Source organism: Pseudomonas sp. 22526 (assembly GCF_052044735.1).
Taxonomy (GTDB): domain Bacteria; phylum Pseudomonadota; class Gammaproteobacteria; order Pseudomonadales; family Pseudomonadaceae; genus Aquipseudomonas; species Aquipseudomonas piscium.
Genome location: NZ_JBQENK010000005.1, coordinates 111,932 through 159,320, shown reverse-complemented (window position 1 = coordinate 159,320; position 47,389 = coordinate 111,932). Strand labels below are relative to the sequence as shown.

At 61.8% G+C, this 47,389-nt stretch carries 47 protein-coding genes and 3 tRNA genes (1 of these 50 only partly in view); 26 read left to right on the top strand and 24 right to left on the bottom strand.

Features of this window, described 5'->3' with window-relative positions; translation table 11 throughout:
- Nucleotides 1–68: 68 nt before the first annotated feature.
- The 7 genes from ACTJKT_RS09720 to trhP form a co-directional block, all read right to left on the bottom strand.
- Nucleotides 69–977 carry a MurR/RpiR family transcriptional regulator gene (locus ACTJKT_RS09720; RefSeq protein WP_440786916.1) on the bottom strand — a complete coding sequence of 303 codons (909 nt, stop codon included), beginning with the start codon at nt 975–977 and terminating at the stop codon, nt 69–71.
- Between the two features lie 105 nt (nt 978–1,082).
- Entirely contained in the window at nt 1,083–1,847 is a 765-nt protein-coding gene (locus ACTJKT_RS09715) for an ABC transporter ATP-binding protein (protein ID WP_440786915.1), read from the bottom strand.
- Between the two features lie 18 nt (nt 1,848–1,865).
- A complete protein-coding gene (locus ACTJKT_RS09710; protein WP_440786914.1) occupies nt 1,866–2,978 on the bottom strand; it encodes a succinylglutamate desuccinylase/aspartoacylase family protein in 1,113 nt (370 codons plus the stop codon).
- A 9-nt stretch (nt 2,979–2,987) separates the two neighbouring features.
- Nucleotides 2,988–3,686, bottom strand: a complete 699-nt coding sequence (locus ACTJKT_RS09705) for an ABC transporter permease (RefSeq protein WP_063432109.1) — start codon at nt 3,684–3,686, stop codon at nt 2,988–2,990.
- A gap of 13 nt (nt 3,687–3,699) precedes the next feature.
- Complete coding sequence (locus ACTJKT_RS09700; RefSeq protein ID WP_440786913.1) at nt 3,700–4,389, bottom strand: ABC transporter permease; 690 nt, start codon at nt 4,387–4,389, stop codon at nt 3,700–3,702.
- Nucleotides 4,390–4,476: 87 nt separating this feature from the next.
- The gene (locus tag ACTJKT_RS09695; RefSeq protein WP_440786912.1) at nt 4,477–5,253 is read right to left on the bottom strand and encodes an ABC transporter substrate-binding protein; all 777 of its coding nucleotides are present in this window, start codon (nt 5,251–5,253) and stop codon (nt 4,477–4,479) included.
- Between the two features lie 287 nt (nt 5,254–5,540).
- A complete protein-coding gene (gene trhP / locus ACTJKT_RS09690) occupies nt 5,541–6,878 on the bottom strand; it encodes a prephenate-dependent tRNA uridine(34) hydroxylase TrhP (protein ID WP_440786911.1) in 1,338 nt (445 codons plus the stop codon).
- Between the two features lie 167 nt (nt 6,879–7,045).
- Here trhP and ACTJKT_RS09685 point away from each other — a divergent pair, with 167 nt between their 5' ends.
- Nucleotides 7,046–8,113 (top strand): AI-2E family transporter, encoded by a 1,068-nt coding sequence (locus ACTJKT_RS09685; protein ID WP_440786910.1) that lies wholly within the window; start codon nt 7,046–7,048, stop codon nt 8,111–8,113.
- On the opposite strand, the gene ACTJKT_RS09680 is transcribed toward ACTJKT_RS09685, so the two are convergent.
- The 3 genes from ACTJKT_RS09680 to ACTJKT_RS09670 all read right to left on the bottom strand — a co-directional run bounded on the left by ACTJKT_RS09680 (nt 8,110) and on the right by ACTJKT_RS09670 (nt 9,202).
- On the bottom strand, nt 8,110–8,292 hold the full coding sequence (locus ACTJKT_RS09680) for a hypothetical protein (RefSeq protein WP_007927236.1): 183 nt from the start codon (nt 8,290–8,292) through the stop codon (nt 8,110–8,112). The genes ACTJKT_RS09685 and ACTJKT_RS09680 overlap by 4 nt on opposite strands.
- A 109-nt stretch (nt 8,293–8,401) precedes the next feature.
- Entirely contained in the window at nt 8,402–8,596 is a 195-nt protein-coding gene (locus ACTJKT_RS09675) for a hypothetical protein (protein ID WP_007927235.1), read from the bottom strand.
- Between the two features lie 249 nt (nt 8,597–8,845).
- Nucleotides 8,846–9,202, bottom strand: a complete 357-nt coding sequence (locus ACTJKT_RS09670; protein WP_440786909.1) for a hypothetical protein — start codon at nt 9,200–9,202, stop codon at nt 8,846–8,848.
- A 254-nt stretch (nt 9,203–9,456) separates the two neighbouring features.
- On the opposite strand from ACTJKT_RS09670, the gene ACTJKT_RS09665 reads away from it, so the two are divergent.
- Both ACTJKT_RS09665 and ACTJKT_RS09660 read left to right on the top strand, forming a co-directional pair.
- On the top strand, nt 9,457–10,275 hold the full coding sequence (locus ACTJKT_RS09665) for a shikimate 5-dehydrogenase (protein ID WP_440786908.1): 819 nt from the start codon (nt 9,457–9,459) through the stop codon (nt 10,273–10,275).
- Nucleotides 10,276–10,386: 111 nt separating this feature from the next.
- Nucleotides 10,387–10,905, top strand: coding sequence for a cupin domain-containing protein (locus ACTJKT_RS09660; RefSeq protein ID WP_063432097.1), 519 nt, complete (start codon nt 10,387–10,389; stop codon nt 10,903–10,905).
- Nucleotides 10,906–11,001: 96 nt separating this feature from the next.
- Here ACTJKT_RS09660 and ACTJKT_RS09655 read toward each other — a convergent pair whose 3' ends face one another.
- Nucleotides 11,002–11,652: a YceH family protein gene (locus ACTJKT_RS09655; RefSeq protein ID WP_440786907.1), complete on the bottom strand. Its 651-nt coding sequence runs from the start codon at nt 11,650–11,652 to the stop codon at nt 11,002–11,004.
- Between the two features lie 135 nt (nt 11,653–11,787).
- Between ACTJKT_RS09655 and ACTJKT_RS09650 the strand changes: the two genes are divergently transcribed.
- Entirely contained in the window at nt 11,788–12,297 is a 510-nt protein-coding gene (locus ACTJKT_RS09650; protein WP_007927228.1) for a DUF1993 domain-containing protein, read from the top strand.
- Between the two features lie 83 nt (nt 12,298–12,380).
- Here ACTJKT_RS09650 and sstT read toward each other — a convergent pair whose 3' ends face one another.
- Entirely contained in the window at nt 12,381–13,613 is a 1,233-nt protein-coding gene (sstT, locus tag ACTJKT_RS09645; RefSeq protein WP_440786906.1) for a serine/threonine transporter SstT, read from the bottom strand.
- Nucleotides 13,614–13,897: 284 nt separating this feature from the next.
- Here sstT and ACTJKT_RS09640 point away from each other — a divergent pair, with 284 nt between their 5' ends.
- Nucleotides 13,898–15,052: an MFS transporter gene (locus ACTJKT_RS09640; RefSeq protein WP_440786905.1), complete on the top strand. Its 1,155-nt coding sequence runs from the start codon at nt 13,898–13,900 to the stop codon at nt 15,050–15,052.
- Between the two features lie 6 nt (nt 15,053–15,058).
- Here the strand turns inward: ACTJKT_RS09640 and nhaR are convergent, their stop codons facing one another.
- Complete coding sequence (gene nhaR, locus ACTJKT_RS09635) at nt 15,059–15,964, bottom strand: transcriptional activator NhaR (RefSeq protein ID WP_023964284.1); 906 nt, start codon at nt 15,962–15,964, stop codon at nt 15,059–15,061.
- Nucleotides 15,965–16,100: 136 nt separating this feature from the next.
- Between nhaR and ACTJKT_RS09630 the strand changes: the two genes are divergently transcribed.
- Nucleotides 16,101–16,349: a hypothetical protein gene (locus tag ACTJKT_RS09630; protein WP_097304302.1), complete on the top strand. Its 249-nt coding sequence runs from the start codon at nt 16,101–16,103 to the stop codon at nt 16,347–16,349.
- 32 nt (nt 16,350–16,381) lie between these two features.
- Nucleotides 16,382–17,143 carry a TerC family protein gene (locus ACTJKT_RS09625; protein ID WP_440786904.1) on the top strand — a complete coding sequence of 254 codons (762 nt, stop codon included), beginning with the start codon at nt 16,382–16,384 and terminating at the stop codon, nt 17,141–17,143.
- A gap of 79 nt (nt 17,144–17,222) precedes the next feature.
- On the opposite strand, the gene ACTJKT_RS09620 is transcribed toward ACTJKT_RS09625, so the two are convergent.
- Nucleotides 17,223–17,390: a hypothetical protein gene (locus tag ACTJKT_RS09620; protein WP_440786903.1), complete on the bottom strand. Its 168-nt coding sequence runs from the start codon at nt 17,388–17,390 to the stop codon at nt 17,223–17,225.
- Between the two features lie 221 nt (nt 17,391–17,611).
- On the opposite strand from ACTJKT_RS09620, the gene ACTJKT_RS09615 reads away from it, so the two are divergent.
- Nucleotides 17,612–18,286, top strand: a complete 675-nt coding sequence (locus tag ACTJKT_RS09615; protein ID WP_440786902.1) for a PA2778 family cysteine peptidase — start codon at nt 17,612–17,614, stop codon at nt 18,284–18,286.
- Between the two features lie 91 nt (nt 18,287–18,377).
- Here the strand turns inward: ACTJKT_RS09615 and pbpG are convergent, their stop codons facing one another.
- Nucleotides 18,378–19,316: a D-alanyl-D-alanine endopeptidase gene (gene pbpG / locus ACTJKT_RS09610; RefSeq protein WP_440786901.1), complete on the bottom strand. Its 939-nt coding sequence runs from the start codon at nt 19,314–19,316 to the stop codon at nt 18,378–18,380.
- 122 nt (nt 19,317–19,438) lie between these two features.
- A complete protein-coding gene (locus tag ACTJKT_RS09605) occupies nt 19,439–19,762 on the bottom strand; it encodes an integrase (RefSeq protein ID WP_440786900.1) in 324 nt (107 codons plus the stop codon).
- A 58-nt stretch (nt 19,763–19,820) separates the two neighbouring features.
- Between ACTJKT_RS09605 and ACTJKT_RS09600 the strand changes: the two genes are divergently transcribed.
- Together ACTJKT_RS09600 and ACTJKT_RS09595 are read left to right on the top strand one after the other, a co-directional pair.
- Nucleotides 19,821–20,021 carry a hypothetical protein gene (locus tag ACTJKT_RS09600; RefSeq protein WP_440786899.1) on the top strand — a complete coding sequence of 67 codons (201 nt, stop codon included), beginning with the start codon at nt 19,821–19,823 and terminating at the stop codon, nt 20,019–20,021.
- Nucleotides 20,022–20,071: 50 nt separating this feature from the next.
- The gene (locus tag ACTJKT_RS09595; protein ID WP_440786898.1) at nt 20,072–21,424 is read left to right on the top strand and encodes a GDSL-type esterase/lipase family protein; all 1,353 of its coding nucleotides are present in this window, start codon (nt 20,072–20,074) and stop codon (nt 21,422–21,424) included.
- Nucleotides 21,425–21,811: 387 nt separating this feature from the next.
- Here ACTJKT_RS09595 and folD read toward each other — a convergent pair whose 3' ends face one another.
- A complete protein-coding gene (gene folD / locus ACTJKT_RS09590; protein WP_007927213.1) occupies nt 21,812–22,666 on the bottom strand; it encodes a bifunctional methylenetetrahydrofolate dehydrogenase/methenyltetrahydrofolate cyclohydrolase FolD in 855 nt (284 codons plus the stop codon).
- A 280-nt stretch (nt 22,667–22,946) separates the two neighbouring features.
- Between folD and ACTJKT_RS09585 the strand changes: the two genes are divergently transcribed.
- The 9 genes from ACTJKT_RS09585 to ACTJKT_RS09545 all read left to right on the top strand — a co-directional run bounded on the left by ACTJKT_RS09585 (nt 22,947) and on the right by ACTJKT_RS09545 (nt 32,227).
- Nucleotides 22,947–23,023, top strand: a tRNA-Arg gene (locus ACTJKT_RS09585).
- A gap of 40 nt (nt 23,024–23,063) precedes the next feature.
- A tRNA-His gene (locus ACTJKT_RS09580) sits at nt 23,064–23,139 on the top strand.
- A gap of 56 nt (nt 23,140–23,195) precedes the next feature.
- Nucleotides 23,196–23,280, top strand: a tRNA-Leu gene (locus tag ACTJKT_RS09575).
- A 423-nt stretch (nt 23,281–23,703) separates the two neighbouring features.
- On the top strand, nt 23,704–25,014 hold the full coding sequence (gene tig / locus ACTJKT_RS09570; protein WP_440787035.1) for a trigger factor: 1,311 nt from the start codon (nt 23,704–23,706) through the stop codon (nt 25,012–25,014).
- A 93-nt stretch (nt 25,015–25,107) separates the two neighbouring features.
- A complete protein-coding gene (gene clpP, locus ACTJKT_RS09565; RefSeq protein ID WP_007927205.1) occupies nt 25,108–25,749 on the top strand; it encodes an ATP-dependent Clp endopeptidase proteolytic subunit ClpP in 642 nt (213 codons plus the stop codon).
- Nucleotides 25,750–25,855: 106 nt separating this feature from the next.
- Nucleotides 25,856–27,139: an ATP-dependent Clp protease ATP-binding subunit ClpX gene (clpX, locus tag ACTJKT_RS09560; RefSeq protein WP_007927204.1), complete on the top strand. Its 1,284-nt coding sequence runs from the start codon at nt 25,856–25,858 to the stop codon at nt 27,137–27,139.
- Nucleotides 27,140–27,302: 163 nt separating this feature from the next.
- On the top strand, nt 27,303–29,699 hold the full coding sequence (gene lon / locus ACTJKT_RS09555) for an endopeptidase La (RefSeq protein WP_009044652.1): 2,397 nt from the start codon (nt 27,303–27,305) through the stop codon (nt 29,697–29,699).
- A gap of 93 nt (nt 29,700–29,792) precedes the next feature.
- Nucleotides 29,793–30,122: an HU family DNA-binding protein gene (locus tag ACTJKT_RS09550; RefSeq protein WP_020296819.1), complete on the top strand. Its 330-nt coding sequence runs from the start codon at nt 29,793–29,795 to the stop codon at nt 30,120–30,122.
- A gap of 233 nt (nt 30,123–30,355) precedes the next feature.
- The gene (locus tag ACTJKT_RS09545; protein ID WP_440786897.1) at nt 30,356–32,227 is read left to right on the top strand and encodes a SurA N-terminal domain-containing protein; all 1,872 of its coding nucleotides are present in this window, start codon (nt 30,356–30,358) and stop codon (nt 32,225–32,227) included.
- Nucleotides 32,228–32,281: 54 nt separating this feature from the next.
- Here the strand turns inward: ACTJKT_RS09545 and ACTJKT_RS09540 are convergent, their stop codons facing one another.
- The gene (locus ACTJKT_RS09540; RefSeq protein ID WP_440786896.1) at nt 32,282–33,487 is read right to left on the bottom strand and encodes an MFS transporter; all 1,206 of its coding nucleotides are present in this window, start codon (nt 33,485–33,487) and stop codon (nt 32,282–32,284) included.
- A gap of 125 nt (nt 33,488–33,612) precedes the next feature.
- Here ACTJKT_RS09540 and ACTJKT_RS09535 point away from each other — a divergent pair, with 125 nt between their 5' ends.
- The 3 genes from ACTJKT_RS09535 to ACTJKT_RS09525 all read left to right on the top strand — a co-directional run bounded on the left by ACTJKT_RS09535 (nt 33,613) and on the right by ACTJKT_RS09525 (nt 35,800).
- Entirely contained in the window at nt 33,613–34,512 is a 900-nt protein-coding gene (locus tag ACTJKT_RS09535) for a LysR family transcriptional regulator (protein ID WP_440786895.1), read from the top strand.
- Nucleotides 34,513–34,603: 91 nt separating this feature from the next.
- Complete coding sequence (locus tag ACTJKT_RS09530) at nt 34,604–35,473, top strand: DUF2242 domain-containing protein (protein ID WP_440786894.1); 870 nt, start codon at nt 34,604–34,606, stop codon at nt 35,471–35,473.
- Between the two features lie 129 nt (nt 35,474–35,602).
- Complete coding sequence (locus ACTJKT_RS09525; RefSeq protein ID WP_440786893.1) at nt 35,603–35,800, top strand: hypothetical protein; 198 nt, start codon at nt 35,603–35,605, stop codon at nt 35,798–35,800.
- 18 nt (nt 35,801–35,818) lie between these two features.
- Here ACTJKT_RS09525 and ACTJKT_RS09520 read toward each other — a convergent pair whose 3' ends face one another.
- Both ACTJKT_RS09520 and ACTJKT_RS09515 read right to left on the bottom strand, forming a co-directional pair.
- A complete protein-coding gene (locus tag ACTJKT_RS09520; RefSeq protein ID WP_440786892.1) occupies nt 35,819–36,856 on the bottom strand; it encodes an AraC family transcriptional regulator in 1,038 nt (345 codons plus the stop codon).
- Nucleotides 36,857–36,860: 4 nt separating this feature from the next.
- On the bottom strand, nt 36,861–37,991 hold the full coding sequence (locus ACTJKT_RS09515; RefSeq protein ID WP_025804771.1) for a carbon-nitrogen hydrolase family protein: 1,131 nt from the start codon (nt 37,989–37,991) through the stop codon (nt 36,861–36,863).
- Nucleotides 37,992–38,202: 211 nt separating this feature from the next.
- Here ACTJKT_RS09515 and ACTJKT_RS09510 point away from each other — a divergent pair, with 211 nt between their 5' ends.
- Both ACTJKT_RS09510 and ACTJKT_RS09505 read left to right on the top strand, forming a co-directional pair.
- On the top strand, nt 38,203–40,242 hold the full coding sequence (locus tag ACTJKT_RS09510; protein ID WP_440786891.1) for an oxidoreductase: 2,040 nt from the start codon (nt 38,203–38,205) through the stop codon (nt 40,240–40,242).
- A 237-nt stretch (nt 40,243–40,479) separates the two neighbouring features.
- Nucleotides 40,480–41,412, top strand: a complete 933-nt coding sequence (locus tag ACTJKT_RS09505; protein ID WP_440786890.1) for a 1-aminocyclopropane-1-carboxylate deaminase/D-cysteine desulfhydrase — start codon at nt 40,480–40,482, stop codon at nt 41,410–41,412.
- On the opposite strand, the gene ACTJKT_RS09500 is transcribed toward ACTJKT_RS09505, so the two are convergent.
- The 3 genes from ACTJKT_RS09500 to ACTJKT_RS09490 all read right to left on the bottom strand — a co-directional run bounded on the left by ACTJKT_RS09500 (nt 41,409) and on the right by ACTJKT_RS09490 (nt 44,179).
- The gene (locus tag ACTJKT_RS09500; protein WP_440786889.1) at nt 41,409–41,957 is read right to left on the bottom strand and encodes a cytochrome b; all 549 of its coding nucleotides are present in this window, start codon (nt 41,955–41,957) and stop codon (nt 41,409–41,411) included. The two genes, ACTJKT_RS09505 and ACTJKT_RS09500, sit on opposite strands and share 4 nt — an antisense overlap.
- A 170-nt stretch (nt 41,958–42,127) precedes the next feature.
- On the bottom strand, nt 42,128–42,955 hold the full coding sequence (gene phnX / locus ACTJKT_RS09495) for a phosphonoacetaldehyde hydrolase (protein ID WP_440786888.1): 828 nt from the start codon (nt 42,953–42,955) through the stop codon (nt 42,128–42,130).
- A gap of 114 nt (nt 42,956–43,069) precedes the next feature.
- Nucleotides 43,070–44,179: a 2-aminoethylphosphonate--pyruvate transaminase gene (locus tag ACTJKT_RS09490; protein ID WP_440786887.1), complete on the bottom strand. Its 1,110-nt coding sequence runs from the start codon at nt 44,177–44,179 to the stop codon at nt 43,070–43,072.
- A gap of 128 nt (nt 44,180–44,307) precedes the next feature.
- On the opposite strand from ACTJKT_RS09490, the gene ACTJKT_RS09485 reads away from it, so the two are divergent.
- Nucleotides 44,308–45,171, top strand: coding sequence for a LysR substrate-binding domain-containing protein (locus tag ACTJKT_RS09485; protein ID WP_440786886.1), 864 nt, complete (start codon nt 44,308–44,310; stop codon nt 45,169–45,171).
- A 363-nt stretch (nt 45,172–45,534) separates the two neighbouring features.
- On the top strand, nt 45,535–46,239 hold the full coding sequence (locus ACTJKT_RS09480; protein WP_025804764.1) for a YebC/PmpR family DNA-binding transcriptional regulator: 705 nt from the start codon (nt 45,535–45,537) through the stop codon (nt 46,237–46,239).
- A 98-nt stretch (nt 46,240–46,337) separates the two neighbouring features.
- On the opposite strand, the gene ACTJKT_RS09475 is transcribed toward ACTJKT_RS09480, so the two are convergent.
- On the bottom strand, nt 46,338–47,389 hold the 3' portion of the coding sequence (locus ACTJKT_RS09475; RefSeq protein ID WP_440786885.1) for a leucine-rich repeat-containing protein kinase family protein. Its footprint extends 262 nt past the window's final position; only the last 1,052 of its 1,314 coding nucleotides appear in the window; its start codon lies beyond the right edge, outside the window; it ends in the stop codon at nt 46,338–46,340.

Here is a 47,389-nt window from a genome sequence, read left to right as displayed (position 1 = left end):
TTGCCCGCGATGACGTCCGAAAGGACAACATTGAGCTGCAAGCTTGAGGCTTGCAGCTTGGCACCGCCTCACTTCTTCCGCGCTTTGCCGTTGCCCGGGATATGCAGGTAGGACATCACGCTTTCGGTCAGCTCGGTCGCCAGCTTGACCGCTTCCTTGTTGCGCGCCATCACCCCCGCCACCAAGCCTTCGATCAGGGCCAGCACCGCGATGTTGGAGCTGGTCATGACTGGATGGTCGGCGGGGGCGAACAGCACATGTTCGGCAATGCTGGCCAGCGGCGAGGCGGGGGAGTCGGTGATGGCCAGCACCTTGGCGCCGCGTTCATTGGCGAACCGCGCCAGTTGCAGGGTATCCAGGGAATAGCGCGGCAGGGAGATCGCCAGCAATACATCCTGATCGGTGATCGCGGCCAGGCGGTAGGCGGCATTTTCGTTGCCGCCTTCCATGCTGATGGCCGTGGCGTCGGCGCAGAAAGGCATCAGGGTCGAGGCGGCGAGGCCGGCGAAGTAGACGCTGTTGCCGAAGCCCAGAATGTAGATCTTGCGCGCCTGGATCAGGCTGCCGACGAAGGCGTCGAAGGTCTGGGCCTGGTTGTTGGTCGCCGCCGTGGCGAGGTTGCTGCTGGCGCTCTGGATCTGCTCGTGCAGGCCGAAGGCGCCGCCAGGGCGGTGGGCCAGTTCGTTGCGCAGCTTGTCGACCGGCGACACCATTTGCTGCAGCGTCGTCACCAGCTCGGCCTTCATGCCGGTGTAGCCGCCGAGGTCGAGGGTCTTGGCCAGCCGGTTGACCGCCGCCGGCGAGGTCGAGGTCGCGTGGGCCATCTCCTCGATGGTCAGCGTCGCGGCCTTCAACGGATGGCGCAGGATAAAGTCCGCGACCTTGCGCAGCGACGGCGGCAGCTCGGCAACGATTTCCGCCAGTTTGCGCATCACCGGCGCGGCATAGACCGTGGTGTCTTTCAGTGGGGTCGGCATATCCGGCTCAACAGTTCCTGAGGATTGGAGGAGAGGGCACAAGGTTGGCGGAGTGTATCCGAAGCCGCCCCCTGGCGTGCAGCGCCAGGGCAGCGGTGCGCCGGGTTATTTCAGGCTGCCGGCGAGGAACTGGCGCAGGCGTTCGGACTGGGGCCTGGCCAGCACTTCGCGCGGCTCGCCGCGTTCTTCGACCAGGCCCTGGTGGAGGAATACCAACTGGTTCGAAACCTCGCGGGCAAAGCCCATTTCGTGGGTCACCACCACCATGGTCCGGCCTTCCTGGGCGAGGTCCTGCATCACCTTGAGCACGTCGCCGACCAACTCCGGGTCGAGTGCCGAAGTCGGCTCGTCGAACAGCATCACTTCCGGTTCCATGGCCAGCGCCCGGGCAATCGCCACGCGCTGCTGTTCGCCGCCCGACATATGCGCCGGCCAGGCGTCCATGCGGTGCGCCACGCCGACCTTGGCCAGGTAATGCTCGGCCTTTTCCCGGGCCTCCTGCTTGCCCAGGCCCAGCACATGCACCGGCGCTTCCATGACGTTTTCCAGGGCGCTCATGTGCGACCACAGGTTGAAGTGCTGGAACACCATCGACAGCCGCGAACGCATGCGTTGCAGCTGCTTGGGGTCGGCCGCCTTGAGACTGCCGAGTTTGTTGGCGCGCAGCTTGAGCGGTTCGCCATTGAGCAGGATGCTGCCCGCGCTGGGCTGCTCCAGCAGGTTGATGCAGCGCAGGAAGGTGCTTTTGCCGGAGCCGCTGGAACCGATGAGGCTGATCACGTCGCCGGCTTTCGCCTGCAGGGACACGCCCTTGAGCACCTGGTGGGCGCCGTAGCTTTTGTGCAGGTCCTGAATTTCAAGTTTGTACATGGTTGCGATTCTCTGGAGTCAGTCGCTGAGCAGGCGACCCTGGCGAATAGGGGTATTGCCGGCCACCTTGGCCAGCCACAGACCGGGTTGGGCGAAGCGCAGGCGTTCGCGGGCATAGAGGATGCCGTTGGTCTCGGCGCGCACCAGGCTGTGGTGATCGGTCAGCGGGTCGATGACCTCGAACAGCGGGTCGCCGACCTTGACCCGGGCCCCCAGGGGTTGCAGGAAACTCACCACCCCGGGGTGCGGCGCATAGGCGTACTGCGCGCCGGCGAAGGGCGTCGCCTCACAGATGCAGGGTGGCGGTGTCGGCCAGCCGCCGCTGATCAGGCCCTGGTCGGCGAGGTAGCCGAGAATGGCCTGGGCGCTGTCGGCGCAGGGCTCGCGTTCGGTGTCGGCCATGCCGCGCAGTTCGATGGTGGTGGCCACGCATGCCAGCGGAATATCGGCCGTCGGAAAGCGCTCGGCCAGCTGTAGCCAGGGAATGGCGCAGGCTTCGTCGAAGGCGCTGCCACCCGCGGCCTCGGCCAGCAGCGCGACCCCCGCGTACAGGCGCGCGGCCAGAGAGCGCAGGCGTGGCCAGTTCTGCGGCATGGCGTACAGCAGCATCACCGACTCGAAGTCGCAGTGCAGGTCCAGCACCACGTCGGCATCGCAGGCATGTTGCAACAACAGGCGGCGCAGGCCGTCGAGTTCCGAGGTCGGCGCCGGCAGGTCCGCCAGGACATCGAGCATGGCCCGGCGGATCAGCGCGATGTTGGCGCTGGCATCGCCGCCCAGCCGGCCTTCCAGGCGCGGTGTCAGTGCCTGGGTCAGCTCCGGGAAGTCGCGATTGAAGTTCTTGCCGCTGCCGAACTCGAAGCGACCTTGATGGGTAGCCTGGAACATCTGGGCGATGCCGATCGGGTTGGCCATCGGCACCAGTTCGATCACCCCCGTCAGGCGACCTTGTTCTTCCAGTTCGAGCAGGCGCCGCTTGAGTTCGGCGGCCACCCGCATGCCCGGCAGCTCGTCGGCATGCAGGGAGGCCTGGATGTAGGCCTTGCGCGGCCCGCTGCCGAAACGGAACAGCGTCAGCTGGCGCTCGGTGCCCGAAGCGCTCCAGGGCAAGCGGTATTGAATGTGCTCCATGACAGCTCCTTAGTGCTTGCGCGGTGCCAGGTACGCCAGCCAGCGGCGCTCGGCCAGCTTGAACAGACGCACCAGGATGAAAGTCAGGACCAGGTAGATCAGCCCGGCGGTGATGAAGGCCTCGAACGGCAGATAAAAGCGCGAACTGATGGTGCGCGCGGCGCCAGTGATGTCGACGAGGGTGACGATGGACGCCAGGCTGGTGGTTTGCAGCATCATCAGCACTTCGTTGCTGTACTGCGGCAGCGCCCGGCGCAAGGCCGAGGGCAGGAGGATGCGCCGGTACAGGGTCAGGCGCGACATGCCCATGGCCCTGGCGGCCTCGATCTCGCCGTGGGCCGTGGCCTTCAGGCTGCCGGCCAGCAGTTCGGCGCTATAGGCGCCGGTGTTGAGCGCAAAGGCCAGGCAGGCACAGAAGGTCGCGCTGGAGAGGTAAGGCCAGAGCAGGCTCTGGCGTACCGCTTCGAACTGGGCCAGGCCGTAGTAGATCAGGAACAGTTGCACCAGCATCGGCGTGCCGCGGATCACGTAGGTGTAGAGCCAGGCCGGGAAGTTGATCAGCGGCGAGCGGGACACCCGCATCAGCGCCAAGGGAACCGCCAGCAGCAGGCCGCAGGCCAGGGAAATCAGCAGCACTTTGAGGGTCACCAGCACGCCACCGAAGTACAGCGGCAGGTTTTCCCAGATCAGGTGGTAGTCGAGAATCATGGGGGGCTCCCAATCACAACTCGGCGGCTTTGAGGCCGACCGAATAGTGTTTTTCCAGATAACGCAGCACCAGCAACGACAGGCTGGTCAGCAGCAGGTACAGCGCCGCCACGGCGAGAAAGAAGGTGAAGGGTTCGTGGGTGGCGTCCGCCGCGTTCTTGGCTTTGAACATCATGTCCTGCAGGCCGATCACCGAGATCAGCGCGGTGGACTTGGTCAGCACCAGCCAGTTGTTGGTGAAACCGGGAATGGCGAAGCGAATCATCTGCGGCACCAGGATCCGCCAGAACACCTGGGTGCCACTCATGCCATAAGCCGCGCCGGCCTCGGCCTGGCCCTTGGGGATCGCCATGAAGGCGCCGCGAAAGGTCTCCGAGAGATAGGCGCCAAAAATGAAGCCCATGGTGCAGACCCCGGCGATAAAGGGGTTGATGTCGAAATAGCGGGTGTAACCGAGTGCCAGGGCAATGCGGTTCACCAGATCCTGGCCGCCGTAGAAGATCAGCAGGATCAACACCAGGTCGGGAATCCCGCGAATCAGGGTCGTATAACCTTCGCCGAGCATTGCCAGCCATTTCAGCGGCGACAGGCGAAAGGCCGCGCCGACCAGGCCCAGGGCAATGGCCAGGGTCATGGCGGTCAGCGCCAGGTTGATGGTCAGCCAGGCGCCATCGAGAATGCTCGATCCGTAGCCGTGGAGCATGATGAAGTTCCTCAAGCGAGCGCCGCGAGGCGCAAGGCAGGCCCGGTGGCACCGGCAAGGGGCCGGCGCCAGGGCCCTGGGTAAGGCTTATTCGCCGTAGATATCGAACGCGAAGTACCGGGCCATTACCTGTTGGTACTTGCCGTTGGCGCGGATGGCGTCGATGGCGGCATTGAGGCGCGCGACATTGGCGCTATCGCCTTTGCGCACGGCGATCCCGGCGCCCCTGCCGAAATAGTTCGGGTCGTTGATGTCCGGCCCGACCAGGGCGAAACCCTTGCCGGCCGCGGTCTTGATAAAGCTCTCGTCGGTGTTGACGATGTCGGCGAGGGTGGCGTCCAGACGGCCCGAGGCGAGGTCGAGGAAGGCTTCATTCTGCGAGGCGTAGCGCACCACCTCGATGCCGGCGCTGGCCAATTGCTCGGTGGCGAAGCGGTCGTAGGTCGAGGAGCGCTGCACGCCGACTTTCTTGCCCTTGAGGTCCTGCACCGGGTCGTTGATCACGTTGCCGGCCTTCATCGCGAACTTGCCCGGCGTGTGGTAGTACTTTTTGCTGAAGTCGACCGACTTCATCCGGTCCTCGGTGATCGACATCGACGACAGCACGGCATCGATCTTGCGCACCTTGAGCGACGGGATCATGCCGTCGAATTCCTGGATGACCCACTCGCATTTCACTTTCATCTCTTCACACAGGGCGTTGCCGATGTCGTGGTCGAAACCGCTGACGTTGCCCTCTGGCGTCTTGAAGGAAAAGGGCGGGTAGGCGGCTTCGATGCCAATACGCAGGCTGTCTTCGTCGGCATGGGCCAGGAAGCTTGCGGCGCACAGCGCCAGAGCACCTAGAAGTTCTGTCTTGTTCATCTTGTTGACTCCTTGGAGGGGCGTTGGGGTGGTACGGGTACAAGCCGTCCGTTCTGGCGTGGTTCGGTCCTGGTGATTTTCGTGTGGCTATAAATGGCATGTATTATTTCATAAATCAACATTGTGAAAATAATAATATCAAAAAGGCGCGTGCGGATATCTGACTGTGCCGGTTGGCACAGCCTGTTTGGAGGGATTCAGGGGCGGGGGAAAGGGGGGACGTGATTGCGGTGTAGGAGCGAGGCTTGCCCGCGATGGCGTCACCAACGACGCCATCTCGATCAGGCTTAAACCGCGCCGTTCGGCGTCACATCGCGCATCAACAAGGCAAAACGCAGATCCACCGCGTCCGGGATCGGCAGGTACACCCTATGCCCATCCCCCGGCGCGACCTCGATCGGCTCACCACGGACGTTCTGCAACTGGTGCAGGTCGAAGTGGAAGTTGCCCTTGGGGGTCATCAGTTCCATATGGTCGCCCAGGGCAAAGCGGTTCTTCACTTGCACTTCCGCCAGCCGGTCCCGGCGCTCGCCGGTGAGTTCGCCGACGAACTGCTGGCGTTCCGACACCGAGCTGCCGTTCAGGTAGTTCTGGTATTCGTCGTGCACGTGGCGGCGCAGGAAACCTTCGGTGTAGCCACGCTGGGCCAGGGACTCCAGGTCGTTCATCAGGTTGCGGTCGAACTCGCGGCCGGCCACGGCGTCGTCGATGGCCCGGCGATAGACCTGGGTGGTGCGGGCGCAATAGAAGTGCGACTTGGTGCGGCCCTCGATCTTCAACGAGTGCACGCCCATACGCGTCAGGCGCTCGACGTGCTGCACCGCGCGCAGGTCCTTGGCGTTCATGATGTAGGTGCCGTGCTCGTCCTCGAAGGCCGGCATCGCTTCGTCCGGGCGATTGGCCTCGCGCAGCAGGAACACCTGGTCGGTCGGCGCCCCCAGGCCCAGGGTCGGCTCCGGCTGGAACTGCTGGACGATCTCGCCAACGGTATTCTCCGTGGCTGCCTCGGCCTGGTATTTCCAGCGGCAGGCATTGGTGCAGGTGCCCTGATTGGCATCGCGCTTGTTCATGTAGCCCGACAGCAGGCAGCGCCCGGAGTAGGCCATGCACAGGGCGCCGTGGACGAATACCTCGAGCTCCATGGCCGGCACCTGCTGGCGGATTTCCTCGATCTCTTCCAGGGACAGCTCGCGGGACAGGATGATCCGGCTCAGGCCCTGTTGCTGCCAGAACTCGACGCTGGCCCAGTTCACCGTATTGGCCTGCACCGACAGGTGGATCGGCATCTGCGGGAAGTGCCGGCGCACCAGCATGATCAGCCCCGGGTCGGACATGATCAGCGCGTCCGGGGCCATGGCGATCACCGGCTCCAGGTCCTTGAGGAAGGTCTTGAGCTTGGCGTTGTGCGGGGCGATGTTGACGACCACGTAGAAGCGCTTGCCCTGGGCCTGGGCCTCGCGAATGCCGAGGGCCAGGTTGGCGTGGTCGAATTCGTTGTTGCGCACCCGCAGGCTGTAGCGCGGCTGACCGGCGTATACCGCATCGGCGCCATAGGCGAAGGCGTAGCGCATGTTTTTCAGGGTGCCGGCGGGGGCGAGCAGTTCGGGGCGGGTCAGGGGCGTCATGGCGATTGTCGATGGCAAAAGGTCGCGAGGGTAAGGCCTGGGCCCGCGAGCTTCATTGATCTGGATCTATGCTCGACGAATAAAACAGGGCACTTGGCCGAACGCTGGCGGACTAACGTTTTAGGGGCGCTTTGCGGCGTCCTGGACCTTATTGACGGGGAGCGGACATGAACCAGCACCTCATCCAACACAAAAGCCTGTTGCTTCTGCTGACCCTGGTGACCGTCGCCTTCATCTGGATTCTGCTGCCCTTTTACGGCGCGGTGTTCTGGGCGGTGATTCTCGGCATCCTGTTCGACCCGCTGCAACGGCGCCTGCAAATCAAGTTCGGTTGGCCACGCAATCTGACGGCCTTTTGCACCCTGGGCATCTGCCTGGTGAGCACCATTCTGCCGGTGGCCATCATCAGCACCTTGCTGGTGCAGGAAGGCGCCAACCTCTACCAGAGCATCGAAAGCGGCAAGCTGGACATCGCCGCTCAACTGGACCAGTTCAAGCACAGCCTGCCGCCGTACTTCCAGCAACTGCTGGACCGCTTCGGCCTGGGCGAGCTGGAGAGCGTGCGCGAGAAGATCGTCAAGGGCGCGCTGCAAGGCAGCCAGTTCTTCGCCACCCAGGCGTTCAGCGTCGGCCAGGGCACCTTCAAGTTCGTGGTGAGCTTTTTCGTGATGCTGTACCTGCTGTTCTTCTTTTTGCGCGATGGCCCCGAACTGGTACGCAAGGTGCGCATCGCGTTGCCCTTGGCCGAGCACCAGAAGCGCCGGCTGCAGCTCAAGTTCAATCGAGTGGTGCGGGCCACGGTGAAGGGCAACGTGCTGGTGGCGGCCAGCCAGGGGCTGCTGGGCGGGCTGATTTTCTGGTTTCTGGAGATTCCCAGCCCGCTGCTCTGGGCGGTGCTGATGGCCTTGCTGTCGTTGTTGCCGGCGGTGGGCGTGGCGATCGTCTGGGGCCCGGTGGCCCTGTACTTCCTGTTCAGCGGGGCGATCTGGCAAGGGGTGTTGCTGGGCTTGTACGGGGTGTTCGTGATCGGCCTGGTGGACAACGTGCTGCGTCCGATCCTGGTGGGCAAGGACACCAGGATGCCGGATTACCTGATTCTGATTTCGACCCTGGGGGGCCTGGCGATCTTCGGCCTGAACGGTTTTGTCATCGGGCCGTTGATCGCCGCGCTGTTCATTTCGAGCTGGGGCCTGTTCGTCGATACCCGGCCGCGCGCGCAGCTGCCGTTGCCTTAGGCATGCAGGACGCGCTGCTCGATCTTTTGCGACAGGGCCTGGGCGGCGGTGAGCGAAGTGAGCGGGCCGCTGACCGGCTCGCCGTCGCGCACCAGGTACCAACACGCCAGCAACCCCAGCTCCCTGAGCGAGGTGGGAACGGCGCTACCGATAACGGACATGATCTGAACCTTGGGCATAAGTACCTCCATCGATCTATGGGGGCTACCTTACGGACCGAGAGGTTCTACGAAAAATCACCGCGCTCGATAGTGGACATCAATACCGGCGAAAAAAGCGCCAGCCCGATCAGTCGACGACCTGATCGAGCATGTAGACCACTTCCGGATCATGCAGCAGGCCCTTGCGCACCAGGTGCTCGGCCAGCAGGGCCAGGAACTTGGCGCTGCGGTGGCCTTCCAGATGCTTGAGTTCGGTCAGGGCGCTGTACACCTTGCTCGCGGTGCCCAGGGTGGGGGAGTGGTGGGGGTTCTGGGTCGGCATGGCGTCGTCCTTGTTGTTATGGGGCCGATTTGTGGACAGATCCGATCTTGCGGACCTGGCATGACATAAATATGACAGCCGTGGGCTCGCGCGCACGGGCTGGCGCTTGGCAACACTATTGCCGGATTGAATCGCAAAAGCTGTCCCGGCAGCGACCTCTGCAAGATTTATTCAGACGTTTCAGGGTTGTTTCAAACGCAACAGGCCCCGCTTGCGAAAGCGGGGCCTGTCGGTGGGTGGCTGTCTGGCTTACCAACGGCCAGGACCGTAATAGTAGTGGCGAGGCGGGCCGTAATAGCCGCGAGGTGGACCGTAGTACACCGGGGCCGGACGGTAATAGACCGGCGGGCCTTCCACGTACACCGGTTGTGGCTGGTAGTAGACCGGTGGCGGCGCGGCATAGACCGGCTGCGGCTGAATATAGACCGGCTGTTGCACGTAGACCGGGCGGCTCTGGCTGGCGATCACCGAACCCACTACCGCGGCGCCGACCACCGCACCGACTACCGCCGGTCCACCCCAACCACCGCCACCGTGGGCGGACGCTTGACCGGCGACAGCGAGTGCACCAATGAGCAAGGCTATCTTGGGGATTTTACGCATCATGGCTATTCCTCGGTTCCGACCCCAGCGCTCGGTCTGCAATAGACGCGAGGACTGTCGCGGGGATACTTCTAAGACAGCGGTTTTCCGAAAAACTGCACAGCCGCCGGGTAAATTTTGTGTAAGGTCTGTACCGGCTTCTTTACCCCTCGTCCGTGGGCGGCGGGCCTGTTTTTCAGGCGCCGTCGATATGATCGGGCAGAACCCCATGGCTGGCTAATCCCGTCTATCCGAAAGTGCGTTCCAAGGAGATCAACATGCAGATGAACCCCAACAAAGACACCCAATTGTGTATGTCGTTGTCAGGGCGTCCGGGGAATTTCGGCCTGCGCTTTCACAATCATTTGTATGAACAGCTGGGCTTGAACTTCTACTACAAGGCGTTCAGCAGCCAGGACCTGCCGGGCGCCGTCGGCGGGATCCGCGCCCTGGGCATTCGCGGCTGTGGCGTGTCCATGCCGTTCAAGGAGGCCTGCATTGCCCTGGTGGACGAACTGGACGCCTCGGCCAGCGCGATCCAGTCGATCAACACCATCGTCAACAGCAACGGCCACCTCAAGGCCTACAACACCGATTACATCGCCGTCGCCCAGTTGCTCGACAGCCACCGGATCCCCAAGGACACCCGCTTTGCCCTGCGCGGCAGCGGCGGCATGGCCAAGGCGGTGGCCAGCGCCCTGCGCGATGGTGGCTACCGCGATGGCGTGATAGTCGCCCGCAATGCCCAAGCCGGGCAGGCCCTCGCCGATTCCCTGGGTTATGCCTGGCAGGCGGAGCTGGGCGAGCTGCGCCCGCAGATGCTGATCAACGTCACCCCGATCGGCATGAGCGGCGGCCCCGAGGCCGATCAGCTGGCATTCCCGGTCGAGGCGATCCAGGCCGCGCGCACGGTGTTCGACGTGGTGGCGGTTCCGGCGGAAACCCCGCTGATCCTGCGCGCCCGGATGGAGGGCAAGCAGGTGATCACCGGCCTGGAAGTGATCGCCATCCAGGCCCTGGAGCAGTTCGTGCTGTATACCGGCGTGCGCCCCAGCGCCGAGCAGTTCCAGCAGGCGGTGGCCTTCGCCCGTGCCTGACCGGCGGGTGGAACGGGGCAGGTCGGTGGGGCGCGGAGCCCTGCCTATACTGGTCGCCAGCAAGCCAAGACTTGCCTCTGTTCCACGCCACCCTGATCGAGGACCCTTGTTATGCCACCTGCCATTCTCAATCTGGATCAGGCGGACCTTCAGCCGCTGCCTGAAGCCCTGAGCCCCACCGGCGACACCGCCGGCCGTTATGTCCAGCGCATCGCCCGTATCGGCCAGCAACTGGGCGCGCAGAAGCTCGGCTACCGGTTGATTGCCCTGGGCCCGGGGATGCGCGCCAGCCCCTTCCATAACCATCGCGTCAACGAAGAGATGTTCTACATAGTGGCCGGCGAGGGCGAGATCCGCCTCGGCGCCGAGCGTTTTGCCATCCGCGCCGGCGATGTGATCGCCTGCCCGCCGGGCGACATGGACACCGCGCACCAGATCATCAACACCAGCCAGGGCGAGTTGCGCTACCTGGCGGTCAGCACCCAGGAAGCGCCGGATATCTGCGAGTACCCGGATTCCGGCAAATATGTGGTGATGAAGGACTTCAAGATCGACGACCAGGGCAATGCCTCGGGGTTCGTCGCGGTGGCGCGGCATGCGGACGGGGTGGATTACTGGGAGGGGGAGTAGGGGGCTTTTGTAGCCTGCGAGACATTGCGCCGACTGCGTCGGCGATCGCAGCCTGCGGCAGCGGCTACAAGGCGCTGCCGCAGGGGCGGGGGGCGATCAGCCTTCGAGTCTCGCCAGGCGCTCTTCGAGGGCGGCGATGCGCGCTTCCAGCTCTTCGATGCGTTCCGCCGATACGCTGCTGCCCGAACTGCGTTCCACCGGGTTCTGTCGGGCAGCGAGGATCGCCTCGATATCTGCCGGGTCTCCCAGGGCATGCATGTAGCGATCTTCGCGCTGGCCGGCCTGACGCGGGATCAGCAGTGCCAGGCCGCGGGCGATCAGGCGTTCCAGTTGATGCACCACCTGCTCGCTGTCTTCAAAGTCGTGCATGCGGCCGCTGCGGGTCAGCAGCTCGTTGACGGTCTGCGGGCCGCGCAAGAACAGCAGGCCAGCCAGTGCCACTTGCGCCGGCACCAGTTCCAGAGCCTTGTCCAGGCGATGCTCCCAACGGTCGGCGCGGCTGCCCATCACCAGGCGGGCGAAGCCGCTGTTTTCCAAGGCGCGCAGGCTCTGGCCGACCTGGCCCTGGGTGAGGTTCATCACCGGTTCGCGGCTGGTTTTCTGGTTGCAGGCGATGACCAGGGCATTGAGGGTCAGCGGATAGGTTTCCGGGCTGGTGGCCTGCTTCTCGATCAGCGACCCGAGAATGCGCAGTTCGGTGCTGCTCAGTTGCAATTGCTCGCTGGAGGTTTCTTGCTCGATGCTCATCGCGCGTTCCCTATGCTGTCGAAGGCGACTAGCCTAATCCTTGCTGGATAAAAGACAAGCCGCCGGCGAGGCCCGGGCAGGTCTATAATCCGCGACCTTGTTGCCAATTTTTTCCGCCACTCTGTCGAGACCGTCATGACCATTTCCCTGTACGCCGCCTCCGTTCCCGTCTTCAAGCAAATGCTCAACGCCCTGAGCGATGTCCTGAACAAGGCCGAAGCCCACGCCACGGCGAAGAACATCGACCCGAATGCCTTCCTGCAGGCCCGCCTGTACCCGGACATGTTCCCGCTGATCCGCCAGGTGCAGATCGCTGTCGATTTCGCCAAGGGCGTTTCCGCCCGCCTGGCCGAAGTCGAGCTGCCGAAGTACGACGACACTGAAACCACCTTTGCCGAGCTGCAGGCACTGCTGGCCAAGGTCCTGGCCTTTATCGACGGTATCCAGCCAGCGCAGATCGATGGCAAGGAAGGCATCGAGATCGTCACCCGTCCGGGCACCCCGAAAGAGAAGCGCTTCAGCGGCCAGTCCTACCTGCTGACCTACGGCCTGCCGCAGTTCTTCTTCCACGTCACCACCACCTACGCGATCCTGCGTCACAACGGCGTGGAAATCGGCAAGCGCGACTACATGGGCGCTTTCTGAAATAGCGGGCTGCCAAGCCCATAAAAAAGCCCGGCAAGGTGCGAGCCTTGCCGGGCTTTTTAGTGCGCGCTGTTTATGAACGATCAGGCAGTCTGCTGGGCCTTCTCTTCCTGAGCCATGCACGCGGCGGCGGTGAACAGCACATCGGTGGAGGAGTTCAGTGCGGTTTCCGCCGAGTCCTGCAGCACGCCGATGATGAAGCCGACCGCGACCACTTGCATGGCGATTTCGCTGGGGATGCCGAACAGGCTGCAAGCCAGCGGGATCAACAGCAGCGAACCGCCGGCCACGCCGGAGGCGCCGCAGGCGCAGATGGCGGCGACCACGCTGAGCAGCACGGCGGTAGGCAGGTCGACGGCGATACCCAGGGTATGCACGGCGGCCAGGGTCAGCACGGTGATGGTGATGGCGGCGCCGGCCATGTTGATGGTGGCCCCCAGCGGGATCGACACCGAATAGGTGTCTTCATGCAGGCCCAGGCGCTTGCTCAGTTCCAGGTTGACCGGAATGTTGGCTGCCGAGCTGCGGGTGAAGAAGGCGGTGATACCGCTTTCACGCAGGCACATGAGCACCAGCGGGAACGGGTTGCGGCGGATCTTCCAGAACACGATCAGCGGGTTCATCACCAGCGCGACGAACAGCATGCAGCCGATCAGTACCGCCAGCAGATGCACGTAGCCGAGCAGGGCGCCAAAGCCGGAGGTGGCCAGGGTCGAGGCCACCAGGCCGAAGATGCCCAGCGGGGCGAAGCGGATCACTACCCGCACGATCAGGGTCACGCCATTGGACAGGTCGTCCAGCACGGTGCGGGTGGTGTCGCCGGCGTGGCGGATGGCCACGCCCATGCCGATGGCCCAGGCCAGGATGCCGATGAAGTTGGCGTTCATCAGCGCGCTGACCGGGTTGTCCACCACGCTCAGCAGCAGGCTTTGCAGGACTTCGTTGATGCCGCCAGGGGCGGAGATGGCGACGTCATGGGTGCTCAGCACCAGGGAGGAGGGGAACAGGCTGCTGGCGACCACCGCCACCACCGCCGCGGCGAAAGTGCCCAGCAGGTAGAGCCAGAGGATCGGGCGGATATGGGTTTCCTGGCCGTGCTTGTGGTTGGCGATGGAGGCCATCACCAGCACGAACACCAGGATCGGCGCGACGGCTTTCAGCGCCGAGACAAAGACCTTGCCGATAAAGGCGGTGGATTTCGCCAGTTCGGGGGCCAGCAGCGCCAGGGCGATACCGGCGATCAGGCCAATGACGATCTGCGTGACCAGGCTGGTGCGTTTGAGTTTTTCCAGGAGCGACGGGGGTGAAGCAGTCATAACGGTATCTCTGATTTTTTTAATGTGCCGTGCGTCGACAGGGGACGCCGTGCTGATGAGTTGCTGAAGGTACAGGGTGTTGCGGCAGGGGGCGGACTTTATCACAGGGGGTTCGCCCAAGGATGTGACGATCTGCCACCTGAGCCTTCTAGAGTAGCCTGCGGTTTTTTCGCCGCTGCCCCAGACAGGCGCGGACACATTCTGTTAGGATTCGCCATCCTCTTCTCATCTCCAGTCAGCGGGCCCCCAGGCCATCGCTGATGTCGTCGTTTCCGGAGTTTTCCATGCTGTTGCCCATTCTGCTGTTGTCGGCCGCCGGTTTTACCGTGCTGACGACGGAGTTCATCATTGTCGGCCTGCTGCCTTCGATTGCCCGCGATCTTGCGGTCAGCATTCCCCAGGCCGGCCTGCTGGTGACCCTGTTCGCCTTTACCGTGGCGGCGTTCGGGCCGTTCCTCACGGCCTACTTCGCCCGTTTCCAGCGCAAGCGCCTGTTCATTTCGGTGCTGGTGATGTTCGGCCTGGCCAACACCCTGGCGGCGCTGGCGCCGAATATCTGGGTGATGGCGGTGGCCCGCTTGATTCCAGCGTTGGGGCTGCCGGTGTTCTGGGCCCTGGCCAGCGAAACCGCGGTGGACATCGTCGGCCCTGACTATGCCGGGCGGGCCATCGCCAAGATCGGCTTCGGCATCGTCTGTGCCACGGTGTTCGGCATTCCGGTGGGTACGCTGATTTCCGATGCCTTCGGCTGGCGCAGCGCGTTCGGCATCCTGGCGCTGGTGGCCTTTGCCAAGGCGTTGCTGCTGTACGTCTACCTGCCGCAAACCCGGGTGCACAACGAGCAGGCCAGCCTGCGCTCGCAGTTCGGCATCCTGCGCAGCCCCTTGATGCAGGGGCATGTGTTGCTGTCGATCCTGGTGTTCAGCGGCATGTTCACCGCCTACACCTACCTGGCGGATATCCTCGAGCGCCTGGCCGGTTTCAACGGCACGCTGGTGGGTTGGTGCCTGATGGGCTTCGGTGCGGTGGGGCTGATCGGCAACTCGTTGGGCGGCCGGGCGGTGGACCGTCATCCGTTGCTGGCGTCCATGGGCTTCTGCGCCTTGATGATCGGCGGCATGGTGGCGCTGGTGCCGAGCATTCACTCGCCGCTGGGCCTGGCGGCGGCCATGGGTGTCTGGGGCGTGACCCAGGCGGCGCTGTTTCTGGTCAGCCATGTCCGCCTGATCAAGGCCGCGCCTCAGGCACCGGCGTTTGCCGCGTCGCTGAACATCGCCGGGGCCAACCTGGGGATCGGCCTGGGCGCCATGGTCGGCGGCCGGGTGATCGACACCCTGGGGCTGGGCAGCCTGGGGTTTGCCGCCGCTGGTTTTATCCTGGTGTCGATCCTGCTGGCCCTGCTGTTGATGACCCTCAAGCCACAGGCCAGTTGCGCCTGATCCCCCTCAAGCACCCATGGCGGTGAACAGCTCGCGGCGGGCGCCTTCGGTGATCGCCACGATGCCGGGGTGCTTGACCTTGCGTTCGACCGAAATGGCGTAGAACGACTCGCTGACCGCGTCGGTCTGGCCGATCAGTTGCACGCCGTATTGGCGCCGCACTTCGTCGGCGATCACGCTGGGGCTGATAAAGATCCCGCTGCCTGACTGGCCGAATGCCTGCATCAAGGCGCTGTCGTCGAACTCACCAATGATCCTGGGTTGTATCTGTTGCTCGGCCAGCCAGCGCAGCAGGCGGCTGCGTACTACTGTTTCCTGTCCGGGAATCAGCAACGGAGCGCCATGCAGGCTATGGGGGAAGTCCGTTCCATAACGCTCGGCCAGTTCCTCGGTGGCGAAAAAGCTGATGCCACATTCGCCGAGTTTCTGGCTGTAGCCCTTGATATCCAGGTGCGAGGGCATGGGGCTGTCGGAAATCACCAGGTCCAGGCGTTGGATGGCCAGGTCGGCCAGCAGGCGTTCGAGCTTGTCCTCGCGGCAGGTGATGCGGATCGGTTCGTTCAGTTCCATGGTCGGGGCGATCAGGCGGTAGACGATCGATTTGGGCACCACATCGGCCACGCCGACCCGGAACAGGATCTGCTGTTCGTTGGGCTGGGCCTGGAGCATGGCTTCCAGTTCGCCACCTAGCTGGAACATCTGCTCGGCGTAGGGCAGGGTCTGGCGCCCGGCTTCGGTCAGCTCCAGTTGCCGGCCAACCCGGCGAAACAACTCGATGCCGTAGGTCTGTTCGAGCAGGGTGATCTGGCCACTGATGGTTTGCGGGGTCAGGTTCAGTTGCTCGCAGGCCCGGACGATGCTGCCGGTCTTGGCGACGACCCAGAAGTAGTGCAGTTGGCGGTAATTGAGCATGGCTGGCTTTTGATTCGTAAAAACCGAAGTATAGCTGTTAAAAATACGAATTTTCCTGAAGTGTTCATCTCCATAGAATGCCTCGCTATTGACGGGCCATCATCACGGCCCGCTCCGTTCTAACGAGGAAAGCGCAATGACCTATAAAACCATCGCCGCATCGTTGCTGGCGTTGTCCTTGATCACCCTCGCCGGTTGCGAACAGGCGGAAAAAAGCGCGCAACAGCTGTTGGGCAAGGCTGCGGAAAACGCCAAGCAGGCGATCGACGACACGCACAAGGCCGCCGAACAGGCGATCAGCGACGCGACCCAAGGCTTGATCAGCAAGCAGGAAAAACCGGCTGACGAGGCCAAAGAACCTGCCTCGTCGTCCCAGGAAATCTGATTCCCCCCATACCCCCGACTCAGGACTGAGCCATGGAATACCTGTTACAACTCGCCGCCAGCCCCACCGCCTGGGTCGCCCTGGCAACCCTGGTGGTCATGGAAATCGTGCTCGGCATCGATAACCTGATCTTCATTTCGATCCTGACCAACAAGCTGCCCGAGCAGCACCGGGCCAAGGCCCGGCGGATCGGTATCGGCATGGCCCTGATCCTGCGCCTGGCGCTGCTCAGCACCATCGCCTTCATCGTGCAGCTGACCGAACCGGTGATCGATGTATTCGGCCAGGTCTTCTCCTGGAAGGACATGATCCTGATTGCCGGCGGCCTGTTCCTGCTATGGAAAGCCACCACGGAGATCCATCACAGCATGGACCCGGAGCCGCAGGACAGCAAAAGCGAGACCTCTGGCGTGTCCCTGGGTTTTGCCGCGGCGATCGGCCAGATCCTGATGCTGGACATGGTGTTCTCCATCGACAGCATCATCACCGCCGTCGGCATGACCGAGCACTTGCCGATCATGATCATCGCGGTGGTGGTGTCGGTACTGGTGATGTTGCTGGCGGCCGAGCCTCTGGCCAAGTTCATCAATGACAACCCGACGGTGGTCATGCTGGCCCTGGGCTTCCTGATCATGATCGGCATGACCCTGATCGCCGAAGGTTTCGGTGCCCATGTACCTAAAGGTTATGTGTACGCGGCCATGGCTTTCTCGGCGGCCATCGAAGGGCTGAACATGCTGGCCCGTCGTGCCCGGCAGAAGCGGGTGGCGGCGGAGGCGGAAGTCGAAGCCTGATTCGCGGCAATAACCGACGGCGGCCGGTGTCCTTGAACACAGGCCGCCGTTTTTTATTGGGTGGGAGAAAAAGCGCCAGTCAGTGCGCGGTGGCGTGATGCCGGGCCGGTTTTGCGGTTTTCGCGGCGGGAGCCGGCAAACGCGGATGATGGTGTCGGCGAGCAATCCTCAGGATGCCCCAGAGCATGGCAGCGGCGACGGCCAGCCAGCCGCCGATCAGCATCAGGATTGTCGTTGTCAGGCTCATACATGCCTCCTTTTTGCCCTGTCCGGGCACACACTCGTTGCAATGGACAGTCTAGTCGTGGATGTGTTTCAAGCCATTGACCAATAGTCGAGTGTCATCAAACTGTTTGCTCTATGGGGCGCAAATTACTGCGGCTGGACGCTATACCCCTGCATCGCGGCGCCCTATGATCAGCGTTTCGGCCGGGGCTCCTGGCTTGGCGTCTGCACAAGAGAGTCATGATGGAACGGATGTTTCTGCGATTTCGAACACTGTTGTTGGCGGGCGCCTGCGCCCTGACGCTGGCCGGTTGCGCCAGCAGCGTGCAGCCGGAGATTCAACGCCTGCCCGAGCGGGTGGAACTCAACGGCGTGCCGTTTTTCCGCGGCGAAACCTATCAGAGCGGCCCGGGCACCCTGGCCAGCATGCTGTCCCAGCAAGGCATCGCGATCACTCCAGGTCTGCTGGACAAGCCGCTGCATCTGCCGGGCGCCGAGGCGAAGTTGCAGCAGAACATGCTGACCCTGGCGCGGGAGTACGGGATGGTGGTCTACCCGCTGGACGACAATCTGGCAGCGCTGTTGACCCAGGTTGCCGCGGGATACCCGGTGATGCTGCGTTACACCGAAGGCTCGGCGTTCTGGGCCGAGCCTCGTTATGCCGTGCTGGCGGGCTATAACCGGCACAAGCAGACGGTGTTGTTGCGAGCGGGAATGAATCGTCGTCTGTTGATGGACTTTGCCAAGTTCGAGTCGGCCTGGGGCAATGCGGGGCACTGGGCGGTGCTGATTCAGGGGCCGACCCAGGTGCCAGCCCAGGTCGATCGCCAGCGTTGGCTGAAGGCGGCCGATGAGTTGGCCCAGGCCGGGCAGGAGAACGCGGCGGCGCGGGCGACCAAGGCGTTGAGCGCCAACTGAGATAGCAGAAACGCTGACGGCGCCCTGGGGCGCCGTCCTTTGAAAGGGCTGCGATCGACGGATCTGCAGCCTTTTTTGTGTCCGTCAGGTTCTATTCGGCGGACTGGGCGACGCCATTCTGACGACTTTTCAGGTTTTTGCCGGCCTTGTAGCTCAAGGCGGCATTCGGTACCGAGCTGCTTTTACCGGTTTCCAGCCACTGGCGGATGCGGCTGGCATCGGCGAAGTGCGTGTATTTGCCAAAGGCGTCGAGAATCACCAGGGCCACCGGGCGGTTGCTCATGCTGGTGACCAGCACCAGGCAGTGGCCTGCTTCATCGGTAAAGCCGGTCTTGGTCAGTTTTATGTCCCAGTTGGCCTTGTTGACCAGGTGATCGGTATTACGAAAACCCAGGGTGTAGTTGGGTTTGCGGAACGCCACGGTCTTTTCCTTGGTGGTGCTCAGCTCGCTCAGCAGCGGGTATTTGCGCGCCGCCAGCAACAGTTTGCTCAGGTCCCGTGCGGTGGACACGTTATGGGCCGACAGGCCGGTCGGCTCGACATAGTGCGTGCTGGTCATGCCCAGTGCCTTGGCCTTGGCGTTCATGGCCGCGATAAAGGCCGCATATCCGCCCGGATAGTGGTGGGCGAGGCTGGCGGCGGCACGGTTTTCCGACGACATCAGGGCGATCAGCAGCATCTCCTTGCGCGGCAGCTCGCTCTTGAGCTTGACCCGGGAAAACACGCCTTTCATTTCCGGGGTGTTGCTGATGTCCACGGAAATGTATTCATCCAGCGGTTGCTTGGCGTCGAGTACGATCAGGCCGGTCATCAGCTTGGTCACCGATGCGATGGGCACGACCACGTCGGGATTGCTGGAATAGATGACCTTGTTGGTCTGCAGATCCAGCAGCAGGGCGCTGCCGGAGGCAATATGCAGTTGGGAAGGGTCGCGCGGCGCTTCGGTGGTTTCGCGAGCGACGGCGCTCTGCGTGATAAAGGTGCCTGTAAATGCAAAAAACAGGCTCAGGATAGAAAGACGGATTTTCACGCGGGCGGACTCATAAAGTGGATATGCCGTTCTGCAACGGGCTGCTTTCAGAAGAACGTTACATTTTATGAGTATGTGCCAGGAAAGAGCTACACGCCCGTAGGTAAAGGGCTTCAGGTAAATTAAATTTCATCCTGTATCAGTTTTGTACCAATCTTGCTTTCGAGTTTTCCCACCTCCGACCAATCGGTGGAGGAGTTGAGCCACTTGGCATAAGTGGAAAGCAGGACCTGCACGCTATGACCAAGCTGGCCAGCGATAAACGCTGGATTCATGCCGGCCATGAGGCACATTGTGGCGTAGGTATGCCGGCAGTTGTATTGACTCCTGAGCTTTATTTTCAGGGCCTTCAGCGGTTTATCAAAGTGCCCCCCGGGCGTGCTGGGCCCACGCATGAAGTCCGAGCTGCCGGATGGCTGGAAGACAAAGGGGGATGACTTTTTCACTCGCCCTCGATCACCGGCTCGTTGATCTGCAATCTCCTTCGCTTTTGCGAGGGCATGCATGGCCCGACTGTTGAGCATCGACGGCGCCGGCGGCATTGACCTGTCAACCTTCACCGGAACAGCAATCGCCAAGGACTTCTTTGCGCCGCGTACTGATACACCTCTGCGTTTCATCGCGCTTCGTGTCGCTAATGGCACCGGATCGCCGATCACGGCGACGATTCTGGCAGACATCTGCTGGCAGCAGTCATTGGTCTAAGCAGCCTCTATGTAATAATGCGGGTACATTCATGGACGGATTTGTCCCGCATGCGTTATCCCCTCGCTCTACTCCTTTCCCTGATCACGTCGATTTCTTCCGCTGCTTTGCCTGAGCGGAACTTGAACCCGGCCTTCGTTGATCTTCATTTCGGTACCTTGGCCGGTGTTGGTTGGTACACAAACGAGCCTGGCGGTGTGGTTGAAGCCGCGGCCAAGACCGAAGGGAAGGTTGGCGACTTCGCCATCAACCTCACGCCTACCAGTGGTTTCAGCCGTGGCCAATTGGCTTGCTACCAGGGCGATGACAAGGCGTTCTATCCGGTGGTTATCAAGGATGTGAAGTCAAACCAGGTTGTCATCGACAGGCCTCTGCCGCGGGCAATTCTGGCAGGAGCTAAGTTCTACAACTTCTACCGCGATGATGCCCATGGCAACCAGTTCGGGTTCGCCTGCGTTGTTGATGATGCACTTCGCCAGCTGACTGACCGCCCAATGCTACGCCGGGCAGCGCAGTACAAATCAGCATCAGGCTGGGAGGTCATCAACGGCGCCCGATCTGTTCCAGCACCAGCGTCTGGCTATGGGGATGTTGGCGGCCAGCCCGAGGACGGGGTAGGTATCGCGGTGCACGCCGGCAATGCCGGTGCAGGGGTTGCATCCAAGCCTTTCGTTTCGCTCTACGAAAACATGGTCACGAACATTGTGATCAACCCTGGCAAGCAGGCTGGCAAGCAAGCGGCAACCCTCGACATCGTCGTCACCGAGATACGCCCAACCGGTGAAATCGTAGAAGCGGCCAAAACCCAGGTAACCCGCGACAACACCATCGCATCTGTGGATATCCCGTACACCATAGTCGCCGGCAGCAAGGTCCGAGTGAAAGTGACTGTCCCAACGTCCGGGGATTCTGTCTTCTACCCTGGATCGATCACCCATTACCATGCGCTTGCACCTGCAGAAAACATCAATCAGGGCAAGCATCTGATAATTGGTGATAGCTGGACAACACCTGGAGCCGGTATTCACAAGCGGCTGATAGAGAGGCTTGATAAGGCTGTCGTGATCAGCAAGGGCATCCCAGGCAATCGAACAGACCAGATGGTCGCCAGGTTTTTTAAGGACGTAGCCGCGGAGAAGCCAGACTACGTTTGGATCATGGGCTCGACGAATGACTACTACCAGGGAACAACCAACCAGGTGTTTCAGTTCCAGATCACCTACCTGCTCGACTACGTCAGATCCATCGGTGCAAAGCCCATCATTTTCAATCCAACTGTCGGAGCTATCGCTCCAGCTACTGGCGGTAACCAGTTGCTCAAATCTCGCAGCTATGCGCTGAACACGCTGTATGTTCCAGCGGTGGTGTATTTGCGTAGCCCATTAATTCCGGTGAAGCAGTGAGGAATTGTGTTCGGTCGGCAGAACGCCGGAGAGGGGTGGTTACTTGTACCAATTTTTGTACCACTGCGTGTGTTTTACAGGTTTACCGTGTGTGGCGCAGGGTATTCGAACCCCAGCAAATGCTGGGGCTCTCTACTTTATGTTACGTTGCGTAACCCAAAAAACATTTTATGAGTATGTGCCAGGAAAGAGCTACACGCCCGTAGGTAAAGGGCTTCAGGTAAATTAAATTTCATCCTGTATCAGTTTTGTATCAGTTCGATCCCCTCCTTTCTGATGACTCGATCGTCACTGCAAGCGGGGGGTATTCGCTTCAGGTTTTTCGGCAAGCAGAAACAAAGAACCCCGCCAGTGGCGGGGTTCTTTTATCCGGGTTATTTCCCAGCGTCAGTCGTGCAGCGTTTCTGCCGCATACAAGGTGTTTTCCAGCAGGCAGGCGCGAGTCATAGGGCCAACGCCACCCGGTACCGGGGTGATCCAGCCGGCGCGGGGCAGGGCGGTCTCGTAGACCACGTCGCCCACCAGCTTGCCGTCTTCCTGGCGGTTGATGCCGACGTCGATGACGATGGCGCCTTCCTTGATCCACTCACCCTTGACCAGGCCCGGCTTGCCGGCGGCCACGACCACCAGGTCGGCACGCCCGACGTGGCCGGCCAGATCCTTGGTGAAGCGGTGGGTGACGGTAACGGTGCAGCCGGCCAGCAGCAACTCCATCGCCATCGGACGGCCGACGATGTTGGAAGCGCCGACGACCACTGCATCCATGCCGTACAGATCGGCACCAGTGCTCTCCAGCAGGGTCATGATGCCTTTCGGCGTGCATGGGCGCAGCAGAGGAATGCGTTGGGCCAGGCGACCGACGTTATAAGGATGGAAGCCATCCACGTCTTTATCCGGGCGGATGCGCTCCAGCAGCTTGGAGGCATCGAGGTGTTCGGGCAGTGGCAGTTGCAGCAGGACGCCGTCGATGTTCGGGTCATCGTTGAGGCGGTCGATCAGGCCGGCCAGTGCTTCTTGAGTAGTGTCGGAAGGCAAGTCATAGGCTTGTGAAAGAAAGCCGACCTCTTCGCAGTCTTTACGCTTGTGCGAGACATAAACCTGAGAGGCCGGGTCGCTGCCGACCAGGATCACCGCGAGGCCTGGAGTACGCAGGCCTTGCTGGCGACGCTCGGCGACACGTTTGGCGATCTGCTGGCGCAGGCTAGCGGCGATCGCTTTGCCGTCGATTAGTTGTGCAGTCATGACGCGTGATTAACCATCGAGAGGGAGAGAAAAAGAGCACGCATTCTCGCATGCCAGGACGTGAGGGCAAAGGCGCTTGGTCTGCAAATTCCCCTAACTCCTTTAATTAAATGAATTTTTTTCAAAAAAGAGTTGACGACCTAACGGCTCGTCTATAACATTCGTCGCACTTGTCGGGCACAGCCTAGCACTGGTTAAGAAGGTCGGGCAGAGTTGATGTTTAGCTCGTAACGACTGAAAGCACTTAGTTTGTAATCATTAAAGAATACAGATTAATAAGGCGCCCGTAGCTCAGCTGGATAGAGCATCCGCCTTCTAAGCGGATGGTCGCAGGTTCGAGTCCTGCCGGGTGCGCCATTAGGCAGCTTTGGCACAAGTAACGCAACAACGCAATATGGTGGGCGTAGCTCAGTTGGTAGAGCACAGGATTGTGACTCCTGTTGTCGTGGGTTCGATCCCCATCGTCCACCCCATATTCCGAAAGGCGCCAGATTAATAGTCTGGCGCCTTTGCTTTAAAAGCTTGATACGCGGACGTGGTGGAATTGGTAGACACACTGGATTTAGGTTCCAGCGCCGCAAGGTGTAAGAGTTCGAGTCTCTTCGTCCGCACCAATTAAGTAGCTATTTATATAGCAGATGACGGCGCAGCACCTGAAAAGGGCTGCGCCGTTTTCGTTTCAGAAGTCTGTATTTCCAGTGGGTCGCAGGTGGTGGGCCAGGGAAGCGACGAAACACTCGTCCTTTGGTCGCTGGAATGCTGAAGGTTTGCCGGTCGGGTTGTGGTTTGGTCCGGCCATCAGGGATGTGACGTGCCATTGCTTCTATATATAGAAGCGTTGGTGCAGAGGCCCTGGTTTGATTCGCTGTATTTGCTCTCAGGGCGAGGCTCAACCCTTGGTCCCCGCCTTTAAATCGCCAGCTGTTTTTTTACCCGTTTTCAGTAGGGTGACTTCTTGAGTTTGACCCACTAGAATGCATGCCCTTGATTCTGGGGTCGGAAACGGCCGGCTAACGTCTGTGCAACGAGGAATATCCATGCAAGTTTCTGTTGAAAATACTTCTGCTCTTGAGCGCCGCATGAGCATCACCGTGCCGGCTGAGCGCATCGAGACACAGGTCAACAAGCGTCTGCAGCAGACTGCCCAAAAGGCCAAGATTCCAGGCTTCCGTCCTGGCAAAGTCCCAATGAGCGTGATCCGTCAGCGTTATGAAGCCGATGCGCGTCAAGAAGCTGTGGGCGACGTGATCCAGGCTTCCTTCTACGAAGCCGTTGTCGAGCAGAAGCTGAACCCGGCTGGCGCTCCTTCGGTTGAACCAAAGGTTCTGGAGAAGGGCAAGGACCTGGAATACATCGCAACGTTCGAAGTGTTCCCTGAGTTCACCGTTGCCGGTTTCGAGTCCATCGCCGTTGAGCGCCTGAGCGCTGACGTGGCTGATGCCGATCTGGACAACATGCTGGAAATCCTGCGCAAGCAGAACATTCGCTTCGAAGTGGCCGACCGTGCCGCCCAGAACGAAGACCAACTGAACATCGATTTCGTCGGCAAAGTCGACGGTGAAGTGTTCGCTGGCGGTTCCGCCAAGGCTACTCAGCTGGTACTGGGTTCCGGCCGCATGATCCCGGGCTTCGAAGAAGGCCTGGTCGGCGCCAAAGCTGGTGAAGAGCGCGTTCTGAACCTGACTTTCCCTGAGAACTACCAGAACCTGGACCTGGCTAACAAAGCCGCCGAGTTCACTGTGACCGTCAACACCGTTTCCGAGCCTAAGCTGCCAGAGCTGACCGAAGAGTTCTTCGCTCAATTCGGCATCAAGGAAGCTGGTCTGGAAGGTTTCCGCGCCGAAGTTCGCAAGAACATGGAGCGTGAACTGCGTCAGGCCATCAAGTCCAAGGTCAAGAACCAGGTAATGGACGGCCTGCTGGCTGCCAACCCGATCGAAGTGCCTAAGGCTCTGCTGGACAACGAAGTGAACCGTCTGCGCGTTCAGGCCGTTCAACAGTTCGGCGGCAACATCAAGCCTGATCAACTGCCGGCCGAGCTGTTCGAAGAACAAGCCAAGCGTCGCGTTGTACTGGGTCTGATCGTGGCTGAAGTGGTCAAGCAATTCGACCTCAAGCCTGACGAAGCCCGCGTGCGTGAGCTGATTCAGGAAATGGCTTCTGCTTACCAAGAGCCGGAGCAGGTCGTGTCCTGGTACTACAAGAACGAGCAGCAACTGAACGAAGTCCGTTCGGTTGTGCTGGAAGAACAAGTTGTGGATACTGTTCTGCAGAAAGCTAGCGTGACCGACAAATCGGTCTCTTACGAAGAAGCGGTCAAGCCGGTAGAAGCACCACAAGCCGACTGATTTTTTACTCGTTCGAAAATACACACCATAAGCCAGCCTTCGTGCTGGCTTATGCGTATTCAAGACATGACTATTTGGGAGTGACTGCAGGACATGTCCCGCAATTCTTATTATCAGCAGAGCTCTGACATCCAGGCCGCAGGCGGTCTGGTCCCGATGGTTATCGAGCAGTCCGCCCGTGGCGAACGCGCCTATGACATCTACTCGCGCCTCCTCAAGGAGCGGGTGATCTTCCTGATTGGCCCGGTAGAAGACTACATGGCCAACTTGGTCGCGGCACAATTGCTCTTCCTTGAAGCGGAAAACCCGGACAAGGACATCCATCTTTACATCAACTCGCCAGGCGGTTCGGTGACTGCGGGCATGTCGATCTACGACACCATGCAATTCATCAAGCCGGACGTTTCCACCATCTGCATCGGCCAGGCCTGCAGCATGGGGGCCTTCCTGCTCGCCGGTGGCGCAGCGGGCAAACGTCATTGCCTGCCTAACTCGCGGATGATGATTCACCAGCCATTGGGCGGTTTCCAAGGCCAGGCTTCGGATATCGACATCCACGCCAAGGAAATCCTGCACATCCGTTCGCGTCTGAACTCGCTGCTGGCCCATCACACCGGTCAGAGCCTCGAGACCATCGAGCGCGACACCGAGCGCGACAACTTCATGAGCGCAGAGCGTGCGGCTGAATACGGCCTGATTGACTCTGTGATCACCAAGCGTCAAATGCCCGCCTAAGCAACTCAAATGTAGGTGGTTGGTTTAACCGGCCACCTGCGGACTTGAAAAAGCCCGCAATTGCCTTCATCTTGTGTTGCAAGCCTATCGGATTTGGATCGATCGAATGACTGACACCCGCAACGGCGAGGACAACGGCAAACTGCTTTATTGCTCCTTCTGTGGCAAAAGCCAGCATGAAGTACGCAAATTGATTGCCGGCCCCTCGGTCTTTATCTGCGACGAGTGCGTCGACCTGTGCAATGACATCATCCGTGAGGAGGTGCAGGAAGCACAGGCCGAAAGCAGCGCGCATAAATTGCCTTCGCCTAAAGAAATCAGCGGCATCCTTGATCAGTATGTGATTGGTCAGGAACGTGCGAAAAAGGTTCTGGCAGTAGCGGTATACAACCACTACAAGCGCCTCAACCAGCGTGACAAAAAGAATGACGAGGTCGAACTGGGCAAGAGCAACATCTTGCTGATCGGCCCTACAGGTTCGGGCAAGACTCTGTTGGCAGAGACCCTGGCACGCCTGTTGAATGTACCCTTCACCATTGCCGACGCCACTACCCTGACCGAAGCCGGTTATGTGGGTGAGGACGTCGAGAACATCATTCAGAAACTGCTGCAGAAGTGCGATTACGATGTAGAGAAAGCTCAAATGGGCATCGTCTATATCGATGAAATCGACAAGATTTCCCGCAAGTCTGACAACCCGTCGATTACCCGTGACGTTTCGGGTGAAGGCGTGCAGCAGGCTTTGTTGAAACTGATCGAAGGCACTGTGGCTTCCGTTCCGCCTCAAGGTGGTCGCAAGCATCCGCAGCAAGAATTCCTGCAGGTCGATACACGCAACATCCTGTTCATCTGCGGTGGTGCGTTCTCGGGTCTGGAAAAGGTTATTCAGAACCGTTCGACTCGCGGCGGCATCGGCTTCAATGCTGAAGTACGCAGCAAGGAAGAGGGCAAGAAGGTCGGCGAATCCCTGCGTGAAGTCGAACCGGACGATCTGGTCAAGTTCGGCCTGATTCCGGAGTTCGTGGGCCGTCTGCCGGTTCTGGCGACCCTGGACGAGCTGGATGAGGCTGCGTTGATCCAGATCCTCACTGAGCCGAAAAACGCCTTGACCAAGCAGTATGCCAAGCTGTTCGAGATGGAAGGCGTCGATCTGGAGTTCCGTACCGATGCCCTCAAGTCGGTCGCCAAGCGTGCGCTTGAGCGCAAGACCGGTGCTCGCGGATTGCGTTCGATTCTCGAAGGCGTATTGCTCGACACTATGTACGAAATCCCCTCGCAATCCGAGGTGAGTAAAGTAGTGATCGATGAAAGCGTTATAGAAGGTAAGTCCAAGCCACTGTATATCTATGAAAACAGTGAGCCGACTGCCAAGGCAGCCCCGGACGCTTAAGCGCCGGACTGCTGGTTTGACAGAAGGGGCCTTCGGGCCCCTTTGCTTTTACTGCCTTTAAAGTACTGTCTTTGAGCTTGTTTTTTTTCGAGGCAGCCCCCATCTTGGTTTCAAGCTTACTTCCATCTGTTTACGGCCTTATGGCCGCCGTAGAGGCGAAATCATGAAGACAACCATCGAATTGCCTCTCCTGCCATTGCGTGATGTCGTGGTTTATCCGCACATGGTTATCCCGCTGTTCGTGGGGCGCGAGAAGTCTATCGAAGCCCTCGAGGCCGCGATGACGGGCGACAAGCAGATTCTTCTGTTGGCTCAGAAAAATCCTGCTGATGATGATCCCGGTGAAGATGCACTCTATCGCGTAGGTACCATCGCCACTGTTCTGCAATTGCTCAAGTTGCCCGACGGCACCGTCAAAGTACTGGTCGAGGGCGAGCAGCGGGGCGCTGTAGAGCGTTTCAGCGAAGTGGATGGCCACTGCCGTGCCGAAGTCTCCCTGATCGATGAGGTGGATGCTCCTGAGCGCGAGTCGGAAGTCTTTGTCCGCAGCCTGCTGTCCCAGTTCGAGCAATACGTGCAGTTGGGCAAGAAAGTCCCTGCCGAAGTGCTGTCGTCTCTCAACAGCATCGATGAGCCGAGCCGCCTGGTAGACACCATGGCCGCCCACATGGCGCTGAAAATCGAGCAGAAGCAGGAAATTCTCGAAATCATCGACCTGTCGGCGCGTGTCGAACACGTGCTGGCGCTGCTGGATGCGGAAATCGATCTGTTGCAGGTCGAGAAGCGCATTCGCGGTCGCGTGAAGAAACAAATGGAGCGCAGCCAGCGCGAGTACTACCTGAATGAGCAGATGAAGGCCATTCAGAAAGAGCTGGGCGACGGTGACGAAGGTCACAACGAAGTCGAAGAGCTGAAAAAGCGCATCGACGCCGCTGGCTTGCCAAAGGATGCCCTGGCCAAGGCCCAGGCCGAGCTGAACAAGCTCAAGCAAATGTCGCCGATGTCGGCCGAGGCCACAGTGGTGCGCTCCTACATCGACTGGCTGGTCCAGGTGCCGTGGAAGGCCCAGAGCAAGGTTCGTCTGGACCTGGCGCGTGCCGAAGACATCCTCGATGCCGATCACTATGGTCTGGAAGAAGTCAAAGAGCGGATTCTCGAATACCTCGCCGTGCAAAAGCGCGTGAAGAAGATTCGTGGTCCGGTACTGTGCCTGGTCGGGCCTCCCGGGGTCGGTAAAACCTCCCTTGCGGAGTCGATTGCCCACGCCACCAACCGTAAATTCGTGCGCATGGCCCTCGGTGGTGTGCGCGATGAAGCGGAAATTCGCGGCCATCGCCGTACCTACATCGGTTCGATGCCGGGAAGATTGATTCAAAAGATGACCAAGGTGGGGGTTCGCAACCCGCTGTTCCTGCTCGATGAAATCGACAAGATGGGCAGCGACATGCGTGGCGATCCGGCTTCGGCATTGCTCGAAGTGCTCGACCCCGAGCAGAACCACAACTTCAACGACCACTATCTGGAAGTCGATTACGACCTCTCCGATGTGATGTTCCTCTGCACCTCCAACTCGATGAACATTCCGCCAGCCTTGCTGGACCGGATGGAGGTGATTCGTCTGCCGGGTTACACCGAGGACGAGAAGATCAACATCGCGGTCAAATACCTGTCGCCGAAGCAGATCCAGGCCAACGGCCTGAAGAAAGGCGAGCTGGAATTCGACGAAGAAGCCATTCGCGACATCATCCGTTACTACACCCGCGAGGCTGGTGTGCGTGGGCTGGAGCGCCAGATTGCCAAGGTCTGCCGCAAGGCGGTCAAGGAACATGCGCTGGAAAAACGCTTCTCGGTGAAGGTCACTTCCGACCTGCTGGAGCATTTCCTCGGCGTGCGCAAATTCCGCTACGGCCTGGCCGAGCAGCAGGATCAGATCGGTCAGGTAACGGGCCTGGCCTGGACCCAGGTCGGTGGCGAGTTGCTGACCATCGAAGCCGCTGTGGTGCCTGGCAAAGGCCAGCTGATCAAGACCGGTTCGCTGGGCGACGTGATGGTCGAATCGATCACCGCGGCGCTGACGGTGGTGCGTAGCCGGGCGAAGAGCCTGGGGATCCCCCTGGACTTCCATGAGAAGCGCGACACCCATATCCATATGCCGGAAGGGGCGACCCCGAAAGACGGCCCTAGTGCTGGCGTAGGCATGTGCACGGCCCTGGTTTCGGCACTGACCGGCATTCCGGTGCGGGCTGATGTGGCGATGACCGGGGAAATTACCCTGCGTGGTCAGGTGTTGGCGATCGGTGGTTTGAAAGAGAAACTTCTTGCAGCACATCGCGGCGGAATCAAGACAGTCATCATTCCAGAAGAGAATGTGCGTGATTTGAAGGAAATTCCTGACAATATCAAGCAGGATCTGCAAATTAAGCCAGTTAAATGGATTGACGAAGTCCTCCAAATTGCGCTGCAATACGCGCCGGAGCCCTTGCCGGATGTGGCTCCCGAGATAGTTGCAAAGGATGAAAAACGCGAGTCTGACTCTAAGGAAAGAATTAGCACGCATTAGTACGCATTAGCCTGGGGGGCTTCCTTGACAGCTTTTTAGAGCCCTTGTTATAAAGCGGCTCTTAAGTGTCTGTAGGCCATTCAGCACTGGTTTTTGCTTTCACCAAAAAACTTAGAATCATACTCAAATAGATATATAAGGGGACTTAGAGTGAACAAGTCGGAACTGATTGATGCTATCGCTGCATCTGCTGATATCCCGAAAGCTGCTGCTGGCCGTGCGCTGGATGCAGTAATCGAATCCGTCACTGGCGCTCTTAAGGCTGGCGACTCCGTTGTACTGGTTGGTTTCGGTACTTTCTCTGTTACCGATCGTCCTGCTCGCATTGGTCGTAACCCACAGACCGGTAAGACGCTGGAAATCGCTGCAGCCAAAAAACCAGGTTTCAAAGCTGGTAAAGCACTGAAAGAAGCCGTTAACTAAGCTTCCTTCAAGCCTTTGCCTACCCGGGTCGGGGTCTTTCCCGACCTGGCAGCGGAGCGGTAAGGCAGCCGGTTAGAAATCCGGTTTGTCACATCGGGGATCGAAGGTTCGAGCCCCTGTCCGCTCCGCCAGTTACGAGAAAGGCGCATCCTCGGATGCGCCTTTCTTCTATCCGGATTCTACCCACGCTCCACGGTTGCTTAATTTGAAGTACAACCGTTTCTGGGGGACGCATGCTGCAGAATATCAGGGACAATTCACAAGGCTGGATTGCCAAGACCATTATCGGGGTCATCGTCGCACTGATGGCGCTGACCGGTTTCGATGCCATTTTTCAAGCCACTTCCACCAGTCAGGACGCGGCCAAGGTCAATGGCGAAGAAATCACCCAGAATGAGCTGAGCCAGGCGGTTGATATGCAACGCCGTCAGCTCATGCAACAACTGGGCAAGGATTTCGATGCTTCCTTGCTCGACGAGAAGATGCTGCGTGAAGCGGCTCTCAAAGGTCTGATCGACCGCAAGCTGCTGCTGCAAGGCGCCGAAAACTCCAAGTTCGCCTTCTCTGAAGCCGCTCTGGATCAGGTGATCCTGCAAACACCGGAATTCCAGGTGGACGGCAAGTTCAGCCCTGAGCGTTTCGACCAGGTGATCCGTCAGCTGGGTTATAGCCGGATGCAGTTCCGTCAGATGCTGGCTCAGGAAATGCTGATCGGCCAGGTGCGCGCCGGTCTGGCTGGCAGCGGTTTCGTGACCGATGCCCAGGTGCTGGCATTCGCTCGTCTGGAAAAACAGACCCGTGACTACGCTTCCCTGACCATCAAGGCCGACCCGGCGGCAGTCAAACTGACCGACGATGAGGTCAAGGCTTACTACGACGAACACGCCAAGGAATTCATGTCGCCGGATCAGGTGGTCATCGACTACCTGGAATTGAAGAAGGCTTCCTTCTTCGATCAGGTCAACGTCAAGGACGAAGAGCTGCAGGCGCTGTATCAGAAAGAAACCGCCAACCTGTCCGAGCAGCGTCGTGCCGCGCACATCCTGATCGAAGTGAACGACAAGGTGAACGAAGCACAGGCCAAGGCCAAGATCGAAGAGATCCAGGCACGCCTGGCCAAGGGCGAAAGCTTCGAGGCGCTGGCCAAGGAGTTCTCCCAGGACCCGGGTTCGGCGAACAACGGTGGTGACCTCGGTTATGCCGGTCCTGGCGTCTATGACCCGGCCTTCGAGGAAGCGCTGTACGCCTTGAACAAGGATCAGGTTTCGGCGCCGGTACGCACCGGTTTCGGTTTCCACCTGATCAAGCTGCTGGGCGTCGAGGCACTTGAAGTGCCGAGTTTCGCCAGCCTGAAAGACAAGCTGACCCGCGAGCTGAAAACCCAGCAGGTCGAGCAGCGTTTTGTCGAGGCGACCAAGCAACTGGAAGACTCCTCGTTCGAAGCTTCGGATCTGGCCCAGCCGGCTCAAGAGCTGAAACTGACCGTGCACACTTCCGCTCCATTCGGGCGTGAAGGGGGCGAGGGCATCGCTGCCAACCGCGCCGTGATTCAGGCTGCTTTCAGTCCTGAAGTGCTGGATGAAGGTGCCAACAGCACCGCCATCGAGCTGGATCCGGAAACCGTAGTGGTCCTGCGCGCCAAAGAGCACCGCAAGCCAGAGCAGCTGCCGCTGGAAAGCGTTGCCAGCAGCATCCGCACGCAATTGGCCAAGGAGCACGCCAGTGCTGCCGCCAAGGCCAAGGCCGATGCCTTGATCGCCAGCCTGCGTGAAGGCAAGACAGCGCTGAAAGCGCCTGTCGATGGCCAGAACTGGAAGGTTTCCGAAGCAGTGACCCGCGGCCAGGAAGGCGTTGAGCCGATCGTTCTGCAGGCCCTGTTCCGCATGACCAAGCCAGCGGCCAAGGACAAGCCGACCTTCAGCCGCGTGACCCTGCCGAATGGCAGCCTGGTGGTCCTGCAACTGAGTGGCGTGAACGAAGCCGCTGCACCGACTGACGAAGAAAAGGCTCAGTACCGCCGCTTCCTCGCCTCGCGTGCGGGTCAGCAAGACTTCGCGGCGTACCGCAAGCAGTTGGAAAACCAGGCTGACATCAAGCGTTTCTGATGCCTGACTGAAGTACAAACAGAGACCCCGGCCAACGTGCCGGGGTTTTTGTTTTCAGCGTATGGCGGGAAACCCATGGCGTCGGGCGTTCACGGCCACCAGCAGACAAACCAGCAACAGGCCGATGATCACCCAGGGAAACGACAATACGCCCGGGCCCTCCAGCAGCACGCCACCCACCAGCCCGCCACCGGCGATAGCCAGGTTCCAGGCGGTCACCAGCATCGACTGTGCGGCGTCGGCGGAGGAACCGGAGGTCTTTGCCAGGGCTGTCTGCAGCAGGGTGCCGAGGCCGCCGTACGACAGGCCCCAGAGGACCATCGAGGCGTAGACCGCGACAGGCGCGTCGGGCTGGAACGCCAGCAGCAGTGCGCAGAGGCCGAACAGGGTGCAACTGACGAGCACCAACTGGCGCAACCAGCGATCGATCAGCAGGCCGACGATCCAGATGCTCAGCACTGCGGTCAAGCCGAATACCAGCAACACCCGGTCGATCTGCCCGGTGATACCGGCCGGCTCCAGGAGCGGCGCGATATAGGTGTAGAGGATGTTGTGGCCCAGGACATAAGCGAAGGTCACGAACAGCACCGGCTTGACCCCGGGCAAGGCGAATACGCTCTTCAGCGACAGGCGCTTGTCGCTGCGCAGGCCGGGAAAGTCCGGTACCTGCCAGCGCACCCAGCCGAGCAGAACCAGAGTCAGCACCGTCATCAAGGCAAAGCTGGCCCGCCAGCCGACCAATGCACCGAGCAGTGTGCCCGCCGGGACTCCCAGGGACAGAGCCAGCGGCGCGCCAAGCATGGCGACGGCGATGGCCCGGCCCTGCAAGTGCGGTGCGACCATACGGCTGGCATATCCGGCCAGCAGGGCCCAGAGCAGCCCGGCGAAGATCCCGGCAAAAAAGCGCGCGACCAGGATCAGGCTGTAGTTGGTGGAGAGGGCCGTGACGCTGTTGACCACGGCAAAACCGCCTATGGCGATCATCAGCAAGGGACGGCGGCGCCAGCCTTGGGTGAGGATCACTAGCGGGATCGCCGCCAGTAGCGAACCAATGGCATACAGCGTGACCAACTGGCCGACCAGCGCCGGGGACACCGCCAGGTCCTGGCTCATCTGCGGCAGCAGGCCGGCTGGCATGGCTTCGGTAAGGATGGTGATGAAACCGGCGGTCGCCAGCGCCAGCAGGCCGCCCAGTGGAAGTCGGTCGCGACGCCTGGACTCGATGTCCAGCAGGTCGACGGTGGCAAGAGGTTCGGTCATGGTCTCAGGCTCGCTACAGGTTTCAGGAAGTAGGGAGGCTGAGGGTAGGGCGCTGTGATAAAGAGAAAAATAGGCTAAGGTTCCGAACTTATCGGACACCCATGTCCGCAATGGCGAGGTCGGCGATGGACTGGTTGAGCAATATCTCGGTCTTTCTGCATGTGGCGAAAACCCGCAGTTTTACCGAGGCGGGGCGGTTGTTGGGGGTATCGTCGTCGGCTGTCGGCAAGAGCATCGCGCGGCTCGAGGAGCGCCTGGAGACCCAGCTGTTCCATCGCAGTACCCGCAGTATCACCCTGACCGCCGAAGGCGCGAGTTTTCTCGAGCGCTGCCGCCGGATTGTCGCCGAGGTCGAGGCGGCCGAATTCGATCTGTGCAAGTCTTCCAATGTTCCGCGGGGCAAGCTGCGGGTCAGCCTGCCGCAGGTTCATGCCCTGGTGATGCCGGTGTTGGTGGAGTTCATGCAGCGTTATCCGCAGATCGAGCTGGATATCGAGCTGACGGACCGCATAGTGGATGTCGTGGAAGAGGGGTTCGATGCCGTGATACGCACCGGCAGCCCCGGCGATTCACGGCTGGTAGCCCGGTCGTTGGGGCAGTTCCGCCTGGTGCTGGTGGGCACGCCTGAGTACTTTCGCGAGCATGGCGTTCCGCGGACGCCCGCGGACCTGGCTAACCACGGATGCTTGCGGCATACCTTCCACAACACCGGCAAACTCGAACACTGGCCATTGCGACGAGCGCTCGACGCCCCGGAACCGCTGCTGCCGACACGTTTTGTCAGCACCTCTATCGAAGCGGTGGATCACGCGGTACGGCGTGGCCTGGGGATCGCCTGCCTGCCCGATTTCATGGTGCACGAGGCGATCGCGCGAGGAGAATTGCAGCCAGTGCTCGACGAGCATCTCGAATACAACGGCACCTTCTGGCTGCTCTGGCCGGCGAGCCGGCACACCGCCGCCAAGCTGCGGGTATTCATCGATCATCTGTGCGCGCGACTTTTTCCGGCAAACCGTGGTCAGTAACCTTGTATTAACCTTAAGACACTAATCCGCGAGCCCTGTAGCCTCGAACTGTTGCACAATACGCCCCGGACCGTTTTCCTCAGGATTTTCGATGTATAGATCATTTCACCTGCGTGCCGCCGGGTTGACGCTGCTGCTGGCGGCCGTCGCCGGTTGTTCGTCGCAAAAGACCGCCATTTACGAGCATGAAAACTTCGATGACTCCGGCACCTTTTCGCGCAATTACCCGGTGAGTGACACGGCCTCCTGCGAGGCCGCTCGTCGCGCCTTGCTCAGCCAGGGCTACATCATCACCAGCAGCGATCCGAAACTGGTCAGTGGCCACAAGAGCTTCCAGCAGACGGGCGAAACCCACATGGAGATCAGCTTCAGCGTGGTGTGCGCCCAGGACGGCAACACCAATCACCGCTCCACGGTGTTCGCCAACGCCCTGCAGGACCGTTATGCGCTGAAGAAGGTCAACAACTCGGCGAGCCTGGGGGTGGGCGTGCTGGGTTCGGTGTCGATGCCGATCGGCTCGACCGACGACTCGATGGTCAAGGTCGCCAGCGAGACGGTTTCCTCGGCGAAGTTCTACGAGCGTTATTTCGCCCTGGTGGAGCTGTTCCTGCCACAGGAAGCGAAAAAGGCCGCGCACATCATCGAGAAGCCGAAGACCGATCTGGGCGTGCCTGAACCCAAGCCCGCCGAGCCGGCCGCAGCGCCAGCCCCGGCGCCAGTGACACCGCAACCGGCGCCTGTGGTACCGCCTGCTGTGCCGGCTACCGAGCCAGCTCCGGCCACCCCGCCGGTTGTGCCGGCCGAATCGAGCCTCTCGCAGCCGCTAGCGCCACCCGCGGAAGCGGCGCCCATCGCGCCGAGCGCACCTGCCGAGCCGACGCCGGCCACCGAGATTGTTACCCCGCCTCCTGCCAGCACCCTGCCGGCTCCGACAGAGCCGATTCCGGCGCTGCCACACTAAGCATCCGCGGATAGCTGCGGGATCGACCCAGGGGTCGATCCCGCGGTTGCCGAGCCTCTCTGAAAATTTCTTTGCCAGCTCGCGGGTAAATCCGTTGCCAGCTGCTACGTTCCATTTGAGGGGCGGAGATTGCGCGCGGTATTTTTTCTGTCACACCGGCACTTTATGCTGGTGCCCAAGGTCAGTAATAAGGCTATTCACTCAGAAGGTTACCTACACCCCACACACAAGGAGTCCGCCATGGACGATTACCAAGAAGAACTGCTGGAATTCCAGGCTTTCGAACTGGATCCGCTGGAACCCGCAGAAGACGCCACCGAGCTGTAACGCCGGTGGCGTTTTTTTTCAGGCGGACTGCCGGTGGCTGCGACGGAATTCACCCGGTGTCTGGCCGCTCCAGCGCTTGAAGGCGCGTTGAAAGGCCTCGGCTGAGGCAAACCCCAACAGATAGGCAATTTCCCCGAAGGCCAGTTCGGTATCGCGAATGTAGGTCATGGCCAGGTCGCGGCGGGTGTCGTTGAGAATGGCGCGAAACTGCGTCCCTTCCTCGGCGAGTTTGCGGCGCAGGGTCCAGGTTGGCAGCTTCAGGCGTGCCGCCACTTCTTCCAGGTCGGGCTCCCGGCCACCATTGAGCAAAGGCCCCAGCAACTGAGTGATGCGTTCACGCAGGCTGCGGGTGCGGGTCAGTTGCTCCAGTTCCCGTTCACAGAGTTGCAGCAGATGGCGCCAGGTACTGGGGCAGTGCTCGACATTGCGCTGGGCCAGGGTGGCCTGGCTCAGGCGCAGCTGGTTGTGCTCGGCGCCGAACTGGATCGGGCAATCCCCCAGGCTGTTGTAGCGGTCGCGGTAATCGGTCTGGGCAAACTCGATCTCGATGCGTTCGGCCTTGACCGGCGAGCCGAGGCTGCCCAATTGCTGCAGCCAGCCGGCCAGGATCGAGTCCACCACAAAGCGGTTGTAGGCGTTGTAGGGGCTGATGGAGTAGAAGCGCAGCCAGGCGCCGTCGGCGTCTTCATGGAAGCTCGATTGGCCGCGATAGTTCGAGCCGTACAGCGCTTCGAAGCGGGTCAGGCAGCGCGCGGCCTCGCGCACGGTCGGCGCCTGGGCAGCGGTGACGCCCGCCAGCCCGGCCTGGCTCAGGCGGCTGAGCTGGCCCATGCGCAGCCCCAGCGCCGGATCGCCGGTCAGTTGAATCGCCGCGTGGCCCAGGCGCATGTAGCGGGGAATCGACAACCGCGCTCCGGCCTCGGCCAGGCGCGCGGCATCCAGTCCGTATTGTTCCAGCAGCGGCTGTGGGTCGAGGCCATGGCTGCGCACGGCGTCGGCCAGGCTATGGACGAAGCCCACCGATAGGTCTCCGAGGCGCATCGGTTGGGGCTTCATGGATTTACAACCAGATATTCAGCAAACGGGCGCCACGGGCATCGCCATCGGCGAAGTGCTCGCCGTTGCTGTTGATGAAGCTTTGTCCGGCGCTGCCCTGATCCCAGAACTGGCCGCGCAGGAACACGCTGACGCCGGCGCTGGCCAGGCTGCTGGGGGCGCGGCCGGTCAGGGTCAGGCGGCGCCAGGCTTCGCCTTCGCTGACTTCTTCAGGCTTGAGGCTGACCTCGCTCGGGGTCGAGAGGTTCTTGTAGCCGCGCCATGGCCTGTCCCAGGCGCCACGGCCCATGACGAAGGCCGGGACCGCCACCAGTTGCGCGCCTTGGGCGTTGAGCTTGCGGTAGTTGTCCGGGTACCAGCTGTCGCTGCCGATCAGCACGCCCAGGCGTCCGGCCGGGGTGTCGACGACCTGGACAGCCTGGTCGGCGCTGGCCTGGATAAAGCCGCGCTCGTCGAAGGTCGGGTACAGCTGGCGCTGCGGCTGGCCGATCGGCAGGCCGTCGCTGCCGAAGACCAGGGTGGTGTTGTACAGGGCGCCGCTGCCGATGCGCAGGTTGCTGCCTTCGATCACCGGTTCCGGCAGGACAATGGAGCCTGCCACCAGGGTGATGCCGAATTCCTTGGCCAGGCCGCCGAACAGCCGCTGGTACTGCTCGGCCATGCTCCTGGCCTTCATCCGCAAGTGGGCGTCGTTCAGGCGGTTGTCGCCCTTGGCGGTGATCAGGGCGCGCAGGAAGGGCAGGGGGTTGCTCACCGCCAGCCAGTTCATTGCCTCTTTCAGGCTGGCTGCCTGGTACAGCTCGTTTTTCTCGCCGCTGACCATCAGCCAGGTGCCGATGTGCTCCGGCAGCACCACCACGGTCTTTTCGTTCAGCAGCCCCTGGTCCCGGGCCTGTTGCAGGTAGGCCGCGAGCTTGCGGTGCAGGCGTTCGGGGCTCTGGTAATCGGTGGGGAACAGTTCCGGCTGGATGCCCAGCAGGTTGCCATGGTCGGCGGGAGTGCCCTGGTCCACCGCGAGCTTGATCCGCAGGTCGGACAGGTAATGCCCGATCGGCCGCTCGCGGGTCCACAGGGCGTAGCTGGTGATGGCGGCAATCAGGGCCAGGGTGAAGGTGAAGTAAAGAAGTTTGCGCATGGGAAGACAGTCGGCAGCCGTGTGCGGGATTCGCTGACTAGGGTAGGGCCCATGTCCGCGATTGCCAAGGGTGGGCTGCGCATTTGGATCAATAAGTTGTCAGTTACGGTCATTGAGCGCCTTGGGGGCTGCTCTTAGTCTGTCGAACATGACCGACGGAGGCCGCAGAGCTTCCGCATTTTTTCCGTGATCGATCGATGTGGAGTTACCGATGGCCGCCGCTCACTACCCGCATTTGCTGGCCCCGCTGGACCTGGGCTTTACCACCCTGCGCAACCGTACCCTGATGGGCTCGATGCACACCGGCCTGGAAGAAAAGCCCGGCGGTTTCGAGCGCATGGCCGCCTACTTCGCCGAGCGTGCCCGCGGTGGCGTGGGCCTGATGGTGACCGGTGGCATTGGCCCCAACGACGAAGGCGGCGTGTACTCCGGCGCGGCCAAGCTGACCACTGAGGAAGAGGCGCTCAAGCACCGTATCGTCACCCGCGCGGTCCACGAGGCGGGCGGCAAGATCTGCATGCAGATCCTCCACGCCGGACGTTATGCCTACAGCCCGAAACAGGTGGCGCCGAGCGCGATCCAGGCGCCGATCAACCCGTTCAAGCCCAAGGAGCTGGACGAAGAGGGCATCGAGAAACAGATCCGCGACTTCGTCACCTGCTCCACCCTGGCCCAGCAGGCCGAGTACGACGGCGTCGAGATCATGGGCTCCGAAGGCTACTTCATTAACCAGTTCCTCGCCGCGCACACCAACCACCGCACCGACCGCTGGGGCGGCAGCTACGAAAACCGCATGCGCCTGCCGGTGGAAATCGTCCGCCGCGTGCGCGAAGCGGTAGGCCCGAACTTCATCATCATCTTCCGCCTGTCGATGCTCGACCTGGTGGAAGGCGGCAGCATCTGGGAAGAAATCGTGCAACTGGCCAAGGCCATCGAGCAGGCCGGCGCGACCATCATCAACACCGGTATCGGCTGGCACGAAGCGCGGATCCCGACCATCGCCACCAAGGTGCCGCGTGCCGCTTTCAGCAAGGTCACGGCCAAGCTGCGCGGTTCGGTGTCCATCCCGCTGATCACCACCAACCGTATCAATACCCCGGAAGTGGCCGAGCAGATCCTCGCCGAAGGCGACGCCGACATGGTCTCCATGGCGCGGCCGTTCCTCGCCGATCCGGAGTTCGTCAACAAGGCGGCCGCGGGGCGTGGCGATGAAATCAACACCTGTATCGGCTGCAACCAGGCCTGCCTGGACCACACCTTCGGCGGCAAACTCACCAGTTGCCTGGTCAACCCGCGGGCCTGCCACGAGACCGAACTCAACTACCTGCCGGTGCAGCAGATCAAGAAGATCGCCGTGGTCGGCGCCGGCCCTGCCGGGCTGTCCGCCGCGACCGTGGCGGCCGAGCGCGGCCATCAGGTGACGCTGTTCGATTCGGCCAGCGAAATCGGCGGCCAGTTCAATGTCGCCAAGCGCGTGCCGGGCAAGGAAGAGTTCTTCGAAACCCTGCGCTACTTCAAGCGCAAGCTGCAGACCACCCACGTCGAGCTGTGCCTGAACCGCCGGGTCGATGTCGAGCAACTGGTGGCCGGCGGTTATGACGAAATCATCCTGGCTACCGGTATCGCCCCGCGCACGCCGGCGATCCCGGGCGTCGATAACGCCAAGGTCCTGAGCTACCTGGACGTGCTGCTGCAGCGCAAGCCGGTGGGCCAGAAAGTGGCGGTGATCGGGGCCGGCGGCATCGGCTTCGACGTCTCCGAATTCCTCGTGCATCAGGGCGTGGCCACCAGCCAGGACCGCGAAGCCTTCTGGAAGGAGTGGGGCATCGACACGCACCTGGAGGCCCGTGGCGGCGTCGCCGGGGTCAAGCCTGAGCGTCATGCTCCGGCGCGTCAGGTGTTCCTGTTGCAGCGCAAGACCTCCAAGGTCGGCGACGGCCTGGGCAAGACCACCGGCTGGATCCACCGTACCGGCCTGAAGAACAAGCAGGTGCAGATGCTCAACAGCGTCGAATACCTGAAGATCGACGACGCCGGCCTGCATATCCGCATCGGCGAAAGCGGCGAGCCGCAGGTGTTGCCGGTGGACAATATCGTGATCTGCGCCGGTCAGGACCCGCTGCGCGAACTGCACGAAGGCCTGGTGGCCGCCGGGCAGAACGTGCACCTGATCGGTGGCGCCGACGTGGCCGCCGAGCTGGACGCCAAGCGTGCGATCAACCAGGGCTCGCGCTTGGCTGCCGGACTCTGATCCAGCGGTAATCAAGGCCACCGGGATTCTGTGTAGAGTCCCGGTGGCTTTTTTATGGCTGTTCCGACGCCATCGCGGGCAAGCCTCGCTCCTACAGGTCCGTGCGGTCCGTAGGAGCGAGCGGGCGGCGATCCGACTTGCCCGCGATAGGGCCACTGAGGCTGGTAAACTTCCCGCCTTCATCATTCAGAACCCGCCCGCGATGCATTGTCTTCCTGCTGTCGTTCCAGCCCGCCCATGAACCTCGGACCTTTCCACTGGCTGCCGAGCGCGCCCCTGCAACCGCTGGCCCTCGACTGGCTGTCCCGCGCCGGGGTGGAAGTGGCGGTTCTGCGCCTGGACCGGATCGACCCGCTGATCTCCGGCAACAAGTGGTTCAAGCTCGCCCCGCATCTGGCGGCGGCTGGCGAAGCCGGTGCGCAGGGCATCATCAGCCTGGGCGGCGCTCACTCCAATCACCTGCATGCATTGGCGGCTGCCGGCAAACGTTTCGGTTTCGCCACCGTGGGGCTGCTGCGCGGCCATCCGCAGGACACGCCCACCGTGCTCGACCTGCAAGGCTTTGGCATGCAGCTGCACTGGCTGGGTTACGGCGGCTACCGGGCGCGGCATGAGCCAGAGTTCTGGCAGCCCTGGCAGGCCCAGTACCCTGAATTGTTCCCGGTGGCGGAGGGCGGTGGCGGCCTGCTCGGAGCGACCGGCTGCATGCCACTGGTGAGCCAGGTGCGCAGCCAGTTTAATACCCTGGGCTGGGACGACTATCACGGCTGGTGGCTGGCCGCCGGCACCGGCACCACCCTGGCCGGGCTGGTGCTGGGGGAGGCCGGCGCCCACCCGGTGTACGGCGCCCTGGCGGTGCCGGACGATCATGGGGTCGAGCAACAGGTGGCGGCTATTGTGCGGGAGGCGGGGCTACAGGCCGCGCGCTATGAACTGCTCGACAGCAGTCGCGGCGGTTTTGCCAAGGTCGATCCGCTGCTGCTGGCGTTTATCGAAGAGAGCGAACGCCACAGCGGCATCCCCCTGGAGCCGCTGTACACCGGCAAGGCCTTGCTGGCCCTCAAGCAACAGGTGGAGGCCGGGCGCTTTGCCGCCGGCAGCCGCCTGGTCTTCGTGCATACCGGCGGCTTGCAGGGCCGCCGGGGTTTCGCCGTGCCGGCGCAGCCTTAGCCGCGCTTGGGCAGCATGCGTTGCAGGGTGTTGTCGCGCATAAAGTAGTGGTGATAAAGCCCGGCCACCGCATGCAGCCCGATCAGCCAGTAGCCGACGGTGCCCAGCAGCACGTGCCAGCCTTCGACCTGCTTGGCCAACTGTTTGTCTTCAGCCACCAGCAGCGGCAGGTCGATGCCGTAGAACATCACCTGGTGGCCTTCGGCGCTGGTGATCAGCCAGCCGAGGATCGGCATGGCGATCATGAACAGGTACAAAGCCCAGTGCATCAGCTTGGCCAGGATCATCTGCCAGCTCGGCGGAGCCGGCAGGATCTTCGGCGCCACCCCCAGGCTACGGGCCAGCAGGCGCAGCCAGACCAGCACGAACACGGTCAGGCCGAGCATGAAGTGGGCTTCCTTGATCAGCGTCCGGCCGCCGCTGCCCTTGGGAAAAATGCCGCGTAATTCGATGCAGGCGTAGACCGCGATCAGCAACACCAGCATCAGCCAATGCAATGCAATCGACACCGTGCTGTAACGGTTGTCGGAGTTCTTCCAGGGCATAGATCCTTCCTCGTTCATCAGGTCAGTAGCCTCCGTTCTTGGCGACGGAGTGCTGTAACTGTAATCCTGTTTCCGAGGCTCTGCCCGGGGCAAATGCGCAGTTTGAGCGGGTACCGATAAAAAACGGCAGCCCTGGACCGGGCTGCCGTTCGGGTGAGGCCAATGGCCGGTCAGCTGCTTTGCGGCATCTCGCCGTTGGCCAGGCGCCGGTTGATGTCGGCGATCACCTGCGGCAGGTCGCCGATGGTGTCGATCATGTAGTGCGGCCGCGACCCCTCGAACAGCCCGCGGATGCGCTGGCGCTCGCTGGCCAGGGTGTCGCTGCCCAGGGCGCGATAGGCTTCGTAGGTCAGGCCCAGGGCGTTGCCGGAGCAGATCAGGGCCACGGTCCACATGCCGGCGCGACGGCCTTCGAGAATGCCCGGCACGGTGTCGTCGATCTTCACGCAGGCAGCGACATCGTCGATCCCCAGGGCGATCACGTTGGCCAGGGCCTGGGCCGGCCATGGGCGGCCGTTCGGCACCTCATCGGTGGCCACCACATGGTCGGCGACATAGCCATTGCTCGCGGCCAGTTCCACCACCTTGTCCATGACCTGTTTCGGGTAGCCGGAGCAGGAACCGATCCGGATGCCTTGCTGGCGCAGGTTGGCGATGGTTTCCAGGGCGCCGGGGATCAGCGCCGAATGTTCGGCGATCTTTTCGATCTGCAGCGGCATGAAGCGCTGGTAGATGGCGGTGACGTCCTCGTCGGTCGGGGTGCGGCCGAACACCTGGCGATAACGCTCGGCAACCTCCGGCAGGTCGCACAGGGTGCGGATGTGGTCCCACTTGCCCATGCCCATCGGGCCGCGGGCTTCTTCGATGGAGACCTGCACATCGAACTCGGCGAAGGCCTCGACGAAGATCTGGGTCGGCGCGAAGGAGCCGAAGTCGACCACGGTGCCGGCCCAGTCGAGGATCGCGGCTTGCAGCTGGTTGGGGTTGCTGTAGTTCATGTTTCCAGTGCCTGTGTAGGAGCGAGGCTTGCCCGCGATGAACGATGATGAGGTTGATCTGACGGAANGCCCGCAATCGCGGGCAAGCCTCGCTCCTACAGGTTGTGGGTCGGATCAGATTTCCAGTACTTCCATTTCCTGTAGCACTTCGGCCACGGCCTGGACCGCGGCGCGCATTCCGGCCGGGTCGACATGGCCGATGCAGCCGACGCGGAAGGTCTCGACCTGGGTCAGCTTGCCCGGGTAGAGGATGAAACCCTTGGCCTTGACCCGTTCGTAGAACGCCTTGAACTGGTAGCGCGGATCTTTCGGCGCGTGGAAGGTGGCGATGATCGGCGCCTGGATCGCCGCCGGCAGGAAGCTGCGCAGGCCCAGTCGGGCCATGCCGTCGAGCAGCGCCTGGCAGTTGGCGGCATAACGCTGGTGACGCGCCGGCAGGCCGCCTTCTTCGTGGTATTGCAGCAGGGCTTCGTGCAGCGCCGCGACCACGTGGGTCGGCGGCGTGAAGCGCCATTGCCCGGTCTTGGCCATGTAGCTGTGCTGGTCGTGCAGGTCCATGGCCAGCGAGTGCGAGTTGCCGGCGGCCGCGGCCAGGGCTTGCTTGCGGGCGAAGACGAAGCCCATGCCGGGGACGCCTTCCAGGCATTTGCCGGACGCGGCGATCAGCGCATCGAACGGCACCTGTCGGGCATCGATCGGCAGCGCGCCGAAGGAACTCATGGCGTCGATGATCAGGCGCTTGCCATGACCAGCCACCACCTGGGCGATGTCCGGCAGCGGGTTGAGGATGCCAGTGCTGGTTTCGCAGTGGATCAGCGCCACATGGCTGATGGCAGCATCGGCGTGCAGCAGGCGGTCGACGTCGGCGGCGGTGGTCGGCTGGTCCTCGGCGGTTTCGAAGGTGCTGAAATCGCGGCCCAGCACTTCGCAGATCTTCGCCAGGCGTTTGCCGTAGGCGCCGTTGATCAGCACCAGCACCTTGCCGTCGCGCGGCACCAGGGTGCCGATGGCGGCCTCCACTGCGAAGGTGCCGCTGCCTTGCAGGGGCACGCAGTGGTGGCTGGCGGCGCCGTGGACGATGGCCAGCAGTTGCTCGCAAAGGCTGGCGGTCAGCTGGTTGAAACGGTCATCCCATGAACCCCAGTCCAGCAGCATCGCCTGGCGGGTACGGGCCGAAGTGGTCAGGGGGCCGGGAGTGAGCAGGATGGGCACGGCGGTACTCAATTCGGGTGTCCTCGCAGAAGCGTTAGGGGATGCGCTTGGGATAAAAACTACGGGGCCTAAATTGCAGTTTGGCTGGTTATCAATCAAATTGTTTGTTGTTATTCCAGCCATAAGTGAGACCGATAGATATGAACCTGTTCCAACTCCGCGCATTCGATGCCGTGGCCCGTGAAGGCAGCTTCACCCGGGCCGCCGCGCGGCTGTTCATCAGCCAGCCGGCAGTCACCGGGCATATCAAGGCGCTGGAGGAGCACTACCAGATCACCCTGCTGCGCCGCACCGCGCGCCGGGTCGAGCTGACGGAGGAGGGCACCAAGCTGGCGGCGATCACCCGCGCCATGTTCGGCCTGGCAGAAGAGGCCCAGGCCATGCTCGAAGCCAACCGACAGTTGCTCACCGGGCGCCTGGAAGTGGCGGCGGACGGCCCGCACCTGGTGATGCCGATGCTCGCCAGCCTGCGCGAGCGCTATCCGGGGGTTACCGTCAACCTGCGCCTGGGCAATGCCCAGGAAACCCTGGCGGCCCTGCTGTCGGAGCACGCCGATGTGGCGGTGCTGACCGAGGTCGAACCGCGCAAGGGCCTGCATCTGCAGAGCCTCGGCGAGTCGCGGATCTGCGCGCTGGTGCCGCAGGGCCATCCATGGCTGGCCGAGCCCGAGGGCGTGCGGCTGGAGCGACTGGACCAGGTGATCATGGTCCTGCGCGAACCCGGCTCGATCACCCGCCGCACCTTTGACGCGGCCTGCACCCAGGCCGGAATCACCCCCAAGGTGCTGCTGGAGCTGGACAGCCGCGAGGCGGTGACCGAGGCAGTGGCGGCGCAGTTGGGGGTGGGCGTGGTGTCGTCGCTGGAGCTCAGCCCGGACCCGCGGGTGCGGGCGGTGCCGATCATCGGCGAGGGGCTGCTGAACCGGCACATGCTCGGCTGCCTGGAGCGACGTCGGGAATTGCGCCTGATCCAGGCCTTCCTGGGGCTGGCGCCCACGAGTTGATACTTCGGATTGCACTGAACCTGTAGCCGCTGCCGCAGGCGGCGATAAGGCCGAAGGCCTTCGGCGATCTCAAGAGCACGTCTCCTGCGGAGCCGATCGCAGCCTGCGGCAGCGGCTACAGGGAACGAGTCGCGCAGCCTATCGAGAAGCCATCTCGGGCCAAACAGGGCTCCCGTGTGCATTCGATGCAACATGCGCCTGGCCCGCGTCGCGGTGACGGCGGGCAAGGTCGACAAGGGCTGAAGGGCGGGACAGGTGGTCGCGGATCTGACTTTTTGGTCGATTGGTGCCTTCAGGCCGTATAAACTTGCCCATCGCGTCGGCCAAATCCAACTCGACGCCACAGATCAAAGAGAGTGAGTAATGGGCGCACAGTGGAAGGTTAAACACAAAGAAGCAGCAGCCAACGCCAAGGGCAAGATTTTCGGCAAGCTGGTCAAAGAGATCACCATTGCTGCCCGCAACGGCGCTGACGTCGCCACCAACGCACACCTGCGTCTGGTGGTGGAGCAGGCGAAAAAGGCCTCGATGCCCCGCGAGACCCTGGAGCGTGCGATCAAGAAAGGTTCGGGCCAGCTCGGCGAGACCGTGCAGTATCACCGCGTGACCTACGAAGGTTTCGCGCCGCACCAGGTGCCGCTGATCGTCGAATGCGTGACTGACAACATCAACCGCACCGTGGCGGAAATCCGCGTGGCCTTCCGCAAGGGCCAGCTGGGCGCTTCGGGTTCGGTGTCCTGGGACTTCAACCATGTCGGCATGATCGAAGCCGCGCCGGACAGCCCGGACGCCGATCCGGAACTGGCGGCCATCGAAGCCGGTGCCCAGGATTTCGAGCCGGGCGAAGAGGGCGCGACCCTGTTCCTGACCGAGCCTGCGGACCTCGACGCGGTGCAGAAAGCCCTGCCCGAGCAAGGCTTCACCGTGCTCTCGGCCAAGCTGGGCTACCAGCCGAAGAACCCGGTCAGCGGCCTGTCCGACGAGCAGATGGCGGAAGTCGAAGCCTTCCTCGAAGGCCTGGACAACCATGACGACGTGCAGGACATGTTCGTCGGCCTGGCGGGTTAAGCCCGACCCTGAGAGTCGCGCTGTCTGAGCGATCTTTTCGCGAGCAAGCTCGCTCCTACAGGTTGCACATACCTTNAGCTTGCTCGCGATGCTCTGCTTCAAAACCCCTGCAATATCTCTAGCACTTCGGCAAACCCCGGCCGCGCCAGCACCTGGGGCTGACAGCAGTCGCTGATCAACGCCACTAGGCGTCCATGCTGCCGCGGGTCCAGGCCCGACTCGATCCTTTCCAGCAACTCCTCCAGCAGAATGCCGAAGGCCCGTACTTCGATGCGTTGCAGCGCCCGGGTTTCCTCGGTGTCGGCCAGCGCATGGAAGGACGCCGCGCCAAAATCCCCCAGCAGGCACTCGCCCTCTGGGTTCCACAGAATGTTATGGCCGTACAGGTCGCCGTGGGTGATGCCCTGGCGGTGCAGGTGTGCGCCGACCGAAGCGATGCCGCGGGCCATGCGCAAGGCCGCGTCGGCACTGAACCGGGTGCTTTCGTCGTAGATGTCGCGGGTGCAGGAGGCCAGGCTCGGCAGGGCCGCCAGGTTGCGGTAGCTCGGCTCGATCAACTGCATCACCAGGCCGTTCTGCCCTTGGGGATGATCGCTGATCCGGCCTTCGACCCGAATCAGGTTCGGATGCCGGCCGGCGCTGATGCAGGCGTTCATTTCATGCAGCGGCGAGCCGTCGCTGGTCATGCTGCCCTTGTACAGCTTGACCGCCACCTCGACTGACGCTTGCCCGGGGCGCTGCCAGCGGGCCTGGTGAATCACCCCGGACGCGCCTTCGCCCAGGCGCTGCTGCAATTCCAGCTCGGCCCAGGGAATGCGTGCCACCGATTCCAGCGCCGCCGCGTCGGCCTCGGATTCCAGCGGGTTGCCGGCATAGGCCAGCCAGGTCAGGCGCGGCAGGCCCAGCAGGAAGTCCGGCAGTGCGCTGAGGCGGTTGGCGGCGATGCGGATCAGCTCCAGCTGGTGGCATTGGCCGAGGCTCTGGGGCAGTCGGGTCAGGCGGTTGCCGGAGAGCATCAGCTTTTGCAGGTGCGGGCGCTGGCCCAGCTCGTCCGGCAGTGCCTCGATGCGGTTGTCGGTGAGGATCAGCCAGCGCAACAGCGGCGGCAGGGCGGCGGCGGGCACGCGCTCGATCCGGTTGGCCTTGAAGC

Excerpts from the sequence above, each read along its gene's own strand:
- ACTJKT_RS09655 (WP_440786907.1), bottom strand. The coding sequence starts at position 11,652 with ATGAGCATCGAGCAAGAAACCTCCAGCGAGCAATTGCAACTGAGCAGC.
- ACTJKT_RS09515 (WP_025804771.1), bottom strand. The coding sequence starts at position 37,991 with ATGCGCAAACTTCTTTACTTCACCTTCACCCTGGCCCTGATTGCCGCC.
- ACTJKT_RS09660 (WP_063432097.1), top strand. The coding sequence starts at position 10,387 with ATGCCACCTGCCATTCTCAATCTGGATCAGGCGGACCTTCAGCCGCTG.
- ACTJKT_RS09505 (WP_440786890.1), top strand. The coding sequence starts at position 40,480 with ATGAACCTCGGACCTTTCCACTGGCTGCCGAGCGCGCCCCTGCAACCG.
- folD (WP_007927213.1), bottom strand. The coding sequence starts at position 22,666 with ATGACTGCACAACTAATCGACGGCAAAGCGATCGCCGCTAGCCTGCGC.
- ACTJKT_RS09685 (WP_440786910.1), top strand. The coding sequence starts at position 7,046 with ATGAACCAGCACCTCATCCAACACAAAAGCCTGTTGCTTCTGCTGACC.
- ACTJKT_RS09680 (WP_007927236.1), bottom strand. The coding sequence starts at position 8,292 with ATGCCCAAGGTTCAGATCATGTCCGTTATCGGTAGCGCCGTTCCCACC.
- lon (WP_009044652.1), top strand. The coding sequence starts at position 27,303 with ATGAAGACAACCATCGAATTGCCTCTCCTGCCATTGCGTGATGTCGTG.
- trhP (WP_440786911.1), bottom strand. The coding sequence starts at position 6,878 with ATGACGCCCCTGACCCGCCCCGAACTGCTCGCCCCCGCCGGCACCCTG.
- ACTJKT_RS09670 (WP_440786909.1), bottom strand. The coding sequence starts at position 9,202 with ATGATGCGTAAAATCCCCAAGATAGCCTTGCTCATTGGTGCACTCGCT.
- ACTJKT_RS09535 (WP_440786895.1), top strand. The coding sequence starts at position 33,613 with ATGGACTGGTTGAGCAATATCTCGGTCTTTCTGCATGTGGCGAAAACC.
- ACTJKT_RS09695 (WP_440786912.1), bottom strand. The coding sequence starts at position 5,253 with ATGAACAAGACAGAACTTCTAGGTGCTCTGGCGCTGTGCGCCGCAAGC.
- ACTJKT_RS09675 (WP_007927235.1), bottom strand. The coding sequence starts at position 8,596 with ATGCCGACCCAGAACCCCCACCACTCCCCCACCCTGGGCACCGCGAGC.
- ACTJKT_RS09665 (WP_440786908.1), top strand. The coding sequence starts at position 9,457 with ATGCAGATGAACCCCAACAAAGACACCCAATTGTGTATGTCGTTGTCA.
- ACTJKT_RS09530 (WP_440786894.1), top strand. The coding sequence starts at position 34,604 with ATGTATAGATCATTTCACCTGCGTGCCGCCGGGTTGACGCTGCTGCTG.
- ACTJKT_RS09700 (WP_440786913.1), bottom strand. The coding sequence starts at position 4,389 with ATGCTCCACGGCTACGGATCGAGCATTCTCGATGGCGCCTGGCTGACC.
- ACTJKT_RS09650 (WP_007927228.1), top strand. The coding sequence starts at position 11,788 with ATGACCATTTCCCTGTACGCCGCCTCCGTTCCCGTCTTCAAGCAAATG.
- sstT (WP_440786906.1), bottom strand. The coding sequence starts at position 13,613 with ATGACTGCTTCACCCCCGTCGCTCCTGGAAAAACTCAAACGCACCAGC.
- phnX (WP_440786888.1), bottom strand. The coding sequence starts at position 42,955 with ATGAACTACAGCAACCCCAACCAGCTGCAAGCCGCGATCCTCGACTGG.
- ACTJKT_RS09630 (WP_097304302.1), top strand. The coding sequence starts at position 16,101 with ATGACCTATAAAACCATCGCCGCATCGTTGCTGGCGTTGTCCTTGATC.
- ACTJKT_RS09545 (WP_440786897.1), top strand. The coding sequence starts at position 30,356 with ATGCTGCAGAATATCAGGGACAATTCACAAGGCTGGATTGCCAAGACC.
- ACTJKT_RS09625 (WP_440786904.1), top strand. The coding sequence starts at position 16,382 with ATGGAATACCTGTTACAACTCGCCGCCAGCCCCACCGCCTGGGTCGCC.
- ACTJKT_RS09540 (WP_440786896.1), bottom strand. The coding sequence starts at position 33,487 with ATGACCGAACCTCTTGCCACCGTCGACCTGCTGGACATCGAGTCCAGG.
- clpP (WP_007927205.1), top strand. The coding sequence starts at position 25,108 with ATGTCCCGCAATTCTTATTATCAGCAGAGCTCTGACATCCAGGCCGCA.
- ACTJKT_RS09500 (WP_440786889.1), bottom strand. The coding sequence starts at position 41,957 with ATGCCCTGGAAGAACTCCGACAACCGTTACAGCACGGTGTCGATTGCA.
- ACTJKT_RS09640 (WP_440786905.1), top strand. The coding sequence starts at position 13,898 with ATGCTGTTGCCCATTCTGCTGTTGTCGGCCGCCGGTTTTACCGTGCTG.
- ACTJKT_RS09600 (WP_440786899.1), top strand. The coding sequence starts at position 19,821 with ATGGCCCGACTGTTGAGCATCGACGGCGCCGGCGGCATTGACCTGTCA.
- ACTJKT_RS09710 (WP_440786914.1), bottom strand. The coding sequence starts at position 2,978 with ATGGAGCACATTCAATACCGCTTGCCCTGGAGCGCTTCGGGCACCGAG.
- ACTJKT_RS09510 (WP_440786891.1), top strand. The coding sequence starts at position 38,203 with ATGGCCGCCGCTCACTACCCGCATTTGCTGGCCCCGCTGGACCTGGGC.
- nhaR (WP_023964284.1), bottom strand. The coding sequence starts at position 15,964 with ATGCTCAATTACCGCCAACTGCACTACTTCTGGGTCGTCGCCAAGACC.
- ACTJKT_RS09485 (WP_440786886.1), top strand. The coding sequence starts at position 44,308 with ATGAACCTGTTCCAACTCCGCGCATTCGATGCCGTGGCCCGTGAAGGC.
- ACTJKT_RS09720 (WP_440786916.1), bottom strand. The coding sequence starts at position 977 with ATGCCGACCCCACTGAAAGACACCACGGTCTATGCCGCGCCGGTGATG.
- ACTJKT_RS09615 (WP_440786902.1), top strand. The coding sequence starts at position 17,612 with ATGGAACGGATGTTTCTGCGATTTCGAACACTGTTGTTGGCGGGCGCC.
- ACTJKT_RS09715 (WP_440786915.1), bottom strand. The coding sequence starts at position 1,847 with ATGTACAAACTTGAAATTCAGGACCTGCACAAAAGCTACGGCGCCCAC.
- tig (WP_440787035.1), top strand. The coding sequence starts at position 23,704 with ATGCAAGTTTCTGTTGAAAATACTTCTGCTCTTGAGCGCCGCATGAGC.
- ACTJKT_RS09705 (WP_063432109.1), bottom strand. The coding sequence starts at position 3,686 with ATGATTCTCGACTACCACCTGATCTGGGAAAACCTGCCGCTGTACTTC.
- ACTJKT_RS09480 (WP_025804764.1), top strand. The coding sequence starts at position 45,535 with ATGGGCGCACAGTGGAAGGTTAAACACAAAGAAGCAGCAGCCAACGCC.
- ACTJKT_RS09595 (WP_440786898.1), top strand. The coding sequence starts at position 20,072 with ATGCGTTATCCCCTCGCTCTACTCCTTTCCCTGATCACGTCGATTTCT.
- ACTJKT_RS09520 (WP_440786892.1), bottom strand. The coding sequence starts at position 36,856 with ATGAAGCCCCAACCGATGCGCCTCGGAGACCTATCGGTGGGCTTCGTC.
- clpX (WP_007927204.1), top strand. The coding sequence starts at position 25,856 with ATGACTGACACCCGCAACGGCGAGGACAACGGCAAACTGCTTTATTGC.
- ACTJKT_RS09620 (WP_440786903.1), bottom strand. The coding sequence starts at position 17,390 with ATGAGCCTGACAACGACAATCCTGATGCTGATCGGCGGCTGGCTGGCC.